We start from the raw sequence: 54,001 nt of genomic DNA, 5'->3' as shown, positions 1-54,001 counted from the left end.
GGATCCTCGGCATCGATGGCCGCGTTCTGCAGCAGGGAGTGCGCCAGGGCGCCCAGCGCGCACAGGGGAATGGACAGCCAATCGGGCCGGTGGCCGGCCTCGTAGGCGATTTCGTAGGCGGCCTTTTCGAGCTGCGCCAATTGCAGCAGGGTGCGCCATCGCGGGGCGTTGGCCGCGGCGGCTTCCTCGTAGCCCTGCAGGAAGGCTTCGGTGGCGCGGGCGCGAAAGCGCGCCAGCAGCGCATCGCGCAATTGCCCCGGCGAGTTCGACGCGGCCGCATTCTCCACCGGCGCGGCATTGGCGTCGGCCGGCGCGCCGCCCAGGGGATCCTGGCGCGCCACGGCGGCCGCGGCATAGTCGAACGAGCGCAGCATGCCGGCCACATCCTTGGCGGGCGAAGCCAATTGCCGGCGCAACGCCAGCGGTTGATCGGGTTCGCCCTCGAAATCGATCAGGTAGGCGTCGGTCTGCGCCACCAGGATCTGGCCCAGGTGCAGGTCGCCGTGGACGCGGATCAGCGGGCTGCCGGCGAGCGCCTGGGCCATGCTTTCGACCCGCGCCGCCAGGCGTTCGTGATGTTCGAACAGCCATTGGGCGCAAGCGCGCGAGGGGGGCTCCAGCGCGTCCAGGCGCGCGCGCAGCGCCTGCGCGGCGCGGTCCAGTTGCGCGTTGACCTGGGCCGCGAGCGCGTCGCCCGCCTCGCGCGACGCCACCGCGGGCGCGAAGGCCGGATCGTCGCTGGGCCGCGACAGGGCCTGGTGCAATTGCGCCACGCGCCGGCCCATGGTGTTGGCCAGGGTGGCATAGCCTTCCAGGCTGGCCTCGAATTCCTCGGGGCTGTCGCCCCCCAGCAGCGCGGTGCCGAGGGCGCGCTTGAGGAAATCGAGTGTCCAGGTCCAGGCGTCGCCTTCGTTGGGAATGTAGGCGTACAGCACGGCCAGCGTGCACGGCGTGTCCTCGGCATCGATCCGCCGGACTTCGCCCAGCAGGGCGGGCATGTTGGCGTAGCCGGCGCGCGTCAGGTGGCGGCTCATTTCCACTTCGGCCGACAGGCCGGGCTGGACATTGCGCAGCAGTTTCAGGATGGCCTGCCCGCCGATCACCACCGAACTGTTGGATTGTTCGCCGCTGATCCATTGCAGCGCCGGTTCGCCGCCGAGGTCTAGCGTCGCCAGGCCGGGCTCGGGCAGGCAGCGGATGACGCCGGGGCGCTCGCCCGGCTTGCCGCCCTGGCGGCCGTCCCATTCCCGGGCGGCGCGCAGGGCCGCGACGATCCCCAGCACGAAGCCGGGCTGCAGGAACGCGTCGGCAAGGATGCCGACCTCCGGTCCGCGCCGCACCCGCGCGATCGGATACTGGATCTGCGCGGCTTCGTCCCATACCAGTGCGAAGGGCACCTGCACCCGTTGCGTGGCGGGGGCATCGGCCGGCTCGGCCTCGGCCCAGTAGTACTCCGCGCCATCGGCGCCGAACGGCGTGGCATAGGCCAACTGTGCGCGCGGCGGCGCGGCGCTGCCGGGGAACCAGCGCTGGCGCGCCAGGTATTCGGGCAGGACTTCGGTTTCGAGCGCGAGACGCGAGGCGTCGGTCAGCACCGCGTTGGCGTGGCCGCGCAGAACCAGCGTAATCAGTTCCGGCATGCGTTCCGGCGGACTGGCATGCCAGCCCGGCGGCGCCGCGTTGGCGCTCAGGTCCATCCAGTAAAAGCCGTAAGGCGGCAGCGTCAACAGGTACGGCAGTTCGCCGATCGCGGGAAACGGCGTGCCGCCCAGCATTTCGACCGGCACCCGGCCATTGAAGGCCTGCAGCGGCAGCTCCACCGGCTGGGCGGCGTTGGACAGGTTGGCCACGCACAGGATGGTGGTGTCGCGCCACTGCCGCAGGTAGGCCAGGATCTTGCGGTTGCCCGCCTGGATGAAACGCAGGGTGCCGCGCCCGAAGGCGTGGGTCTGGCGGCGCTGCGCCAGCATGCGGCGGGTCCAGTTCAGCAGCGAATGCGGATCGCGCTGCTGGGCCTCGACATTCACGGCTTCATAGCCGTACAGCGGCCCCATCAGCACCGGCAGCGGCAGCCGTTCGGGGTCGGCGCGCGAGAAGCCGCCGTTGCGGTCGGGCGACCACTGCATCGGGGTGCGCACGCCGTCGCGGTCGCCCAGGTGCACGTTGTCGCCCATGCCCAGTTCGTCGCCGTAGTACAGCACCGGCGTGCCGGGCATCGACAAGAGCAGGCTGTTCATCAGTTCGACCCGGCGCCGGTCGCGTTCCAGCAGCGGCGCCAGGCGGCGGCGGATGCCCAGGTTGATGCGCGCGCGCGGATCGGCCGCGTAGACGCTCCAGAGATAGTCGCGCTCGCGGCTGGTGACCATCTCCAGCGTCAGTTCGTCGTGGTTGCGCAGGAAAATGGCCCACTGGCAGGTGGCGGGGATGTCCGGCGTCTGGCGGATGATGTCGGTGATGGGAAAGCGGTCTTCCTGCGCGATGGCCATGTACATGCGCGGCATCAGCGGGAAGTGGAACGACATATGGCATTCGTCGCCATTGCCGAAGTATTCCTGCGCGTCCTCGGGCCACTGGTTGGCCTCGGCCAGCAGCAGGCGCCCGGGATATTCGCTATCGATCACGGCGCGGATGCGCTTGAGCACCTGGTGGGTCTCGGGCAGGTTCTCGTTGTTGGTGCCCTCGCGCTCGACCAGGTAGGGCACCGCGTCCAGGCGCAGGCCGTCCACGCCCATGTCCAGCCAATGGCGCATCACCGCCAGCACTTCCTTGAGCACCTGCGGGTTGTCGTAGTTCAGGTCGGGCTGGTGCGAGTAGAAGCGGTGCCAGAAGTAGGCGTTGGCCACCGGGTCCCAGGTCCAGTTGGATTTTTCGGTGTCGCAGAAGATGACGCGGGTGCCGGCATAGGCCTTGTCGTTGTCCGACCACACGTAGAAGTTGCGCGCGGCCGAACCGGGCCGCGAACTGCGGGCGCGCTGGAACCACGGATGCTGGTCGGACGTGTGGTTGACCACCAGTTCCGTGATCACCCGCAGGCCGCGCGCGTGCGCCGCCCGGATCAGCCGGCGCACGTCGGCCACGGTGCCGTAGTCCGGGTGCACGCCGCGATAGTCGGCGATGTCATAGCCGTCGTCGCGCCGCGGCGAGGGGTAGAACGGCAGCAGCCAGATCGTGTCCACGCCAAGGTTGGCGATGTAGTCCAGCTTGGAGATCAGCCCCGGCAGGTCGCCGACGCCATCGTCGTTGGAGTCGAAGAACGACTTCACGTGCAGTTGGTAGACGACCGCGTCCTTGTACCAGAGGCCGTCGTCCTGGGGCGGGGTATCGCTGTTCATGGTTGCGGGCTCCATGGCGGCGTCAACCATGACGCGACAGCCGCCAGATGCGATAGGGTTGTTCGGGAGACAGCGCCACTTCGCGGGCGCCGCCCCGCCAGGTTTCGCGCCGTTCGGCCAGCAGGTCCTCGGCCACCATCTCGGCGGCCCACGGCGGGCAGAAGAGCGCGTAGGGCGGTTCGATGCGGGCCGTCTGGGCGTGGAACGGGTCCAGGCTGATCGCCGCCAGGATCACGTTGCCCTGTCCGGGCGTGGCCTTGGCGAACGCGATGACGCGCGCATTGCCGCTGGCGGCCAGCGTCAGGCCGCGGTGGCTCTGCAGGGCGGGGTTGGCGCGGCGAAGCTGGTTCAGGCGGGCGATGTCGGCGCGGATGTTGCCGGGTTGGCGCCAGTCGCGCGGGCGCAGTTCGTACTTCTCGGAGTCCAGGTATTCCTCCTTGCCCGGCACCGGCGCGGCCTCGCACAGTTCGAAGCCGCTGTAGACGCCCCACAGCCCCGAGCCCAGCGCGGCCAGCGCCGCGCGGATCAGGAAGCCGGGACGGCCCGAGGTCTGCAGGAACAGGGGGTTGATATCGGGCGTGTTGACGAAGAAATGCGGCCGGAAGAAATCCGCCGCCGGCGGCTGCGAGATCTCGCGCAGGTAGTCTTCCAGCTCGGCCTTGTCGTTGCGCCAGGTGAAGTAGGTGTATGACTGCGTGAATCCCACCTTCGCCAGCCGGTACATCATCTTGGGGCGGGTGAAGGCTTCGGACAGGAACAGCACGTCGGGATGGCGCGCGTGGATTTCGGCGATCAGCCACTGCCAGAACGGCAGCGGCTTGGTGTGCGGGTTGTCGACGCGGAACGTGCGCACGCCCTGTTCCGCCCAGAACAGCACGATGTCGCGCAGGGCGCGCCACAGCCCGAGCTTGCGCGCGCGCTTGGGCGCGGGGCCGTAGAACGACACGTTGACGATGTCCTGGTATTTCTTGGGCGGATTCTCGGCGTAGCGCAGCGATCCGTCGGGCCGCCACGAAAACCAGTCCGGGTGCTGCGCCAGCCAGGGGTGATCGGGCGAGCACTGAATGGCGAAGTCCAGGGCCATTTCCAGGCCGTGGGCGCGCGCCGCGTGTACCAGCCGCAGGAAATCCTCCAGCGTGCCCAGTTGCGGTTCGATGGCGTCGTGGCCGCCGGCGGCCGATCCGATCGCGTAGGGGCTGCCCACGTCGTCCGGCCCGGCCTGCAAACTGTTGTTGCGGCCCTTGCGGTTGGACCGGCCGATGGGGTGGATCGGCGGCAGGTACAGCACGTCGAAGCCCATTTCGCGGATGTCGGGCAGGCGCGCGATCACGTCGTCGAACGTGCCGTGGCGGCCCGCCTCGGTCGCCTGGGAGCGCGGAAACAATTCATACCAGGCGGCGTGGACCGCGCGCGGCCGGTCGACCCAGATGGGATGGGGGGCGGACAGCGACTCGAACGGATGGCTGTCCAGGCCGCGCATGGCCTGCGCCAGCGCCGGGCTGAGCAGCAGCGCAATCTGCTCGGCGTCGGGCTCGTCGCCCTCGCGCCGCGCGGCGCAGGTCTTGATGGCGCGCTTGAGCAGGCCGGCGCCGGACGCGCCGCCCATGCTGGCGCGCTGGTCCGCCTCGCGCAGTAATTGCAGCCCTTCCTCGCGCTCGAGCCGCAGGCTGGCGCCGGCAGCGTGCTTGACCTCGAACTCGTGCTGGAAGGTGGCCCAACTGTCGTACCAGGCGACGATCTGGAAGGTGTGCGGGCCGATCCGGCTCGGGCGGAAGGCGGCCTGCCAGCGGTCGTTGCCGGCCGGAACCATCGGCACGCTGCGCCAGCCGGGTTCGTCGTCGGCGCGCCAGCGAAGTTCGGCGGCGAGCTGGTCGTGGCCGTCCATGAAGATGTCCGCCCGCACCTCGATCTGTTCGTGGACGCTGCATTTGACCGGAAAGCCGCCGCCGTCGACGGCGGGCGCGACCTGCTCGATGGCGATGCGCGCCTGGGCGCCTTCGGCGCGCGCCGGGGCCGCCATCCGTGGCGCCGCGCATATCGGCGGGGCGGGGGACAGCAGATAACGGGCATGGCCTGCGGGCGCCAGGATGCCGTCGGCTGGCGCGCCGTCCTGGGGGGAGAGCTCGCCGGGCGGCAGCAGGCCGGCGGCCAGGTCCCGGTCCAGGCGCGCGGGGGCCTGGTCGTCGGGATTGAGCGCGAGCAGATCCGCGCCCTCGGCGGCCGTCTCGCGCAGCACCAGGGTGGCGCCGCCGTCGCGGCCCACCACGATCCGGGGCGGGGCGGTGGCATGGGCCTGCCGCAACCAGGCATTGACCTGGGGGGCGCCGCCGGCCTCGCCGATGTCGTCGGCGAGCCAGCCGCAGCCGCTCAGGGCCGCGGTCCAGGCGCGCCGCGGATCCGCCCGGGGCGCCGCGGCGCCCGCGGGCGGGGCGTCCAGCGCGCACGCGGGGGCGATGATCGGCGCGATGGCGCGCAGGCGATCGTACTCCTCGGCCAGCCAGGGCGCCCGGTAGTCCCACCAGGGCAGCGATGAGAACACGCCGTCGAAGCCAGCGTCGTGCAAGCCCGCCAACGCCGCGGGCGCCAACCCCGGGGTCCAGGCCAGGGCGCGCAGTTCGCCGTCGGCCTCGCGCGAGGGCGCGAACAATGTCCGCCAGGCCTGCGCGTCCAGGACCGGGGGCACGTGCACCACATAGCCGCCCACCCCGGCGCGCGTCCAGCGCCGCAGGCGCTCGGCCCAGGCGGCCACGAAGCCCGCCGGCGGGCCGTCGCGCAGTTGCCTCACGCCATGCTCGGTGACTGGCAGGCGAGGGTCGCGCGCGGGGGCGTCGACGGGGTCGCGATACCAGGCGGCCGGGGCCGTGGTGTCGCGGGCCTCGCGCGCCACGCGCTGCAGCTCCAGGCGCAGCAGCAACGTCAGGCCGTGGTCGGCGGCGCTGCGCGCGTCGCGCGCCAGCCGCGTGGCGAGCGGCTCGACGCCACCGTCGGCGGCGGCGTGGTCGGCATCGACCGGCGCCAGCGTCCGCGCGCCCGGCGGGCAGAGCCAGGGCACGGGCGCCAGCACCGCGGTGAAACCGGCGCGGCGCACGCTCGCCAGCCACTGCTCGCGCGCCCCGTCGTCCGACGCTGGCGGCAGGCCGGCGCGCGCGTAGTGGATGCGAGGCAGGCCGGCGTTGTCAGGCAGGGCGTGCGGCTTGGCCATGGCGGATTCCTACTGCGGCAGCGGGGCCGTGAGGGAAGCGCCCTGATGCGCGCGGCGCACCGGGTGCGCGGCGGCTTGCGCGGGCTGGCGCGCCGGGGCGGACGCTTGCGCCTGGGTGCCGCTGAGCGCGTGGAACAGCGCCAGGTATTGCGCCACCGCCGGCCGCCAACTGAAGTCCGCGGTCATGGCGTTGCGCTGCATCGCGCGCCAGACGGTCGCGTGGCTCCGCAAATGGACCGCGCGGGCGATGGCGGCGGTCATCTCGGCGGGCGTGCTGCCGTCGAACAGCACCCCGGTGGCGCGGGTCATGGCGGTCAGCGGCTGTTGCGGACCGGGGTCTTCGATCGTATCGGCCATGCCGCCGACCCGCGAGCCGATCGGCAATGTGCCGTAGCGCATGGCATAGAGCGGCGCCAGGCCGAACGGCTCGAAACGGCTGCCATGCAGCAGCAAGTCGCCGGCGGCGTGCAAGCGGTGGGCGCCGGCCTCGTCATAGCCGATGCGCACCGCGCAGCGTCGGGGATAGCGCTGGCCCAGTTCGCGCAGCGCGTTTTCCAGGTGTCGTTCCCCCTGCCCCAGCACCGCCACCTGCAGTTGCGGATGCGCGTCCAGGGCCTGCGGCAGGGATTGGGCGGCGACGTCTGCCATCTTCTGGCCGGTCAAGCGGCTGCACATGATCAGCAGCACCGCCTGGGGGTCTTCCTGCAGACCGTATTCGTGCTGCGTGGCGGCCTTGCACAAGCGCTTGTTGGCCAGGTTGGCGGCGCCGTAGCGCAGCGCGCCGAGATGCGGATCGCGCGTGGGGTTCCACAGTTGGGTGTCGATGCCGTTGGGAATGGCCAGCACGTCGGCCACGCGCTCGCGCAAGAGGCCATCCAGCCCGCAGCCGAATTCGGGGGTCAGGATCTCGCGGGCGTAGCGTTGGCTGACGGTGGTGATGCGATCGGCGTGGCGGATGCCCGCCTTCATGAAATTCAGTTGGCCCCAGGCCTGCGCGCCTTGCTCGCCGCAGAAGGGCGCCGGAATTCCCAGCGCCGGCGCCGCCTCGATCGGCGCCTGGCCCTGGAAGGCCAGGTTGTGGATGGTCAGCACGCTTTTCACGTCCTGCACCCGCGCCGCCCGCAGCAGCAGCGGCGTCAGGGCCGCGTGCCAGTCATGGGCATGCACCACGTTGGGGCGCGGCAGGCCGGGCAGCCCCTGGGCGACGCGCACCGCCGCGTGGGCCAGGGCCGCGTAGCGCAAGGCATTGTCGGCGTAGGGTTGGCCGCCCTCGTCCAGGTACAGGCCGTCGCGGTCATAGAGCGCGTCGTTTTCCAGCAGCAGGAACGACAACCCGGATTGGGGACATTCGCCGGCCAGCAGCCGGGCGTCGCCGCCGGGCAAGCCGGCCAGATGGGCCACCGGGCGCGTCGATTGCAGCCGCCGCGCAACGCCGCGATAGGCGGGCAACAGCAGCGTCGGTTGGGCGTGCGCCTGGACCAGCGCGCGCGCCATGCCGGTGATGGCATCGCCCAGGCCGCCGGTCTTCGCCAGGGGGAAGGCTTCCGCCGCCACGATGAGGATTCTTGGTGTCGTCATGCTCGCTCCGGAGTCGGCGGACGGTCCCGGGAGCCGGGGCCACATCCGCAAGACTCATCGCCAAGCAAGTGCCATGCCCGCGGGCGCCGCGGCGGGCGCGCGGGTCTATGTGGACGGTCGTGCGTCGTTGTTGCCGCTGGTTTGTAATCATGGCGCGCGCGGCTGGCTGGTATCCGCCGGCGGATGGTGCCTGCGCCAACCGAGGCGCGCCTCGACCGCGGCGAACGCCAGCAGCGCCAGGCATAGCGGCGCCAGCGCATACAGCGCCCGGTAGCTCAACGCCGCGCCCAGGATTTCCGCTGCCGGCAGCCGGGATGAGAGGGCCGCCACGAAGATCGCCTCGGTGGTGCCGAGTCCGCCCGGCACGCGGGTGACCACCGCCGCGAAGCTGGTGCACAGGAGCACGCCCAGCACCACCGGATAGCTGACTTTGGCCTGTAGCAGCACGTACATGATGGCCCCCATCAACAACCACGACAGCGCCGCCGTCACGCTCTGCAGGACCGCCATGCGGCCGCCCGGCAGCGTCACGCGCTGCCCCATCCAGCGCGCCACGCGGCGGGTGGCGCGGGCGCAGATCCAGACATAGAGGGCGGCCATGGCGAGCAACCCCAATCCCATCAGGCGCAGCACGCCGCCGCCGATGTCCCAGCCGGCCGGCAACACGATCGCCCCGCTGGCGAACACCGCGCCGGCCACCCAGGCATAGCCGATCCAGTTGGACACCGCCGAGAACACCGCCACGCGGGTGGCGGTGGCCTTGCGGCAGCCCAGTCGGGCATACAGGCGCAGACGCGTGCCCAGGCCGCCCAGCAGCACCCCCAGGTTCAGGTTCAGCGCATAGCTCAGCAACGCCACGCCCAGCACCTTGGGCCAGGGCAGGCGATGGCCGGTGTAGCGGCGGCCCAGCAGGTCCAGGGCGGCGTAGGCGAGGTACGCCGGCACCACCAGGGCGGCCGCGAGGAGCAGCGTCTCGCGGGGGATGCGGCGCACGGCCTGCCACACGCCGGGCCAGTCGACCGAGCCGCCGAAATACCCCAGCAGGCCCAGCGCCAGCGCCAGCACGATCCATGGCAGCACCCGCTTGATGCGTGGCCAGCGGCGCCGGGCCGCGCGCACCAGGGGGGCGCGGCGCAGGTTCATCGCGCGTCGCTCTGGTGATGGCCCGCGCCGTTGACGGTCTGCAGGCGCGGCTTGTGCGCGGGCAGCGCGCCGGCCCAGGCCGGGAAGCGGCGCAGGAAGTGGAACACCACGACCCCGACCCAGAGCCGGCGCAGGCGCCGCCGCGAGTCCGGCCGCATCCGTACCCGTTTGCAGTCCTGGGCGATGAGGCGCTCCAGGCTGTCGCGCAAGGCGGCGTTCAGGGCGCTGTCGCGCGCCACCACATTGGCTTCCAGGTTCAGGGCGAGGCTGAGCGGGTCCAGGTTGCTCGAGCCGATGGTCGACCAGTCGTCGTCGACGCAGGCGACCTTGGCGTGCAGCGGGCGCCGGCAGTATTCGAAGATCTCGACGCCGGCGTCGATCAGGTAGTCGTACAGCATGCTGGCGGCCAACTGCGCCACCAGCATGTCGGGTTCGCCTTGCAGCAGCAGCCGCACGCGCACGCCACGGCGGGCGGCGTTGGCCAGGTCGCGCAGCAGGCGATAGCCTGGAAAGAAGTAGGCGTTGGCGATCAGCACGTCATGGCGCGCCGAACGCAGGCCGGCGCGGTAATAGCGTTCGATGTCGGTGGGGTGGGCGTGGTTGTCGCGCACCACCAGCCGGCCGCCGCCGTCGCCCGCCGGCATCGCTTCCAGGGGCGCGGACCGACGCCGGCGGGGCGGGTCCGCGCCGAGCGCGGCCCGGGCATGGTCGGCGATATCGGCGGCCAGCGGACCGTCCACCCGCACCGCATAGTCCTGCTTGGCTTCGGGGCCGTAGTCCGGCAGATGGTCGGCGGAGAAGTTGATGCCGCCCACGAAGGCGCAGGCGCCGTCCACCGCCACGACCTTGCGATGCATGCGGCGGAACAGATTGGTGCGCACGCCCAGCAGCCGCGGGCGCGGGTCGAACAGGTGCACGCGCGCGCCGGCGCCGGTCAGCGGCGCCAGGAATTCCTCTGACAGAAGGTCCGAGCCGTAGCCGTCGACCAGCACGTCGACGCTGACGCCTCGGCGCGCGGCGGCGATCAGGGTATCCCGCAGATCGCGGCCCACCGCGTCGTCGAAGAGGATGAAAGTCTCGATCAGCACTTCGCGGGTGGCGGCCTCGACGGCGGCGCGCACCGCGGGAAAGTAGGCCTCGCCGTTTTCCAGCAGCGTGTAACGGTTGCCGCTGCGCCAGCCATTCGGGGGCAGCGTCATAGCGCGACTTCCGCGGCGATCGGCACGTGGTCGGACAGCCCCGCCCACACCCGCGAGGCCAGCGGCACGGGCCGCCAGTCGCGCACATTGCGCACGTAGATGCGGTCGAGCCGCAGCAGGGGCCAGCGCGCCGGGAACGTGCGGGCGGGCCGGCCCAGCCGCGAAGTGAAGACTTCCCGCACCTGGCAGTCGCGCAGCAGGCCATCGGCCTGCTGCCGCCAGTCGTTGAAATCGCCCGCGATCAACAGCGGATCGCCGGCCGGCACGTCGCGCGCCACCAGGCGGCACAGGCTGGCGATCTGGCGGGCGCGATGCCGGGCGCGCAAACCCAGGTGGACGCATATCGCATGGACCGCGCCGGCGCGCCCCGGCAGTTCCAGCACGCAGTGCAGCAGGCCGCGGCTTTCGTGTCCGCCGATCGTCACGTCATGGTTCTCGAAGCGCGTGATCGGGTAGCGCGACAGCACCGCATTGCCGTGGTGGCCCGCCGGATAGACGGCATTGCGGCCGTAGGCGAAGTCGCGCCACAGCGTATCGGCCAGGAATTCATACTGCGACGCCGCCGGCCAGCGCGGCGCGGCGCGCGCGGCCATGGCCTGGTGTTCGCCCACCACTTCCTGCAGGAAGACCAGGTCCGGAGCGGCCATGCGCAGGGCGTCGCGCAGCTCATGCAGCATGAAGCGGCGGTTAAAACTGGTGTAGCCCTTGTGGATATTGACGGTCAGGAGCGTCATCGGGACGATCGGTGCGGGCAATGGCCTCTCCGGCGAAACGGGATCCTGGCCGGGGAGCAAGTCCCGTGCCCGGCGCGCTTCGCCCTACAGCCCCAGTCCCAGCAGCATCAGGAACGCGCCGAACAGGACAAAATGGGTCATGCCTTCGATCGCGTTGGTCTGGCCGTCGTTGAGGTTGATGGCGGCCACCAGCAGCGTCACCAGCATCATCAGGGTCTGCAGCGGCGTCATGGCGATATCGATGCGCTGGCCCGATATCAGCGCCAGCGCCTCCATCGCGGGCACGGTCAGGATGACCGTCGAGAGCGAAGCGCCCAGGGCGATGTTGACCACCGATTGCATGCGATTGGCCAGCGCCGCGCGCAGCGCCGTCAGCATTTCCGGGGCGGCCGAGATGCCGGCCACGATCAGCGCCACCAGGCCGGCGGGCACGTCGACGCCAGCCAGGCTGCGGTTCAACGAGTGCGACATCAGTTCGGCCAGCGCGCCCACCGCGATGATGCCGGCCGCCATGACGCCGATGGACTGGCGCCGGGTCGGATAGCCGGAGGCGGCCGGCGGCCGGCGGGTCTTCTTGTCGGGATAGCTGTAGCTGAAGAAATAGCTGTGCGGGCCGGTCTGCATGCGCAGGAAAACCCCGTACAGCAGCAGCATCACCACGATGGTGAAGGCGCTGTAGGCGCGCCAGCTTTCCCCGGGGACGAATTCCGGGATGATCATCGACACCGTGACGGCGGTCAGGATCATGACGCTGTAGGTGCGCGCGGAATCGTCGTTGTAGGCCTGCTCGCCGTGCTTGAAGCCGCCGATCAGGGCGGCCACGCCGAGGATGCCGTTGATGTCCAGCATGACCGCCGAGTAGATGCTGTCGCGCACCAGGGTGGGCGAGCCGGCCTTGGACGAGACGATGGCCAGCACGATGACCTCGACCAGCACCGCCGACAGCGTCAGGATCATGCTGCCGTAGGGATCGCCCAGCTTTTGCGCGATGCGTTCGGCATGGCGCGCCACGCTCAGGGAAGCCGCCAGGATCGCCGCCACCAGTATGGCCGTTTCGAGCAGGCCGGCCGCCCGTCCGTAGTCGGCCAGGCGGGCATCCGCCGCGAACCCCGCCATCGCGATGGCGCAGGCCAGCAGCAGGAATTTCTCGGACTGCAGAATGGATTTCATCGGGTTTCGGCGGACCGCAACAGTGCGAGGCTAGCACGCGTCGGGGCGCGTCGGGGCGGGCAGATGGGCACGCGGCTTGCTGGAAAGGGGCGCCGCGTCCGACAGGATGGAGTCCCATGACCAGCAATCGCGTGCCTCGGCGCAAGCCGTCGTCGAAACGAGCGCCCCGCCCGCGCGGGGGCGACCGTGGCAATGCCGTTTCCCGCTTCTTCGATCATTTTGCCGCCCGGGTCACGCAGTGGACCGGATCGCCCGTGGCGTTCGGGACGGCGCTGCTCGCGGTGCTGGTCTGGGGACTTTCCGGTCCGGCGTTCGGTTATTCCGAAACCTGGCAACTGGTGATCAACACGGGCACCACGATCATCACTTTCCTGATGGTGTTCCTGATCCAGCAGAGCCAGAACAAGGACAGCGAGGCGCTGCATCTGAAGCTTGACGAGCTGTTGATCGCGCTGCACGGCGCCGACGAGGGACTGGTCGATGCCGAGCGCCTGGATGAAGACAAATTATTGGCGCTGGCCGCGGCCTGCACCGCTCGCGCCCGATCGCAACGGCGCCAGCGCGCCCGCGATCCCGACGAAGCCGGCCGGCACCGGTCGGCACGGCGATTGCTGGACAGGTCCCGGCGGCCGCGATCGCGGCCCGCCCGCCAACCCGACAGGAGTCAGCAATGACGCAGAAGACCTTGCAGGATCTATTCATCCATGAACTTTCGGACATTTACAGCGCCGAGAAACAACTGACCCGGGCGCTGCCCAAAATGGCGCGCGCCGCCAGCGACGCCAAGCTCGCCGAGGCGTTCACGTCGCACCTGGAGGAGACGCGCGGACAGGTCGAACGCATCGACAAGATCGTCGAGGCCGCCGACTTCAGGCTCAAGCGCGTCAAATGCGCGGCGATGGAGGGCCTGGTGGAAGAGGGCCGCGACGTCATCGAGGACGTCGAGAAGGGCCCGGTGCTGGACGCCGCGCTGATCGCGGCCGCGCAGAAGGTGGAGCACTACGAGATCGCCAGCTACGGCACCTTGTGCACCTTCGCCAAACAACTGGGCCACGACGATGCGCTCGCCCTGCTGAAAGAGACGCTGGCCGAGGAAAAGGCCGCCGACGAAAAACTCAACACGCTGGCCCTGGAGCAGGCAAACGCCAAGGCCGCGCGCGCCGGCAAAGCCGCATAGGCCGGCCGACCCGTCCGACAAGGAGACCGCCATGGCGAACGCCACCAAGCATCCAGACACCGGCGAATCCGGACGACGCCGGCAGCCGGCGCGGCCGGACCAGTCGCCCGCGGAATCGCCGGATCCGCCGGTCCGCGAACAGGACGCCGACCGCCATGGACGCTGGCCGCCGGGCGGCCTGCCCAATCCCATGCCGGACGTCGACCCGCAACAGACTCCCGGCATCGACCGGCTCGGCGATGCCGGCCCCGAGCAACGCGCTTGGCTGCGCGGCTGGCGCGCACTTTAGGAATCCACCATGGACATATATGTGCCCGTCGCGCCGTCGCGCGACAGCGCCGCGCGCCGCTTGCGGCCATCCGCGCCGGCCGCACGCGCCGACGCCTATCCGGAGCGCGGCCCGATCGCGTTGAACGGCTATTCCCAGGTCCTGCCGGCCGCCTTGGCGGACCGGGTCGAGCGGCGCCTGGCCGTGGCGGACCGCGATGCCTGGGTGCAGCGGCTGTGGGCCGCCGACGCCACGCTCTGGACCGGCGCCGATGAGGACCGCTGGCTGGGCTGGCTGCAACCGGGCGTGGCGCCGGGCCGGCTCGGGCGCTTCTGCGCCATCTGCCGGCGTCTGTGCGTGGCGGGATTCACCGACGCCGTGATGCTGGGAATGGGCGGCGCCACATTGGGCGCCGAGGCCTTGGCGCGCCTGCTTGGCGCGGCCGTCGGCGGGCTGCGCATGCATGTGCTCGATTCCACCGACACGGCCCAGATCCTGGCGCTGCAAGCGCGGCTGGACCTTGGCCGGACGCTGTTCGTGGTCGCCAGCAAATCGGGGACCACGCTGGAATCCGGCATGCTCGCCGCCTATTTCCAGCAATGCGTGGCGGCCCGGCTGGGCCGCCAGGAAGCGGCCCGTCGCTTCGTCGCCATCACCGATCCGGGCACGCCCCTGCATGCGCATGCCCTGCGCGAAGGCTACGCGGCGGTTTTCCCCGGCAATCCGGCGGTGGGCGGACGCTACTCGGTGCTTTCGTCCTTCGGGTTGGTGGCGGCGGCGCTGCTGGGACACGATCCGGCCCGCCTGCTGCGGGCCGCCCGACCCATGCGGCGCGCCTGCTCGCCGCGCGCCGCCGCGCGGCGCAATCCCGGCCTGCTGCTGGGCTGCGCACTGGGTGAAGCGGCGCTGGCGGGCCACGACAAGGTCACGCTGCTGGCCGATCCCGGCCTGGACGCGCTGGCCGGGTGGCTGGAGCAGTTGCTGGCCGAGTCGACCGGCAAGGACGGCAAGGGGTTGATCCCGGTGGCGCAGGAGTGCCTGGCCGGGCCGGGGGAGTATGGGCGCGACCGCCTGTTCGTGCACCTTGCCGACGCGCGGTCGCCCGACGCGCGCATGGCCGCGTTGGCGCGCGACCTGGCCGCCGCCGGCCACCCGGTGCTGACCTGCCGTAATGGGGCCGCCCTGACGGTGGGCCAGGAGTTCTTCCGCTGGGAATTCGCCACCGCGGTGGCCGCCGCCGTGCTGGGCGTCCATCCCTTCAACCAGCCCGATGTGGAGGCCAGCAAGGCGCGCACCCGCAGTCTGTCCGCCAGCCCGGGCGGGGCCGCGCCGGGCGGCGCCGAGCTGCTGCGGGTGGAGGGGCCGCTGGCCTTCCATGGCAAAGCGGCGTCGGCCGATTCGGCGCTGGCGCTGCTGGCGTCGCACATGACGCAGGGAACCCCCGGCGGCTACGTGGCCCTGCTGGCGTATCTGCCGCAAGGCGCGGCCTGCGAAGCCTGGCTGGCGGGCGCGCGCGACTGCGTGCGGCGCGGCACCGGCGCGGCCACGGTGGGCGGCTTCGGGCCGCGCTACCTGCATTCCAGCGGGCAATTGCACAAAGGCGGCACGCCGGGCGGGCGGTTCCTGTTCATCACCGCGGACGCGCCGCGGGTGCTCGAGGCGCCGGGCTACGCGGCCAGCTTCGGCGCGACCCAGGCGGCGCAGGCCCTGGGCGACATGGAGGAACTGATGGCCCGCGGCCGGCCTTGCCTGCGGGTGCACGTCTCGGGGGATCTCGCGGCCGGCCTCGCGCAGCTCGAGCGGCTGCTGCGGCAGGCGCTGACGCCCGCCGCGACGCGCGCGGGGCTGTCCGCGGTCGGCGCGGCCACCGATTGCATCAACCCTCTCCCCGCCACGCCCGACGCGCGGCGGTCCCCCCTTTCTGGAGTCCTGCCATGAAACAAACCCCGATCCTCGCTGCCGCGTTCGCCCTCAATATGTTGGCCGGCGCAGCCTGCTGGGCCCAGGCGCAGCCGCCCGCCGGCGCCACCAATCCGCCCGCCACGCCCGCGCCCGACGCCCGGCCCATGCCCAAGGCGCAGCCGGGGCAGCACCCATCGCGCCCTCAACCCAAGGCGCAGCCGAATCAGGGCGCGCCCCACGCCGTGCCGAAATCGGAGCCGCCCCAGGGCGAGCCGCGTCCCGCCAAGGAAGACCGCCCCGCCAAGCGCCTGGACAGCGAGGGCGGCACCGACAGTCGGGGTGCGTCCGGCGGGCGAGGCGGCACCGGCTCGACCGGCCAGGGCGGCATGCCCGGCTCGGGCGCGTCGGCCGGCTCCGGCGGCACGACCGAGACCCGTTGAGGGCGCAGGCGCGGCTCAGGCCGCGCCGCTGCTGCGCGCGGGTTGCCGGGCCACGTGCAGGATGCGCTCCGGCAGCGCCAGGGCGATTCCGGCGGCCTGCAAGTCGCGCATCACGCCCAGGTAAATCGCCTGTTGCAGGTCCATGTAGCGGTTGTAGTCCGCGCTCATCACGTAGTAGACCGCCTCGAATTCCAGCGAACTCTCGGCCAGGCGCGCCAGGTGCGCGCGGTCGAAGCGGGTGTCGGGTTGCTGCTCGATCTGGGCGCGGATGATCCCGGGAACGGCGGCCACCTGCTCGACCGGGGTCTGGTAGGTGACCCGGATCGAGAACACGATGCGCCGTTGTTGCATGCGCTTGTAGTTCTGGATCGTCTGCTTGAGCAGTTCCGTGTTCGAGCACACGATCTGCTCGCCGCCCAGGCTGCGGATGCGGGTAGTCTTGAGGCCGACATGCTCGATGCTGCCGGCCACCGCCCCGAAGACGATGAAGTCGCCGGCCTCGAATGGCTTGTCCAGGCCGATGGAGATCGAGGCGAACAGGTCGCTCAGGATGGTCTGCACCGCCAGGGCCACGGCCACGCCGCCGATGCCGAGGCTGGCCACCAGCGCGGTGATGTTGACGCCAACGTTGTCGAGCATCGCCAGCAGCACGATCACCCATACCAGCGCCCGCAACAGAAACGATAGCAGCGTGGCGGTAATGGAGCCGGCGCGTCCCCGCGCCGCGACGGCATGCGTCAGGCCGACCTCGATGCCGCGATCGAGCCACAGCGCCAATTGCAGGGCGATCAGCACGAACCACAGGTGGCCGGGGCCGGCGCGCCCGGGCAGCGGCGCGCCCACCAGGTCGGCCGCCAGCAGCAGCGACGCCAGTGCCAGGATCATCCAACTGGTGCGCAACAGTACGCGCGACGCGGCGCCGGCGGCGCCCTGGCCGGCCGGTCGCGCGAGGCGGTCGAGCCGTGAACGGGCCAGGCGCAGGGCCAGCATCAACAGGAAGCAGAGGGCCGCGCCGACCGCCAGCGCCGCCAGCCACAGCGCGACGGGATGGCCGGCGAGAGCGGCGGGGTCGGAAAACCAGTGGGTGAGCATGTCGTCTCCGATGAGGGCAATGCCGGCGTGCAGCAACCCTTGTGCCGGGTCGCCGCGCCCTCAGGACGTCAGGCGCGCGGCCAGGTTGAGCGTCACCAGCAGCATCGAGCCCATGGCCCACAACAGCAGGGCCAGCCACAGGCCGACCGACAGCCGGGGTCGGCGCCGCGGCGCGGCAAGCGCGTCGCCAGGCGCGGCCGGCGCGGGCCGCGCGAGATCCGCGTTGGCCGCTGCCGAAGGGCAACAGCAAGGAGATTGCGGCGGCGTCAGCGACACCGCCGCGTTGCCGATCATTGTCGAGGGCTCCGCCGGTTTGGGAGTGATCATCGCAGCAGCTCCTGTCGTTCGCAACGCGGACCATTCGATCAGGGCGGGGCGCTCCAGACCGATGCCTGGCGGTACTGCTCGGCCCGCGCCAGCGTCCGGTAGAAATCGGCGCCGGCGCGGACCAGCGCCTCCATTTCACGCGGCGACAGCTTGTCGTTCAGCGCGGCCAGGCATCCCGCATAGTCGGAAAGCACTTCGGGCCAATCGCTGAGCGGCCGGTCGGAAACGGAGGCGGCCAGCATGCGCGCCAACAACTCATCGCGGTCCATACGTTAGCCATGGGTCCGTCACGCTCATTGCTTCTCGGTTGCCTGCTTCAGGGCCTTGGCCATCTGCAGATGCTGTTGCAGCGTCGGCAGCGTCTGGATGGCGAACTGTTTCACATCCGGATCCTTGACCTCGTTGGAGGCATTTTCGAACAGCTTGACGGCATCCTCGTGCGCGTCCACGCCGATTTCCTCGGCATAGGCCTTGTCGAAGCCTTCGTCGCGCAGGCCCAGCGCCTTCAGCCGCGCCTTCTGCACCAGGGACGGCTCGGTGGGCACCTCATAGCCCTTGCCCTTGGCCAGGGTCGCCAACTGCTGCCCGGCCTTGCCGTGGTCGTCGATCATCTTCTGCGCGAACGTCTTCACGTCGGCGCTGTGGCCTTTTTCCAGCGCCATCTTGCTGCCCTCGACTTCCAGGTGGCCGGACTGCGCCGCGCTTTCCAGGAAATCGCGGTCGCCGCTGTCCAGCTTGGTGGTTGCCGGGGCGGCGGGCGCGGCTTGCGCCATGCTGGCGTGCGGGCCGCCCAGCGCGAGAAGCAGCAGGGAAAGGGTGGTGAGATGGCGGATGGTCATGGCGTACTCCCGTTGGGTTGGCGTGCGCGGCGCATCGGATAAGGCCGTGCTGCCATACAGCAATCCATGTTCCCGGGCCGGGAAGGGCCATGCCGTGCACGATCGACCGGCAGGGGTGCGGGAGGAACGGTACTTTTTACCGACCTCCGCCGGATCGCTACAGGCGCGGCCGCGAGCGTTGTTGGTCCTGCCAGCCGCCTTCCCAGGCCCGCACTTTTTCCAGCCACTGGCCGATCGGCTCGCGGGTACGCGAAGGCAGTGACTCCAGTTTGAGATAGGGGCAATCCAGCTTCCAGGCGCCCTGCATCGCGGCGACGGCCCCTAGCCTTCGGATGTCTTCATACATTGAATCTCTCCAAAAGGATGGGTGGGAAGGTCCAGCTTGCGCGCGATGAGGGCAGGCGTCGATGGTTATTACCGAACGACACACTGTTACAGCGTTACGGGCCGCGGCGGCGGCTCGACGGCTCCGGCGTGTCGGCCTCGCCGCCATTGCGCACCGCGTCGGGAGGGGAATGCGACACGCCCGCCTCGGCTTCATCGACGACGTCATCGGGGCGGATGTCGGCGCCGGGGTCTTCATCGGGGATGCGCGGATTGGCAGCGGGGCGTGCGCCGGTGCCCTGCGCATCGCTGTCGCGGCCGCGCGAGGACGATGGCAGGTCGCTGGGCGAATCCGAGGAGTCGCTGGGGCCGGCGGGGGGCGAGGTGACGGGGTCGGGATTCGATGACATGGCGTAACTCCTGAAATTGAGGGGAGGGAGGGCCGGCGTCAGCCCAGTCGCCGGACCAGGCGCGCGACGCGGGCGATGCCGCCCGTGCCGCTGGCGGCGCGGCCGACCAGGGTGGTGCCGGCCAGCGTCCACAGCACGCGGCGCAGCGGCGTCGCGCCGCGCATGCCGCGCAGCATCATCCATGCGCCCAGGCCCAGCACCACCAGGTGCTCGCCTGGCAGATCGGGACGGGCGGCGTCGAGTTCGCGCAGGCGCCGCGGCGGGCGGGCGGCGGTGACGGGGCCGTCATCCGGACGCGGATCGTCGGCGGTCGAATCCGCCGGTTCGATGTCCTCGTCCGGAATCTGGTCGTTGCCCTCCTTGCGCGCGTCGTGGCGGGCGTCGTCGGGTACGGCCGGGTGTTGCGGGCGCGGCGGCGGGGGCGAAGGCGTTGACGGGCTGGACATGGCGGCTCCTTGGGCGAGGGGGAATTTCCCGTCGCCAGCAAGCGCCGCTCCCGGCCGAGCCACCGCGGCCGTGCAGGATTGGGCAGGAATCTCGGCGGATTGCGCTACCGGCGGCGCAAACGATTCCGGACAATGTCCCTTTTGGACAAGCACCAGGGAGTCTTCAATGCTTGTGAAAGCCTATGGCGCCTACGCCGCCGACAAACCGCTCGAATCGCTCGAGATCCGCCGCCGGGCCACCGGCGCCCATGACGTCCAGATCGACATCGCCTACTGCGGCATCTGCCACTCCGACCTGCACCAGGTGCGGTCCGAATGGGAAGGCACGCAATATCCCTGTGTGCCGGGCCATGAGATCGTCGGGCGCGTCGCCGCCGTCGGCGACCACGTGCAGGGATTCAAGCCGGGCGACCTGGTCGGCGTCGGCTGCATCGTCGACAGTTGCAAGCACTGCGCCGAGTGCGCGGACGGCTTCGAGAACTACTGTGATGGCATGGTCGGGACCTACAACGGGGCGACCGCCGACGAGCCGGGCTGGACGCTGGGCGGCTACACCCAGAAGATCGTGGTGCACGAACGCTACGTGCTGCGCGTCAGCCATCCCGCCGAGCAGTTGGCCGCGGTGGCGCCGCTGCTGTGCGCCGGCATCACCACCTATTCGCCGCTGCGCCACTGGAACGCCGGGCCCGGCAAGAAGGTCGGCGTGGTGGGCATCGGCGGGCTCGGCCACATGGGCATCAAGCTGGCCCATGCGATGGGCGCGCACGTGGTGGCCTTCACCACCTCGGAATCCAAGCGCGACGCGGCCCGCGAGCTGGGCGCCGACGACGTGGTGGTGTCGCGCAACCCGGATGAGATGGCCGCGCATCTGCAGAGCTTCGACTTCATTCTCGACACTGTGGCGGCGCCGCATGACCTGGACGCCTTCCTGGCGCTGCTCAAGCGCGACGGGGCCATGACCCTGGTGGGCGCCCCGGCCACGCCGCATCCGTCGCCGAACGTCTTCAACTTCATCATGAAGCGCCGCTCGCTGGCAGGCTCGATGATCGGCGGCATTCCCGAAACGCAGGAGATGCTGGACTTCTGCGCGCGGCACGGCATCGTTGCCGACATCGAGATGGTGCGCGCCGACGAGATCAACGCCGCCTACGAGCGCATGCTCAAGGGCGACGTCAAGTACCGCTTCGTGATCGACAACGCCACGCTGGCGGGCTGACGCGGATGCCGGCGCCGGGCGGCGGATCGCCTCAGGCCCGCCCGGCGCCGAGCACCAGGTCGTCGAACAGTGTCGTTCCGCCCATCTGCCCGCCCTTGAGCATCAGTTCCAGCCCGTCGGTCAGCGGATCGTCGCTGCGCGCCACGCTGACGGTGACGCCGGGTGCGAGCGTGCCGTGAAATCCCAGGCCCCATAACCCCAGCGCCAACGCGGCGTGGCTGGAGGTGTCGCCGCCGGCGATGCCCAGGCGCGTGAGCCGGCGGCCGGCGGCGGCGCTGGCGCGCACGATGCCGGCCGCCAACTGCCCGGTGGCGCGCGCGGTGGCGGCGGTCCGGTCCGCCGTCAGGGTCTGGTCGGGCGCATCGGTATGTAGCAGCACGTTGTGCCCCGAGGCTAGCGCGCCGGCCGCCTCCTCGATGCGCGCCCGGGCATAGGCCGGGTCGCCCAGCAGGCGTTCGACCCGCAAGGGGTGCCGCGCATAATGCTGGCAGGCGGCGATCTGGCGGGCCGTGACCGGCGACAGGCTGCCGGCCACCACCAGCACCGGCCCCTCGGCGGGCGCCAGCTTGGGCGGGGCGGACGCGGGGGCGAGTCCGGCGGCGCGCGTCAGCGCCTGCTGCACGCTGCTGGGACCCACCGCCAGCAACGGCAGCGCCGCGGCCGCGCGCCACAGCAGCCGGCCGATCAGCGCCAGTTGTTCGTCGTCCACCAGGTCCAGCAGCAGCGGGCCGTCGACCGTGTCCACGATGTCGTCGATCCAGTCGTCGGCCGCGCGCAGGTCGGCGGGGCCGCGCAGCGGAGGGTAGGCGGTATGGGGCAGGGATCCGATGCCGGTCAGCCCCTGCCGCGCCAGATGGCGGCGCAGGTCGGCCTCGTGCATGGGCGTGACGGGATGCGCGCGCATCACCGGGTGCCGGTCGATGCGGTGGACCTCGGGGTCGGCGCCGGCGCGCGCGAACAGGGTGGCGAAGCTGCAGTAGCGCCCGATGCCGGGCTGGCCGCCGACGATGGGCACGAGCGGATTGAGCATGTGGCGCCGCAGTTCGGCCACGGCCGCGCCGATGCTTCCCACGTGCGGGGCGCTGTCGAAGGTGGAGCAGCACTTGTAGTGCAGGATGCGGGTGCCGGTGGCGGCCAGGAAGCGCCCGGCCATGCGCAGCTCCGCCGTCATCGCGTCGGGCGCCATGCCGCGCGCCGCGCCGGCGATGCCCAGGGCGTCCAGCGGGCCGGCGCGTTCCAGTTGTCGCGGCGTCGGCACGCCCAGGAACAGCAGGCTGCGCCAGCCGGCCAGCGCCACGTGCGCCAGCGTGTCGGTGGCGCCGGTGAAGTCGTCGCCGTACCAGGCGACGCGCGGCGCGGCGGCGCGGGCGGGACCGTCCGTCATGCGCGCGACCCGAAGTGTGCCAGCGCGCGCCGCAACTCGGGGGCGTCAGCGGCGAAGCTGGCCAGGTCCTGGCCGGCGCGCGCCGCCTGCCAGGCCTGGCGGATGCTCCGCACGCCGGCCGCCGGGCCGTCCGGATGCGCCAGGATGCCGCCGCCGGACATGAACAACAGGTCGTCGGTGCGCACCGCGGCCCAGGTGGCGGGCACCGTGCCGGCCCACTGGCCGGACGAGAACGCCGGCATCACCGCGTCGTCGATGCCGGGCGTGAGCGAGGCCAGGCAGTCGCGCGCGCCCTCGACCACTTCCGCGTCCGGTTGCGAGAACTTGCCCTGCAGGCCGTGCACGTGCATGTGGTCCACGCCGGCCAGCCGCCACAGCGTCTGGTAGGCCTGGAAGCCGATGCCGAGCAAGGGGTGGCGCGACAGCGCGCCGTAGCCGTTGCGATGGCCGTGCAGCGCCAGCGGCGTGTGGCGGCGCAGGGTCTGGATGGCGGAATAGCCGCACCAGTTCAGGCTGGCCATCACGCAACTGCCTTGCTCGCGCTCGATCAGGTCGGCGTGGCGCCGCATGGCGTCGGTTTCGTCGGTGATGTTGAAGGCCACCATGACCTGGCGCCCCGTGCGTTCGCGGTGCGCCCGCACCACCGCCATGACGGCGGCCACGCGCTGCGCCAGCGGCGCATGGGCGGGGTTGGCGCAGACTTCGTCGTCCTTGATGAAATCCACGCCCGCCGCGCACAGCCGCGCCACGAGGTGCGCGGTCTGCTCGGGCGAGAGCCCGACGTTGGGCTTGATGATGGTGCCCACCAGCGCGCCGCGGTCCACGCCGGTCAGCGCGCGCGTGCCGGCCACGCCGACGCGCGGCATGTCGAACTGGGCGCGGTAGTCGGCGGGCAGCTCCAGCCGTTCCAGCCGCAGGCCGGTCACTTCGCCCAGGTCGTACAGGTTGCCGCCGACCGTGGCGGCCAGGGTCGGCAGGTTGGGGCCGATGTTGGCCACCGGAAAGGCGATGCGCACGCGGGCGCGGCGCAGCGTGGCCGGCAGGCCGCCCGGCTGGCGCGCCAGCCAGGCGTTGGGCAGGCTGGCGCGGCCGGTGGATTCGAGCTCCCGCACCGATTCGACCTGGGCGCGGGCGCGCGCCCGCAGCTCGTCGGTCTCGCCCTCGACGCGGGTGAAGGTGCCGCAGGACTGCTCGCCCGCCATCACCTCGGCGACGCGCGCCGGGTCCAGCGGGGTTTCGATCAGGTAGGTGGCGCGGATGACTTGGGTGTTCATGGATGGGTTCCGGGGCCCGGTTTCAAAGCCGCGTCAGGTCGGGAAAGGGGCGCACCGGATCGCGGCCGTCCCAGTCGCGCGCGCTGTCGCGGATCAGGTCGAACAGGCGGCCCTTGGGGCCGGCCACCTCGGACAGCTCGATGACGGTGCCGGGGTGGTATTCGGTGTCGAAGTAGATGAAGCGGCCGTTCTCGCCGACCTCGCCCTGCATCTTCGGCACGAAGCCTTGCGCCAGCAGGCGCGCCAGGTCGGCGTCGTAGTCCTGGGTCCAGTAGGCCACGTGCTGCAGCCCGGTGCGGCCGGCCCGCAGGAAGTCGCGGTACATCGACGGCACGTCGTTGCGGGTCTGGATCAGTTCGACCTGCACGAAGCCCGAATTGGCCAGCGCCACCGAGTTGTGCGGCTCGTAGGGCGCGCCGTCATAGCGGTAGTTCACGATGGGCACCTTGGGGTTGTAGAACCAGGGGCCCACGCCCAGCGTGCGGCTCCAGTAGTCCATGGCGGCCTCGATGTCGGGCACCACATAACCGAGTTGGCGGATCTCGCCCAGGAAACGACTCATGATGGATTCTTGTGTAGGAAGTGGCGGGGGCGCGGCCCGCGATGGGCCGCGCGGCGTTCAGGACGCGGATTTGAGAAAACCGATGGAAATCCAGGGGAAGGCGGCAACGATGACCAGCCCGACCAGCAGCGCGGCGATGTAGCCCCAGATCGGGCGGATGCCCTCGTCGGGATCGACCCGGCTGATGGCGCAGGCGCCGTAGTAGCCGACGCCGAAGGGCGGCGCGAACAGGCCGATGCCCATGGCGAAGATGACCACCATGGCGTAATGCACCTCGTGCACGCCCGCCTGCGCCGCCACCGGAAACAGCAGCGGCCCGAACAGCACGATGGCGGGAATCCCTTCCAGCACGCTGCCCAGGATGATGAAGGCCACGATCGACACGGCCAGGAAACCGTAGCTGCCGCCGGGCATGCCGGCCATCAGCCGCGCCAGGTCGCCCGAGAAGCCCGATTGCGTCAGGGCCCAGGCCATGGCGGTGGCGCAGCCGACGATCAGCATGATGGCGCCGGACAGCGAGGCGGTCTCGATCAGCATGGGCTTGAGCCGCGCCAGGTCGAAGCGCCGGTAGATCAGCGCGCCCACCACCGCCGCATAGACGATGCCGATGGTCGAGACCTCGGTGGCGGTGGCCACGCCCTCGACCACCGCGGCGCGGATCACGAAGGGCAGCGCTACGGCCGGCAGGGCGATGACGAAGAAGCGGCCGATCTCGCGCGGCGCGAAGCGCTGCGCCAGGCTCAGGTCTTCCTTGCGGTAGCGCCACCACACCACCGAGCACAGCGCCAGCCCCAGCACCACGGCCGGCAGCAGGCCGCCGGTGAAGAGGGCGGCGATGGACACGCCGGTGACCGAGCCGATGGTGATCAGCACGATCGATGGCGGGATGGTCTCGGTCTGCGCGCCGGTGGCCGACAGCAGCGCCACCAGGTCGCCGGGCCTGGCGCCGCGCTTGCGCATCTCGGGAAACAGCACTGGCGCGATCGCCGCCATGTCGGCGATCTTCGAGCCGGAGATGCCCGACACCAGGTACATCGCCCCGATCAGCACGTACGACAGGCCGCCGCGCACGTGGCCCAGCAGGCTGGCCAGGAACTGGATCATGGCGCGCGCCATGCCGGTCATCTCGATCAGCGAACCCAGGAAAATGAACAGCGGCACCGCCAGCAGCATCAGGTGCGACATTCCTTCGTCCAGGCGGCCCACCATCACCAGCATCGGCGTGTTGGTGGTCAGCGCCAGGTAGGAGAACGTCGCCAGCGCGAACGAGAACGCGATCGGCACGCCCGCGAACACGGTGGCCGCGACGATGCCGACGAAGAAGATCACCAGGTTGAGCTTTCCCAGTCCCGTGAACAGCGGCTGCGCCAGCCAGAACGCCGCGACCATCGCCGCCGCGCCGGCCAGCGCCAGCAGCAGGTGCGGCACGGTCTGGGTGCGCAGCAGCCGCAGCAGCGCCACCACCGCCATCAGGCCCATGCCGACCGGAATGGCGGCGGCGCGCCAGGCGTTGCTCAGTTCCAGCGCGGGCGTGATGATGAAGTGTTCTTCGTGCGCGTATTCGATGGCCGGCGCCAGGATCAGGAACAGGAAGGCGAGCGAGGCGGCCAGCGCGCCGGCCTCCAGCCGCGCGCGGCGCGCCGGACCGATATGGTTGACCAGCGCCGTCATGCGCATGTGCTCGCCGCGGCGCAGCGCCACCACGGCGCCCAGCATCGACAGCCACAGGAACAGAATGGACGCCAGCTCATCGGACCACACCAGCGGGCTGTGGAACACGTAGCGCGCCACCACGCCGGCGAACAGCACCAGGATCTCGACCAGCACGATGGCGGCGGCCGCCAGTTCGACCAGGCCGCCCAGCGCCGCGTCCAGCGCATCGCCCGCGCGCCGCAGCGGATGGGCCGGCAGCGCGGGCGCGGCGGCGTGGGAAGAGGAGAGCGAGGACATGGGCGCGGCCTCAGGCGAGCTTGCCGACGGCCTGCTCCAGCAGGCCCCAGGCCTCCTGGCCGAAGCGCTGCCGCCATTCGCTGTAGAAACCGGCCTTGCGCAACTGGTCGCGGAAGCTGTCGGCGGCGGGCTGGTTGAACGTCAGGCCCTTGGCTTCCAGGTCGGCCTGCACCGAGGCGTTGAGTTTCTTGATGTCCTCGCGCTGCGCCAGCCCGGCCTCGTTGATGCCGCGCGCCACCACTGTCTTCAGGTCCTGCGGCAGGCCCTCCCACATGCGGCCGTTGGCGATGAACCAGTAGCCGTCCCAGATGTGGTTGGTCAGCGAGCAGTACTTCTGCACCTCGTACAGCTTGGCCACCTGGATGATGGGCAGCGGGTTTTCCTGCGCGTCCACCACCTTGGTCTGCAGCGAGGAATAGACCTCGCTGAACTGCAGGCTGGCCGGCGCCGCGCCCAGGCCCTTGAACATCGAGATGGGCAGCGGGCTGACCGGCACGCGGATCTTCAGGCCGTCCATGTCGGCGGCGCGGGTCACCGGCGCCTTGCTGCTGGTGGTCTGGCGAAAGCCGTTGTCCCACATCTTCTCGAAGGCATACAGGCGGCGCTGCGCGATGGCGGCGCGTACGTGGGCGCCGAGCGCGCCATCCATGGCGCCCCAGACCTGGCCATAGTCCTTGAAGGCGAAGCCGACGGCGTTGATGGCGGCCACCGGCACCAGCGTGGCGATCACCAGCGCGGAGGGCGTGAAGAAGTCGATGCCGCCCGACCGCACCTGGGCCAGCATGTCGGTGTCGCCGCCAAGCTGGTTGTTGGGGAAGATCTTGATGTCGACGCGGCCGTTGCTTTCCTTGAGGATGCGGTCGGCGGCTTCCTGGGCGCGGATGTTCAGCGGGTGCGAGACGGGCAGGTTGTTGCCGTACTTGAGGGAATAGTCGGCGGCCCGGGCGATCAACGGGAACCCGCCGCCCAGGGCGGCCGCGGCGGGAAGGGCGCACAGGCGGCGCAAGGCACTGCGGCGGGTGAGCAGCTTCATGGTTGTCTCCAGAATCTTGGTTATGATGTTTTTTGAGGTGCCGCAGAAGTCCATCGCGCTGAGGCATGACGGACAATAGTGAACCGGCGCCCGCATCGTCAAACCCCAACAATGATGGTTTTTGATGTGAACAAGCCCACTCGCGAACGCAAGCTGGCGACCCTGGCCGAGGTCGCGGCGCTGGCCGGCGTGTCCACCGCCACGGCCGACCGCGTGCTGAACCGGCGCCCCGGCGTGCGCAACAGCACCGCGCAGCGCGTGCTCAAGGCCGCCGCCGAGCTCGACTACCTGCCCGAGGCGGACCTGTTCGCCGCGATGGCGCCCGAGCCCATGCGGCTGGTGATCCTGCTGCCGCGCGGCAGCAACCGCTTCCTGCGCATGCTGGGCGACAGCGTGAGCTACGCGCACGAGCACTTCGCGCCGCTCAACGCGCGCTGCCAGGTGGATTACGTCGAGAGTTTCAACCCCGAGGCCCTGGCGCAGGCGCTGCTGCATCACGGCAGGCGCGCCGACGGCATCGCCTTCATGGCGCTGGAGCATCCGGTGGTGCGCGAGGCCGTCAACGCGCTGGCCGAACAGGGCGTGCCCACGGTGACGCTGATCTCCGATCTGGCCAACAGCGCGCGCGTGGCCTATGTGGGCCTGGACAATCGCGCCGCCGGCCGCACCGCCGGCTACCTGCTCGCGCGCTTCATCGGCCCGCGCGCCGCGCACGTGGCGCTGATCGCCGGCTCGCGCCACTACCGCGCCCACGAGGAGCGCGAGGGCGGCTTCCTGCAGCTCTACGCCGAGCAGTTCCAGGCCATGCAGGTGGTGGACTTGCGCGAAGGCTACGACGACGCCCAGCGCAACTACGAGCAGACGCGCCAGTTGCTGGAGCAATACCCGCAGCTTGCCGGCATCTACAACATCGGCGGCGCTTCCGACGGCGTGGCGCGGGCGCTCAAGGAGGCCGGGCTGCAGCACCGGGTGGTGTTCATCGGCCACGGCCTGACGCCGGACACGCGCGCGCTGCTGATCGACGGCACCATGGACGCCGTCATCACGCAGAGCCCGGTGGAGGCGCTGATGAGCTGTGTGCGCATCTTCTGCAACGTGCGTGACAAGCGCAGCCCCATGAGCGGGGTGGAGATGAACCGCAGCCAGGTGATTCTGCGCGAGAACCTGCCTTGACGGGCAAGGGCCCGGGCGAGGGCCGGCGCTGCCAGCGGCGCGCGGTCGGCGCGGGTCATGCTTCGGGCCGAGACCGGCATGAGCTTCGGTCGCTTCGGTCGCTGGCGCCAGCGTATCCAGGTCGCATTGTCGATCCTGCGCCTGGCGCAAGGCGCTAGCGTCCAGGCCGTCGCCCTCGAACTGGGCTACGAAAGCGCGGGCAGCTTCGTGACGATGTTCAGGAAGGTCATCGGCACCTCGCCGGCGCGCTTCATGGCCGAGCGACTGGTGCGTGACATCGACGGCGGTTGCTTCTTGTGAGGCCTGTTGCCCTTTGTCATGGGGCATTCTGTTGACTGCCATCGCGCGATTGGTCAACACTGCCCTGGCTTCGCGGCGGCCTGGTACCGGCGCGCCGAAGACCTGTTCGCCCGCTTCCCCAGGAGGTTCTCCCGCCATGCACGCACACCCGATCCGTCACGCCGTCGCCGCGGCCTTGCTGTTGCTGGCGATGCACGCGCAGGCCCAGGAGGGGCTTCCCGCGCCCGTCAACGGCATCACCTTCGAGGAATGGGCCGCGGGCAATGCCCGCCTGGCCAACAATCAGCCCCTGGACGGCGTGCTGAAGATACTGAAGGTGAACGAAGGCCAGTGGAAACAGGCCGACGCCGCCTTCATCGAGGAACTGAAGCGGCGCGATCCGGGCTCGCCCACGTTCATGCGTTACGGCGAAGTGTTTGCCAACCCGGCCGTGGGACGTTTCGCCAACGCCGGCGAACAACCCAGGGTGGAGGGCAAGCTGGCCACCTATGACGATTACGCGCGCCTGCAGGCGGACATGAGCGCGGGCGTGCAGGCGGGCAAGGATCCGCAGGCCATCCTGAAGGAATACGGCTTGAACACCTATCAATACTCACAGGAAAGCGGCAAGTGGGTACGGATGATGGCCACGGTCAATGATCCCGCCGAACTGGAGCGCCTGGCCGCGATCCGGGAAAAGTACCAGCGTGAAGCGCGGGCCAGGTATGGATTGCCCGCGGCCGAATGAGATAGCGCGCCGCAGTGGGACAGGGCGGGGCCGAGAGGCTTGCGGCACCCGGAGCAGGCATGGCGCTTGCTGAATCTCCCGATCGGATCATCGTCGGCCCACACCGATGCCATCGACACGTACAGGGAGATATCCATGCCAGCCAGGAAACCAAGCAAGGCCAGGAAGCCGGGAGCCGTCGACACGGCTTTCAACAATACGGACAGCGGCCCCGCCGAAGCGCCCGCCGAGGGCGTCGGCTCCGCGGCGATGCAGCGGGCGGCCGCGGTGGCGGCGACTTCCCGGGCGCTGCCCCATCATCCCGACAAAGAGAAAGAATACGGGGACGCGGGCGCCCGCTGCCCGTACCGCGGCGTCGCCGTGGCGACGGCCGATGCGTCGGCGAGCGCCAGCTCGTTGTCCGAGAGCCAGTACACCGACAAGACGGGCGAGCCGCCCGAGGCCGGCGCCAACGCGGTCGACGGCGGTCTTGCGCGGGTGCGCGTGGATGCGCAGGGACAGGCGCTGACGACGAACCAGGGCGTCGCCGTGAGCGACAACCAGCATTCGCTGAAAGCGGGCCTGCGCGGCCCCGCGTTGCTCAAGGATTTCATCCTGCGTGAAAAAATTACCCACTTCGATCATGAACGCATTCCGGAACGCATCGTGCATGCGCGGGGATCCGCAGCGCACGGCTACTTCGAATGCTACGAATCGCTGGCCGGCCTGACGCGGGCCTCGCTGTTCGCGACGAAGGGCAAGCGCACGCCCGTGTTCGTGCGCTTTTCCACCGTGGCCGGCGAGCGCGGATCGAAGGACACGGCGCGCGACGTGCGCGGCTTCGCGGTCAAGTTCTACACCGACGAAGGCAACTGGGATCTGGTTGGCAACAACATGCCCGTCTTCTTCATCCAGGATGCCATGAAGTTCCCGGACCTGGTGCACGCGGTCAAGCCCGAGCCGCATCACGGCATGCCGCAGGCGGCATCGGCGCACGATACGTTCTGGGACTTCGTGTCGCTGATGCCGGAGTCGACCCATATGCTGATGTGGCTGATGTCGGACCGGGCGATTCCGCGCAGCTATCGCATGATGCAGGGGTTTGGCGTGCACACTTTCCGCTTCGTCAACGACCAGGGCGACGCCAAGCTGGTGAAATTCCATTGGAATCCGGTGGCGGGCACGCATTCGCAGGTCTGGGACGAAGCCGTGAAAGTGTCGGGCGCGGACCCCGATTTCCACCGCCGCGACCTGTGGGAGGCCATCGACGCCGGCCACGGCCCCGCGTGGGAGCTGGGCGTGCAGGTCTTCACCGAGGAAGAGGCCGAGCGCTTCAGCTTCGATGTGCTGGATGCCACCAAGATCGTGCCCGAGGAGCTGGTGCCCGTGCGCCCCATCGGCCGCATGGTGCTGGACCGCAATCCGGACAACTTCTTCGCCGAGACCGAGCAGGTGGCGTTCTGCGCGGCGCACGTGGTGCCGGGCATCGATTTCACCAACGACCCGTTGCTGGCCGGACGCATCCACTCCTATGTGGATACGCAGATCTCGCGGCTGGGCGGACCCAACTTCCACGAGATCCCGATCAATGCGCCGCTGGCGCCGGTCTACAACAACCAGCGCGACGGCATGCATCGGCAGGCGGTGCATCGCGGCCGGGTAGCCTACGAACCCAATTCGCTGGGCGGCGGCTGTCCGTTCCAGGCCGGCATGGAGGGCTACGTGTCCTTCCCCGAGCCGGTGGCGGGCGACGAGTTGCGCGGCCACCCCGAGCGCTTCGCGGAACACTACAACCAGGCGACCCTGTTCTACGACAGCCAGGCGGACTGGGAGCGGCGCCATCTGGCCGATGCCTTCGCCTTCGAGCTGAGCAAGGTCACGGTTGCCGCCATCCGCCAACGCATGGTCGCCTCGCTGCGCAACGTCTCGGATCAACTGGCGCGGATCGTGGCCGACAAGCTGGGCATGGCGCTGCCCGACCCCATGCCCCGCGCCCTGCGCCAGGCCCCGCCCCCAGAAGTGGCGCAGTCACCCTCCCTGTCGCTGACGGCGCGTCCGGGCCAGGCCGGCGTTGTCACGCGCAAGGTCGCCATCCTGGTGGCGCAAGGGGTGGACGGCGCCGCCGTGTCGGTGGTGGCGCAGGCCCTGATACAGGCCGGCGTGGTGGTGCGCCTGGTGGGGCAGCGTATCGGTCCCGTTGAGACGGCCGATGGCGCCCGGCTGGACGCGGATGCCTCGCTGGACAACCAGCCGTCAGTCCTGTTCGACGGCACCGTGGTGCCGACGGGTGGGGATGCGCTGGCGCGTTGGCGCCAGGACGGGCGGGCGCTGGAATTCATCCGCGACAGCTACCGCCACGGCAAGACGCTGCTGGCGCTGGGCGAGGGCGGCGGCTTGCTGGAGACGGCGGGCCTGGACCTGGCGGCCGGGGACGAAGGCCTCGTCATCGGCGACGCGCCGGAGTCCGCCGTCGCGGCATTCATCGAATCCCTGGCGCGGCACCGCCATCCGGAGCGCGAGACCAGTCCTCCGCGCATCTGACCGGGGAGGCCGGAGGCGGGGCCGCGCCGGCCCCCCTGGCCCCCGCACGCAAGGCCGTCGCAAAGCCGCCTTCCACGCGCGAGTAGGGGCGGGCGCTGGTGGTGACGCGCGGCAGCGCGGTCCACGCGATGGAGCAGCCCGCCTGCGCCATCCTGTCCACCAGCGTCTGGTCCTCGCTGCAGGCCAGCGGCGCAAAGCCGCCGATGCGGCGATAGGCCTGCGCCGCGATGCCCAGGTTGGCGCCATGTACGTGGCGATGCCCATCGCGGTCCTCGTAATGGGCGGCAAAGTCGCTTCTGGCGGCATCGGCGTGAACGCCGTGCGCCGCCCAGCCGGCCACGCCTACCGTGCCGCACACCACCTCGGCGCCCAGGGACAGTTGGTCCACCAGCCAGCGGGGCGACACGACGGTGTCGGCATCGGTGTGCGACAACCAGCGCGCGCCCGCGTCCAGCAGTAGTTGCGAGCCGGCCGCGCGGGCGGCGCCGACATTGCGGGCCTGGATCGCGAGGCAGTGGACCGGCCAGGCGGCGGCGAGCCGCGCCGTGGCGTCGCGGCAATGGTCCAGCACCACCACGATCCGGACCGGCTCGGCCAGCAGCAGAGGGTGGCGCGCCGCCCGCGTGACCGCACGCAGGCACGCCGCGATGTGGTGTTCCTCGTCGTGGGCGGGGATGCAGACGCCGATCATCGGCCGTCTTCCTTGCGGGCGATATCCATGCTCCAGGCATCGAGCTGGAACTCGGGTTCCTGGTGCGTGAACAGCGGCCTGGCGCCGGGCAGCGCGCCCAGGCTGGCATGCAGGGCGTCCGTCTGCTGCCGCCGGTCGTCGAACCCGCCGCGCCAGTGGCAGGCGATCAGTTCCGCGCCCGGCCGCAGGCTGGCCCGGGTGCGGGCCAGAAAGCGAGCCAGCGCGGCGTCCTCCAGGTAGTAGGCCATCTCCGAGATCACCATCAGATCGAAGCCGCCGGGCGGGATGCGCGGCCACGCCCCGGGCAGGCGCAGGGCGACCGCCTGCACGCCGTCGGCATGATTCGCCAGCATATGCTCGCGGCAGCGGCGTACGGCGGTCTTGGCCACGTCGACGGCCGTGACCCGCCGGCAGCGCCCGGCCAGCGCCAGTGTCATGTCGCCGTTGCCGCAGCCGACTTCCAAGGCATGCTCGTAGCGGGGCCGTCCCAGGCTGGCCAGCAGCAGTGCGCGCTTGCGGCGCTCGTACCAGGCGACGCGCACGTTCCAGGGGTCGTCGAAGGAGCGATACAGCGTTTCGAAATGGCGGGCTAGAGCGTCCACGTCGACTCCTGCGCGGCAAGCACCTGGGCGCCGTGGGAGGCCTGGTCGCGTTCCGCGTGGCTCTGGCGAATGTAGAGCGGCAGATCGGCCATCACCTGCGCCAGCGCCGGATCCTTGCATAGCGGGCCGGCGCCGAGCGCGCGGGCTGCGCGGCCCACGATATCCTCGGCCGCCGTCTCGACCGCAAGCCGGGCGCGCGCCGTGGCCAGCGCGCAGCCGTCGCGCGGATTCGCGTCGATGGCGGCGGCCGCCGCATGCAGGGCCCCGCGCGCCTGGGACAGCGCCACATCGGCGGCGCCGAGATGCGCCAGGCGGAAGGGATCGGCACGGCCGTCCGAGGCGCCGGCTCGCAGGCGCCGGAAGATGCGGGTCAGGCCCCCGTACCAGCAGGCGGCGACGCCCGCGCCGCCATGCAGGAAACCCGGCCGGTTCACGTACGCGCCCGGCGCGCCGAGCGCGGTTCCCAGCGCGTCCTGGAAGGAAACATCGAGCGTCGCGCTATCGCGCATCGCCGGCGCAAGCCAAGTGTCAGGCAGGCAGGTCACGCCGGGCTGCGCCAAGGCGACCGTCGCCAGCCACGGCGCGCCGACGGGAGTCCACCCACTGACCACGGCGTGGCTCGCGCCGGCCGCGCCGGAACACCAGGTCTTGATGCCATTGAGCACCACCCGCCCGGCGGCGTCCGGGGTCAATACCAGCCGCTGCCGCGCGGATTCCGCGCACCACACGCCCCAGATGCTCCCTGGCGGCGCAGGCGCGGGGGCGGCGAGCTCCGCCAGGATCGCCAGCGCATCGGTGTGGCCCTCGAAGCGCTTGGCCAGGGACAGGTCCACCGCGGCCACGGCGGCCAGCGCCCGCCAGCGCGTCAGCGTCTCCCCGCTGCCGGGCAAGGGCAGGCCGTCACAGCCCGCATCCACCAATCTGCGTATGATGGCTTCGGAGCCGTGCGCGGCATTGGATTCGGCCAGCACGGCGTGCAGGCGATCGAGGCTGAACGAGGGCAAGGGTGCACTGCGGGACATGGGGCGGTTCGCGAGGACGGGATTGCTTGTTCAGCAAATGGCATGCCCGGGGCGCCGGCGCGGCGCGCCGCACCGCACGCGAGGTGACTGGGGGCCTGGCGCGTCTTTCATCGCCGTGGCCAAACTTTATCTCCTTGCCCAGGGATTGCGTGACAGCAATAATGTTCGCCATAACTGACCGATAGCGTGACACGGGGCCAGCAGACGCGCCTTGGATAACCGATCGAGGAAACCGACATGACATCGCTGCCACAACGCTTCCTGGATCATCTTGCCGCTCGCGGCTGGACGGTGCGGCGGACGACGCCCGACCCGACCGCCGCGACCGCGCCGGGCGACGCGCACGGTTATGGCGCATTCCTGGCGACCTTCATCGAATTGCACAACGCGACCCAGACACGCTGGTTCCTGAGCGCGGCCGACCATGACTGCACGGCGGACAGCGCTTTTCCTTGGCACGCCCTGCGCGATATCAGCCTGGAGGCGGCGCTGGACGATGGCGGCCGGCAGGCGGTCCTGGACTTCTGGAGTCAGCACACGCCGATCTACATGAGCGTTGCCGGCGACTACGAATTCCTGGCGATAGAACGCGACTCGGGCCGCATCGTGCACGGCATCGAGCCGGAATTCGAGGACACGCGCGAAGTCGCCCCGAGCATCGCGGCCCTGTTCGAAGACATGATCGCGGGGCGCGCCATGGCGGCGCTACTGGCGTAACGGCGTACGCGGCGATCCCGCCGCGGCGTTCCTTGAACCGCTGTTTCGGGAGGCATCGTGGCCGCTAACGCGGAGCAACGTAAAATGTCAGGTCTCTAGCCTCAATATGCCTGCCTTATGAACCTTGACCGACTGCGCCGCGAATTTCCCGACTTCGACATTACAACCTTGCCGCCGCTGCCCGAAGGGTACGTCGATGCGTCGAGCTACATCGATGCCGCGCCGTCATTCGAGAACCGGGAACGCGGCCTGAAAGTGTATGTCGACTACGCCAACTACGCCGACCGCGAATCCGGCCGGAGCCAGCGCTTCTGTGTTTCGCGCTACGACGAGGAAGAGGGCGACTTCGACGATGTCGCCCTGTCGACCAACGATTGGGCCGAAGTCGTGCGCTTCCTGACCGCCTGAATGCCCACGCTGGCTGAATCGCCCGGCGTGTGATGGCCGCGCGTCTTGTCCGCCCCGAGGACAAGGAAGAGATGACCATGGTGCGCCTATCCAATGAACCCGCCGCTTTGCTGGCGGGTTTCGCTTTTTTGCGGGCTTGAGCGAAGGATCAGGCCGCGAACGTTACTCCCGCCCCTCAGGGATTCCCCCAATCACATTTCCCTTGCGGAAAATCAATGCTCGATAGGACACTTTGTGTCATAGCCGCAATCAAGCGGCGGACACAAGGGGAATTCTATGAAGCGCATCATCATGGCCGCCGCCCTGGCGCTGGCCGCGGGGGCGGGCAGCGGCGCGCAGGCCGCGTTTCCGGATCATCCGATCCGGCTGGTGGTGCCGTTCGGCGCCGGCGGCATCACCGATATCGTGGCGCGCCAGGTCGGCAAGGGCATGGGCGATGCGCTCGGCCAGAGCGTGGTGGTGGAGAACCGTCCCGGCGCGGGCGGCGTGATCGCGGCGCAGGTGGCGGCCACGGCGCCGGCCGACGGCTACACGATCTTCATGGGCACGGTGGGCACGCAGGTGGTGAACCCGCTGATCTACGCCAAGCTCAGTTATGACCCCGACAAGTTCGCGCCGGTCGGGCTGGTGTCCGGCTCGCCCTATCTGCTGGCGGTGCGCGGCGACCTGCCGGCGGCGAACTTCGCGGATTTCGTGACGTATGCCAAGGCGCATCCGGCCAAGCTGAATTTCGGTTCGGCGGGCACGGCCAGTTCGCCGCACCTGGGGCTGGAGCTGCTGAAGCTGACGGCGGGCGTGGACATCGTGCACGTGCCGTTCAAGAGCGGCAGCGAGGCGGTCAACGCGGCCATCGGCGGCCAGGTGGATGTGGTGATGGACGCCAGTCCGGTGATCATGCCGCATGTGGCCTCGGGCAAGCTGCGCGCGCTGGCGGTAGCGGCGGACCAGCGCCTGCCGTCGGCGCCGCAAGTGCCGGCCGCGGGCGAGGCCGGCGACGCGGGGCTGCAGATCAGTTCGTGGAATGCGTTCTTCGCGCCGGCCGGCACGCCGCCGGCGGTGCTGGAAAAGCTCAATGCGGCGCTGCGCCAGACGCTGGCCTCGCCCGAACTGAAGACGCGGCTGGCGGCGCAGGGCACGCAGCTCCATACCGGCGCGCCGGACGAATACCAGCGCTTCATCGCGGCCGAAAAGAAGAAGTGGGCCGAGATCGTCAAGCGCGCCGACATCAGGATGGATTGAGCATGACGACGCATCCCCTGGCGGGACAGCCGCTGGAACTGGCCGACACGCTGCGTTCGGGCAATGCCTGGAAGATCCGGCTGGCCTGCGGCTACATGGGGCTGGCGCTGACGCGCCGCACCTTCGACATCGTGCAGGGCGACCTGGAGACCGAGGCCTTCGGCCGCATCAATCCGTGGCGCCAGGTGCCGGCGCTGCGCACGCCCGAAGGCGTGTGGCTGGCGGAGTCTCAGGCGATCCTGTGGTATCTGGGCCGGGGCACGCCGTGGCTGCCCGAGGGGCGGCTGGCGCAGGCGCAGGTGGCCAGTTGGCTGAGCTTCGAGCAGACCCAGCACATGCACGCCTTCGCGCAGCCGCGCCTGCTGATCCACCTGCGCGGCACGGCGCGGGTGGATGACCCGGCGATGGTCGAGTGGCGCCGCATCGGCATGCGCGCGGCGGCGTGGATGGAGGCGCATCTGGCGGGCCGCGCCTTCCTGGTGGGCGAGGCGCCGACCATTGCCGACATCGCGCTCTATCCCTACACCAGCATGGCGGAGCAGGGCGGCTACGACCTGTCCGCCCTTACCCACATCAACGCCTGGCTGGCGCGCATGCGCGCCCTGCCGGGCTTTACGCCGTTGTTGGAAACGGCATAGCGAGGAGTCAAAGATGGCCGATACGATGCACTTGGGCAAGGATGAACTGATCGCGCGGGCCAAGGCCGAGATGCAGCGCCAGTTCGACACGCCCGACTGGACGCTGCGCGAGCGCCTGGCGCTGACCTGCCGCATCCTGTTCGACGGCGGGCACGATTCGGGCCTGGCCGGCCAGATCACGGCGCGCGCGCCGGAACCGAACCGCTACTACACGCAGCGGCTGGGCCTGGGGTTCGACGAGATCACGGCCGGCAACCTGCTGCTGGTGGACGAGGACCTGCGGGTGCAGGAGGGCGGCGGCATGCCCAATCCGGCCAACCGTTTCCATTCCTGGATCTACCGGGCGCGGCCGGACGTCAACTGCATCATCCATACGCACCCGCTGCACGCGGCTTCGCTGTCGATGCTGGAGGTGCCACTGGAGGTCTCGCACATGGACAACTGTCCGCTGTATGGCGACGTGGCTTTCCTGAAGGACTGGCCGGGCGTGCCGGTGGGCAACGAGGAAGGCGAGATCATCTCGGCGGCGCTGGGCGACAAGCGCGCCATCCTGCTGTCGCACCACGGCATGCTGGTGGCCGCGGGCACGGTGGAAGAGGCCTGCGTGCTGGCGCTGCAGTTCGAGCGCGCCGCCCGCATGCAGTTGCTGGCGATGGCGGCCGGCACGATCCAGCCGATTCCGCCGGCGCTGGGACGCGAGGCGCACGACTGGATCCTGACGCCCAAGCGCTCGCAGGTGGGCTTTTCGTATTACGCGCGGCGAGCGCTGCGCCAGCACCCGGACGTGCTGGGCTAGCGTCTGCCGGGGCCGCCGAGGGCGGCCGGGCTGGCGGCGCGGGCCCGCCGCATGGGCGCGGCCAAGGGCGTGTCGGGCGGGCCGGCTCGACGCAACGGCGGCTTTCGGGCATTCTTATCGGTCGTGTCCGCCATTTTCCCGCCCATGATCGACCTGCCTCACCGCCTGCGCGCGCTGCGCCGCCAGCAATCCCTGTCCCTGGAACAACTGGGCGAGCGCACGGGCCTGACCAAAAGCTATCTGTCCAAGCTGGAACGCGGCCTGAGCGAGCCGTCGATCTCCACTGTGCTGCGCCTGGCCGAAGCCTATGGCGTGGGCGTGTCGCAACTGGTGGGCGGCGACGGCGCGGCGCAGGACGAGGTCGTCAGCCTGGTGCGCGTGGCCGATCGCGAAGCGCTGCAACGTCGCGACCTGGGCAACGAATACCACTACGAGTCGCTGGCCGGGCGCCGCAAGGTCAAGGCCATGGAACCCTTCATCGTGCACCCGCCGCGTGAATTTCCCGACGCCGCCGCGGTCTTTCCGCATCCGGGCGAGGAATTCCTGCTGGTGCTCAAGGGCGCCATCGAGGTCCAGGTGGGCGAACGCGCGTTCCGCCTGGACGCCGGCGATTCCCTCTATTTCGATTCCGAACTGCCGCATCGCATGCGCACGGTCAGCCGCGGCGCGGCCGAGGTGCTGGTGGTGGCGGCGCATTGATTCCAAGGAAAATGCAGTGAAGCATGATCAATCGCGGCTGGTCCGCATCGATGCCGGCTCCATGAAGAACCCGGTGCCGGGCAAGCCCAAGCGTCCCATTTCGGGTGACGCGGCGTTCCGCACCGTGACCGCCTTCGAAGGCAATGGCGGCCGCGCCGAGGCCGGCGTCTGGGAAAGCACCGCCGGCAGTTTCCAGTCCAACACCACCGGCTACATCGAGTTCGGCTACATCGTCGAAGGCGCGGCGCGCCTGGTCGATCCGGACGGCACCGTGCACGAACTGACCGTGGGCGAGGCCTTCGTGATGCCGGAGGGCTATACCGGCCGCTGGGAAGTGGACCAGTTCGTCAAGAAGATCTATTTCATCAGCCGCACCGCCTGAGACCGGCGCGACGCTCGCCCGCCACGGTTCGAACAGGGCCGGGGCATGAACGATTGACGGCAGCCCGCGCGACGGCGCGCGTCCCCGTTACGGCGTCGGCCGCTGCGGGTAGGCCGAGGTGCCGAAGGTGTTGCCCATGCGGTTGCCGATGGTGGCGGGCGTAGGCAGGCCCACCTGGTTGGGCGGCCGTTGCGTGATGGCTTCCGAGCCGAGCGCGGGCGGCGGCTTGGGCGCGGCGTCGGACGCCATCTTCTGGTTCAGGCAGTCATACGACAGGGCGCGGTAGCCGTTGACCTCGGTGTCGATGCAGGCGCCGGCCGGGGCGGAGCTGCCGGTGGGCGATGGCGGCGCGACGGGCGTGGCCCGGGGCGTAGGCGGTGTCTGGACCGTAGGCGGAGTCTGGGCGCCCGCGGGCAGGGGCGCCATTGCCAGCGCCGCCAGCAGCAGGCTGGCGCGGCGCGAAACGAGGCAGGGGATGCGCATGCGGGTTCCTTGGCATAAAGGCCGGGCGGCGCGCGGCCGCCACCGATGAATCCAGTATAGGGACGCGCCGCTCCGCGTGGGTGACGGGTTTGTTGCGCTGGCGGGCGCGCGGCGGGGCGCGTGTCACGTCTGTTTCACACGGCGCCGCTACCATGCCGCTTCCGCCCTGCGTCCGGCCCGTCGCCGGCACGCAGTCGCCACGCCATCTAAGAGACATCGGGGTGTTATGACAGTCACGCAGGCGCCTGGGACCGCTTGGGCGTTCGCCTGCTGGTTCGCCTTTGGCCTGTCGGTGCTGCCGCCGGCAGCGCTGGCGCAGCAGCGCGTGGCGGATGGCGCGCCGATCGCGTTCGACATTGCCGCGCAGCCGCTGGATGCCGCCCTGGCCGCCTATACCCAGGCGACCGGCATGGCGGTGCTGGTGACCAGCCGCCTGACGGCCGGCCGCCAAGGCAACGCGGTGCGCGGCCGGCTGGCGCCGCGCGAGGCGCTGGGCCTGTTGCTGGCGGGCACCGGACTGCAGGCCCGCTATAGCAGCGCGTCGGCGTTTACGCTGGTGGAGGCGCCCGCGAGCGCGCCCGCGCCGCGCGCGTCGGCCACGACGCCGTCGGCCGCGCTGACGCGCTATGCCGGCATATTGCAGAACACCGTGACGCGCGCACTGTGCCAGTGGACCGGCGCGCGGTTCGGCCGCTATCGGGCGTCGCTGCAACTGTGGATCGGCCGCAATGGCGTGGTGCGCCAGGCGCGGGTGCTGTCGGGCACCGGCGACGCGCGCCGCGACGCGGCGCTGGCCGGCGTGTTGTCGGGATTGATCATGGACACGCCGCCGCCGGCCGACCTGCCGCAGCCCGTGACCATCGTGCTGGCGCCACGCCCGGATCCGGATGCCGATTGCCGCCTGGCCGGCGCGGCGGGCTGACGCGCATGTCCATGACCGGCGACGCCCTGCGCAACCTGTTCCTGTCCAAGTACCAGGAATTCCGCAAGCGCCTGCGCATCCGGCTGGGGTCGGAAGACCTGGCCAACGACGCCATGCAGGAAGCCTGGCTGCGGGTCGACAGCCTGGCCGAGAGAGCGATCTGCAGGCCTCGCGCGCCTTCGGCAACGCCTGGCTGGCGCGGGGCGATACCTTGCTGTTGAAGGTGCCCTCGGCGGCCGGCGGCTGCCAATACCTGCTGAATGCCGACCACCCCCTGCTGGCGCAATGCCAGATCGTGTCGTCGCTCGCTTATCCGTTCGCGCCTCATCTGGCGGGCATCGAGGGCGCCGTGCTGGATGGAGCGGGCTGGCTGGCCTGTGCGCACGACTGACGCGGAGGGCGGCGGCCCTGCCGGCGGCGGGGCCTGCCGCCCGGGACGGCCCCGGCTGGGCATAGAATATGCCGCATCCGTCCCTATTCGCAGGAGCCCGCGTATGACCGCCATTCCCGCTGCCGCCACGCCCGGCGCAGCGCTGCCCGCCGTGACCGCGCGGGTCGACGTCGTTTCCATCCAATCGCAGGTGGTCTATGGCTGCGTCGGCAACAATGCCGCCATGCCCGTGTTCCGCCAGGCCGGGCTGCGCGCCATCGCGCTGCCCACCGTCATCCTGAGCAATACCCCGCACTATCCGACGCTGCACGGCGGCGCGGTGCCGCTGGACTGGTTCGAGGGCCTGCTGCGCGGATTGGACGAGCGCGGCGTGACCGCGGTGGCGCGCGCCGTGGTCTGCGGCTACCTGGGCCAGCCTGGCCAGGCCGACCTGCTGGCGGACTGGCTGCGCGGGCTGCGGGCGACGCGGCCCGAGGTGCGGGTGCATATCGACCCGGTCATGGGCGACCGCAACGACGGCCTGTACGTGGATGCCGGGCTGGTGGCGCAATACCGCCGCAGGCTGGTGCCGCATGCCCACGGCATGACGCCCAACCATTTCGAGCTGGAGCAGATGGTGGGCCGGCCGCTGGCCTCGATCGACGAAGTGGCGGCGGCCGCGCGCGAACTGATCGCCGAGGGGCCGGAATGGATCGTGGTCACCAGCGCCGCGCCGCAGACGGCGGCGCCCGGCACCCTGCGGCTGGCGGTGGTGACGGCCGCCGAGTGCGTGGTGCTGGGCCACCCCGAGATCGCCATCCCGCCCTCGGTGCATGGCACCGGCGACGTGTTCATGGCGGCCATCACCGCGCGGCTGCTGGCCGGTGATTCCCTGGAAAACGCGGCGCGCGACGCGGCCGCCGCCGTGACCGGAGCGCTGGCGCGCACCCGCGATCTCGGCTGGGAAGAACTGGCGGTGGAAGGTTGACGCGGGCGGGCCGCCGCGCCCGCCGTGTCCTGCTCAATACGTCTTGTAGGGCAGGAACTTGCCGCTCATCACGATCTGCACGCGGTCGCCCTTGGGATCGGCCTCGCGCGTGAGGTCCATCTTGAAGTCGATGGCGCTCATGATGCCGTCGCCGAACTCTTCGTTGATGAGCGCCTTGAACGTGGTGCCGTAGACGTTGATCAGCTCATAGAAGCGGTAGATCAGCGGGTCGGTGGGCACCGTGGTGGGCAGCGAGCCCTTGTAGGGCACCACCTGTAGCTGCACCACCGCGTCGGCGGGCAGGTCCAGCAGGCGGGCGGCGGCCTGGGCCTGTTGCTCGGTCAGGGTCATCTGGCCCAGCAGCGCCGCGGTGGTCCATTCCTTGCTCTGGCCGACGGCCTCGGCGATGGCGGCCCAGGACAGCTTCTTTTCCAGGCGGCGGGTGACGATCAGTTCGGTGACTTCGGCGCGGGACATCATGGGGGTTCACTCCTTGTGGGAAGCCTTGTCGACTAGGAAGTCGACGAGATGGTTGCGGATTTCGTAGTAGCGCGGCTCGTGGTGCAGGCCGGCGCGGGTGCGGCCGCGCGGCAGGTCCACCTCGACCGACTCGGCGATGCGGGCATGGGGGCCCGCGCTCATCAGCAGGATGCGGTCCGACAGCAGGATGGCCTCGTCCACGTCGTGCGTGATCATGAAGACGGTCTGGCGGGTTTCCTGCACGATGGCGCGCAGTTCGTCCTGGATGGTGCCGCGCGTCAGCGCGTCGAGCGCGCCGAAGGGCTCGTCCAGCAGCAGCATGCGCGGCTGGATGGCGAAGGCGCGGGCGATGCCGACGCGCTGCTTCATGCCGCCCGACAGCTCGCACGGCTTCTTGTCGGCGGCGCGGGCCAGGCCGACCATGTCCAGGTAGCGCAGGCTGTGCTCGCGCACCTGGGCGCGGGAATAGGCCGGCCAGCGCGAGCGCACGCCGAATTCGACGTTCTGCAGCGCGCTCAGCCAGGGCAGCAGGGCGTGCGCCTGGAACACCACGCCGCGCGCCAGCGACGGGCCGGCGATCTCGCGGCCGTCCATGATGACGACGCCTTCGCTAGCCTCGTCGATGCCGGCCAGGATGTTCAGGATGGTGGTCTTGCCGCAGCCCGAATGGCCGATCACGCAGACGAACTGGCCTTGTTCGATGCCGAAGGCGATGTTCTCGAACACCGGGGCCGCTGGCTGGCCGTTGCGCCCCGGATAGCGCTTGGCCAGCGCCTGCACTTGCAGAAAGGGTTGGCTCATGGCGTTCACTCCCGGTAGCTGACCAGCCGCGCGGCGCGCGCCAGCACGGTGTCCAGCAGCATGCCGACCAACCCTATGAAGAGGATGGCGCAGATGATGTTGGCGATGGACAGGTTGTTCCACTCGTTCCACACGAAGTAGCCGATGCCGGTGCCGCCGATCAGCATCTCGGCCGCCACGATCACCAGCCAGGCGATGCCGACCGAGATGCGCATGCCGGTCATGATGGTGGGCGCGGCCGCCGGCAGAATCACCAGCAGGGCGGTGCGCAGCCGCGACACTTCCAGCGTGCGCGCCACGTTCAGCCAGTCCTGCCGCACGGCGCCCACGCCGAACGCCGTGTTCACCAGCATCGGCCAGAGCGAGCAGATGAAGATCACGAAGATGGCGGAGGTGTCGGCGTCCTTGATGGTGTAGAGCGCCAGCGGCATCCAGGCCAGCGGCGAGATCGGCTTGAGCACCTGGATGAACGGGTCGAAGGCGCGGTAGACGGTCCTGGACATGCCGATCAGGAAGCCCAGCGGGATCGCCACCAGCGCCGCCAGCAGGAAGCCGGTCAGCACCCGCGCCACCGAATACGCCAGCTGCACGCCGATGCCCTTGTCGTTCGGGCCGCGGTCGTAGAACGGATCGCGCAGGTGCTGCCACAGCCGGGCGCCGACCTCGGCCGGGCCGGGAAAGGGCGTCTGCGAACCGCCGGCCGCCGCGTTGCCGACCAGCGCCGCATAGGCCGGATCGACCGTCGCCGCGCTCGCGGCGGGGCGGGTGGCGACGTGCCACAGCAGCAGGAACAGCAGAAACAGGATGACGGACAGGAAGGTCGCCCGCCAGGGTTGCACGGCCCGCATCAGCTCCTCCGGATCTTGAAGCTGGCCAGGTAGGCCTCGGGCTGGGCGGGGTCGAAGGGCTTGCCCATCACGCTGAAGGTCTTGGCGGTGTCGGCGGGCGGGGGCAGGCCGGCCTCGCGCATCAGGCGCACCGCGTCGGTCGCCAGGAACACCTCGTTGGCGATCTTCTGGTAGTCCACATCGCCCTTGACCTGGCCCCAGCGCTTCATCTGCGTCAGGATCCACACCGCGAACGAGCCCCACGGCATCGGGTCGAAGTCGATGCGGTTCGGATCTTTCAGGACGTTGCCCAGGCCGTCGGCGTAGGTGCCGGTCAGCACCTGTTCCACCACCGTGACCGGCTGGTTCAGGTAGTTGGGCGTGGCGATGGCGGTGGCGATCTCCTTGCGGTGCGCCGGATCGCGGGCGTAGGCGGTGGCCTCGATGATGGCCTTGAGCAGGGCCTGGTAGGTATTGGGCTGGGAGGTGACGAATTCGCGGCTGGCCGAGAACGCGCAGCACGGATGGCCATCCCAGATGGCCTTGGACAAGGTGTGGATGAAACCCACGCCGTCATAGACCGCGCGCTGGTTGACCGGATCCGGCGCCAGGAAGCCGTCGATGTTGTCGGCGCGCAGGTTGGCCACCATTTCGGGCGGCGGCACCGAACGGATCTGCACGTCGGTATCCGGATCCAGGCCATGTTCGGCCAGGTAGTAGCGCAACAGGTAGTTGTGCATGGAATAGTCGAACGGCACCGCGAACTTGAAGCCCTTCCAGTCTTTCGGATCGCGCCGGTCCTTGTGCTTCATCGACAGGGTGATGGCCTGGCCATTGATGTTCTCCACGGCGGGCATGGTCCACGGCACGGCGCGGCTGGCGCCCACGCCCAGCGTGATGGCCAGCGGCATGGGCGACAGCATGTGGGCGGCGTCGTACTCGCCGGACATGGCCTTGTCGCGGATCAGCGCCCAGCCGGCGGTCTTGACCACTTCCACGTCCAGTCCCTGCTTGCCGTAGAACCCCATCGGGTGCGCCATGATGATGGGCGTGGCGCAGGTGATGGGGATGAAGCCGACCTTCAGCTTCTGCTTCTCCAGCGGGCCGGCGGATTGGGCAAAGGCCTCCTTGGCGGCCGCCAGCGGGAACAGCGCGGCGACGGCGGCCATGGCCGTGCCCCCGCCGACCGCGCGCAGGAAGCGGCGGCGCAGGGCGTCCTGCGGGAACAGGGCGCGCATGACGGCGCCTTCCACGGCGCGGTCAAAGGCGGCGTCGCCGGACGCCGCGCCAGCGCGGGCGTCCTGGCCGTCCGCCGCCGCGCGCGCGTGCTCGGCCTGGGAGGCATGGCGGCCGCAGGCGCAGGCCAGGCGGCTGGCGGGATCGAACGGATTGCTGAACAGGGACATGGAGGCCTCCAGGGTTCGGAATGCCTCCATCTTGGGGCGCGCCGCCGGCGCCCGGTATCGCCGGTTCGACGATATCCATGTAGGGGGCGCACTACACGGTGCGCGGCCGCGCCGGGCCGGTGCGCGCCGCGCTCAGCGCGCACCCAGGTGGTGCGCGCGGGCGTAATCCACCAGCTCGACCAGCGTGCGCACGCCCAGCTTCTCGAAGATGCGGGCGCGGTAGGTGGAAATGGTGTTCACCGACAGCGCCAGTTGCTCGCCGATGGCCGACACCGATTTGCCGGCCGCCAGCAGTTGCAGCACCTGGAATTCGCGGTTGGACAGCAGCTCGTGCGGCGGCCGGGTGCTGTCCTGGCGCACGGTGTGCGCCAGCAGTTCGGCAACGGTCGGCGTGACGTACATCCGGCCGGCGGCGGCGTTGACCAGCGCCGCCAGCAGCTCGTCCGGATCGCAGCCTTTGTTCAGATAGGCATGGGCGCCGGCGCGCAGGGCCCGCACCGCGAACTGCGATTCCGGATAGACCGACAGCATCACCACGCCCAGCGCCGGATGGTCCGCGCGCACCGTCTTGAGCACGTCCAGGCCGTCGCGCTCGCCCAGCGCCACGTCCAGCACCATCGCGTCGAAGAGCTCCTGGCGCAGCGCGCGCAGGGCGGCGGGGGCGTCGGCGGCCTCCCGCACCAGGCCCACGCGCGGGTCTTCCTGCAGGATGCGGGCCAGGCCGCGGCGGATGATGAGGTGGTCGTCGACGATCAGCAGGTTCAGAGGCATGGCGTCGTCTCCTCAGGCCGCTTGCGGGTTCAGCCGCAGGCGGGCGCACAGGCCGGCGCCGGGCGCGCTGTCCAGCTCCAGGTCGCCGCCGATGGCGCGGGCCCGTTCGCGCATGCCCAGGATGCCGAAGGTCTGGCGCGTCTCGGGCAACCGCATGCCCACGCCGTCGTCTTCCACTTCCAGCAGCAGGCCATCCTCGCCCCAGACCGCGCTGACGCTGACGCTGCGGGCCCGCGCGTGGCGCTGCACATTCGTCAGCAGTTCCTGCACGATGCGGTAGACGGCGATTTCCGCCTCGGGCGCCAGGCGGCGGCTTTCGGTGTCGGGCGGGCACAGGTAGCGGCAGCGCAGCCCGCTGCGCGCCTGCAGGTCCTGCAGCAGCGTTTCCAGCGCCGCCCACAGGCCCAGGTGGTCCAGCACCACCGGCCGCAGGTCGTTGAGGATGCGGCGGGTGGCGTCCATGGCCGTCTGCGTCACCTCCAGCATGCGGTCCAGGTGGGCCTGCAGGGGCGGCTCGCCCGCCAGTTGCCGGCGCAGCCAGTTCAGGTCCAGTTGCAGCGCGGTGAACGAGGCGCCCAGGTCGTCGTGGATATTGCGGGCGATGTGGGCGCGTTCCTGCTCGCGCAGCGTGCTCAGGTGCGAGGCGAGCCGCCGCAGCGATTCATGGGCGGCGCTGAGTTCGGCGGTGCGCACCTGCACCCGCGCTTCCAGTTGCGCCCGGGTGGCTTGCAGCTCGCGCTCGATGCGCTTGCGCGCGCTGATGTCCGAAAACGTCACCACCGCGCCCACGACTTCCTGGTCGTTGCGGATCGGGTACGAGGCATACTGCGCGTCGAAGCAGGAGCCGTCGCGGCGCCACAGCACCTCGTCGTCGACCCGTTCGCCGCGGCCGTCGCGAAAGGCCTTGAAGATGCGGCAGTCGTGCACCGGCATCAGGCTGCGGTCGGCGTGGGAATGATGGATCAGGTAATGCATGTTGCGGCCCACCACCTCGTCGGGGGTGTAGCCCAGCATGGCGGCGCCGGCGCCGTTGATGAAGATGCAGCGGCCGCGCAGGTCGATGCCGTAGATGCCCTCGCCGGCCGATTCCAGCAACATTTCCAACTGGCGGCGCCAGGCCGCGTGGTGCGACAGATGTTTCAGATCCGCGAACATAGCCTTTCGACGGGCCTGGCCGGCCCGATTCCCCTGGTTCGGGCGATTTCCGCCCTGTTTTTCCTTTCCGGGCAGTGTACGGCAGGCCGGCGCGGTTATCGCATTTATCAAACACACCGTTCCACCAGGCCGAACAAGCCGCCCGCGGCAGGCGGGTAAAATCAGCGGTTGTCCACCACGCTGGGAGCCAGAGTGCAGCCGGTCATTTCAGTTCAAGGCCTATCCAAGCGATACGCCTCGGGATTCCAGGCGCTCAAGAGCGTCGACCTGGAAATCCAACGCGGCGAGATCTTCGCCTTGCTCGGCCCCAACGGCGCCGGCAAGACCACGCTCATCAGCATCATCTGCGGCATCGTCAACCCGACCGAGGGCCGGGTGCTGGCCGACGGCCACGACATCCTCACCGACTACCGCGCCGCCCGCAGCGCCATCGGCCTGGTGCCGCAGGAAATCTCCACCGATGCCTTCGAAAGCGTGTGGAACACCGTCACCTTCAGCCGCGGCCTGTTCGGCAAGCCGGCCAACCCCGAGTACATCGAGAAGGTGCTGCGCGACCTGTCGCTGTGGGACAAGAAAGACAGCCGCATCATGGCCCTGTCCGGCGGCATGAAGCGGCGCGTGATGATCGCCAAGGCGCTGTCGCACGAACCCAAGATCCTGTTCCTGGACGAGCCCACCGCCGGCGTCGACGTCGAATTGCGGCGCGGCATGTGGGACATGGTGCGGCGCCTGCGCGAGAACGGCGTCACCATCATCCTGACCACGCACTACATCGAGGAAGCCCAGGAAATGGCTGACCGCGTCGGCGTGATCCGCAAGGGCGAGATCATCCTGGTCGAGGAAAAGAACGCCCTCATGACCAAGCTGGGCAAGCGCCGCCTGACGCTGACGCTGAAGGCGCCGCTGCCGGGTATCCCCACCGCGCTGGAGCCGTTCCACCTGGAAATGTCGGCCGACGGCCGCCAGCTGGTCTACACCTACGACAACCAGGGCGGCGGCCAGATCTCCGGCCTGCTGCGGCGCCTGACCGAGCTGGACATCGAATTCACCGACCTCAACTCCTCGGAAAGCTCGCTCGAGGAAATCTTCGTCAGCCTGGTGCACGGACAATCATGAATTTCTACGCAATCCGCGCCATCTACCGCTTCGAAATGGCCCGCGCCTGGCGCACGCTGATGCAGAGCGTGCTGTCGCCGGTCATTTCCACCTCGCTGTACTTCGTGGTGTTCGGCTCGGCCATCGGTTCGCACATGGTGCAGATCGACGGCGTCAGCTACGGCGCCTTCATCGTGCCGGGCCTGATCATGCTGTCGCTGTTGACCCAGAGCGTGGCCAATGCTTCGTTCGGCATCTACATGCCGCGCTTCTCGGGCACCATCTACGAGATCCACTCGGCGCCCATTTCGTACCTGGAGATCGTCGCCGGCTACGTCGGGGCGGCCGCCAGCAAGTCCATCATCCTGGGGCTGATCATGCTGGCCACGGCGCGCCTGTTCGTGCCGTTCGAGATCGCGCATCCGTTCTGGATGCTGGGCTTCCTGCTGCTCACCGCCGTCACCTTCAGCCTGTTCGGCTTCATCATCGGCGTGTGGGCCGACGGCTTCGAGAAGCTGCAGATCATCCCGCTGATGATCATCACGCCGCTGACCTTCCTGGGCGGCACCTTTTATTCCATCAAGATGCTGCCGCCGTTCTGGCAGGGCGTGACGCTGTTCAACCCGGTGGTGTACCTGGTCAGCGGCTTTCGCTGGGCGTTCTATGGCGTGGCCGACGTCAACGTCACGGTCAGCGTCGCCATGACGCTGGTGTTCCTGGCCGTCTGCCTGGTGGTGGTGCGCTGGATCTTCAAGACCGGCTATCGCCTGAAGACCTGAGCCTGTCCGTCGGCCGCCCGCCGGAGCAGGGGGGCGGCCCGCGCCAGGCGCCCGCGTGTGCGCCTGGCGCCAGCGCCGGACCGGCTACGCCGCCGCCACGGGCGCCTGGCGCGCCAGCCCGCCATGGGCATCGAGCAGCCGCTCGCGCCACGCGGCCACCGGATCGTCGGCCGCCAGCAGTTCCAGCGCGCTGGTGCAGCGCGCCCACATGAAGAAACCGAACACCGCGTAATCCGCATAGGCCGGCTGCTGGCCGGCCAGGTACGGCTGCCGCGCCAGCGTCTGGCGCAACGGCAGCAGCGAGGCGCGCAGGGCCGCCAGTTGTTCCTCCCGCAACGCGGGCAGGTCTTCGAGCGGGCCGAAGCGCTTTTCGCGGGTATGGCGGAAGTAGTCCTTGTCCTTGGCGTCGATCAGGGCGTGGATCTCCGGCAGCAGCAGCCGCGCCAGCGTCGGCACCAGGGTGGTGTCGGCCCAGGTGTTGGCGAACAGGCTGAGCGCGCGGCCGGTGTCGCCGCCGAACAGCGAGGGGCGTTCGGGGAACGTGTCTTCCAGGTAGCAGGCGATCTGCCACGAATCGCTGATCACGTGGTCGCCGTGCACCAGCACCGGCACCAGCTTCTGGCCCGAGAATTCGATCGCTTCCTTGTCGGTGAAGCGCCACGGCACGGTGTTGGCGGCCAGGCCCTTGTGGGCCAGCGCCATGTGCGTTTTCCAGCAATGCGGGCTGAAGCGCAGCGTCGGATCGGCGCCGGCCAGGTCGTACAGGGTGAGATCGGGGGTCAAGATGCCGCGCTCCTTGAAGGGTTCCCCGGCAGGATACCCCCAAGGCGCGCTGAGCGGGGAGGGGGGCCTACTGCACGGTCGCGCCGGCCTTGCCCATGTTCATGAGGCGCTGCTTGAGCTGCGGATCCTGCTGCACGGCGCGGCCGATGCCGTTGAATTCCTCGACGGACAGGCCGTCCGCCTGCACCAGCTTGACCATCTTGGCGTCCGCTTCCTGGATCACCTTCTGCTTGGCCGCGTCGGTCTTGGCGGCGTCGACCTTGGGCCGATATTCGTCCACCACGCCCGACACCTTCTGCGAGGCCGAGGCAAAGCGCTGCAACTGCTGGTCGGTGGGTTGCGCGGCGGCGGGCGCCGTCGGCGTCTGGCTGGCGGGCGCGTTCTGCGCCAGGACGGGAGCACCGGACAAGACGGCCGCGGCTAGCACGGCCGACAGGATTGCGGTTTTGGAACGCTGCATGGAAACCTCCTAATTCCGGGTGAATGTCCGACCATGATGACAACCGGCTCCGGGGCGGTTCAAGTTTCGCAATGTGTTTTCCTGTGTCGGCGGACCACGATGGCGCCGGGCCTGCGCGGGAGGGGCGCCCCGGGCGGGCGGCGGAAATGTTTTGCCCGCAACTTCGTGACATTGCGCAAGCGGATCGCAGGCCGGGTGTCGGCGGCGGGGGGCGCCGCTGCCGCGCCGGAGCCGTCAGGGCGCCAACTGCACCGCCGTGTACACGTGTCCCTGGCCCTGCCGGTAACCGCAATGGAACGACTGGCCGCGCCGGAAATCCGGGCCGGCATCGCGCTGCAGCCGCAGCACCAGCCGCTGCGCCGTCACGTCCGCATGCACCACGGCCAGATCGCTGAATTCCAGCGGGCAGCGCGTCAGCGGGAACTGGCACTTGTAAAGCGCTTCCTTGGCCGAGAACACCAGCGTGGCCCAGACGGCGCGGGGCAGGGCGCCGGCCACCAGGCCGTGCTCATCGGGCAGCATGCAGACGGCTTCGATCGCTTCCAGCGCATCGGCGCCGGCGATCGCTTCCAGGTCGATGCCCAGGCCGCGCGTGTCGGCGAGGCGGCCCACGGCCACGCCCAGCAAGCGCCGGCTGTGGCTGATGGAGCCGACGAAGCCCTCGGGCCAGCGCGGCGCGCGGTCCACGTCCGCGCCGACCTGCACGGTGCGCGCGCCCAGCCCCGCCAGCAGCGTTGCGGCCAGTTCGCGTCCCGCCTGGTATTCGGCCTGGCGGCGCGCGGCGGGGTCCGGCGCGTCATCGGCCGGCAGGGGTTGCACGCGTTGGGCAATGCGGCCGGTCAGGACAAAAGGCGCGTAGGGGGCGGGCAGCGGAGTCAAGGCAGGGCGCCATCGGGTGGGATGCTCCGATCATAGGCCATCGCCGCGCCGCTGCGCTCAGGCCAGCGCCATGCTCAGCAGCACCAGCGCCAGCAGCGCGACGTAGACGCGGGCGTGCCATTGGTCCGGAATGCGCGGGATCAGCGGCGCCGCCAGCCGGATGCCGGCCAGCGACCCCAGCGCCAGCGCTGCGAAGGCCAGCAGGTCGACATAGCCGATGATCCAAGGCGCCAGCGGCGCCGGCAGCGCCCGCGCCGCCGCCATGTAGGCCAGCGTGCCGACAATCGCCACCGGCAGCGTCAGCGGATTGGCCATGGCCGCGGCCTTGGCCATCGGCAGACCGCGGCGGCGCAGCAGCGGCACCGTCATCACGCTGCCGCCGACGCCCAGAAACGTGGCGATGACGCCGATCGCCACGCCGCCTCCGACCGTCACGCCCTGGCCCAGGGGCCGCGCCGCGCGCGTCTCCCGCTGCGCCATGAAGCCCTGGCGCAGCACGCAGTCGAGAATGGTCACGGCCAGATAGGCGATGAAGGCATGGCGCACCAGGTCGCCGCTGGCGCGGGTGGCGGCCCAGGCGCCCAGCAGCGCGCCCGCCCCGATGAAGGCGGCCAGCGGCCAGACGTAGCTGCGCACGATGTTGCCGGCGCGCTGGTGCCTGCGGGTCGCGGCCACCGAGTTGACGATCATCACGCAGGTCGAGGTCGCCACCGCGATGTGCATGGCCGCCTGGCCGATGGCGTCCTGCGCGCCGTGGGTGGCGGTCAGCACGCCATACAGCACCGGCACCACCACGAAGCCGCCGCCAAAACCGAACAACACCGTGGTCACGCCGCTCAACGCGCCGAACAGCGCCAATGTCACGTACAGCATTTCATGCGTCCTTTCCGTGAAACCGCCACGATAGGGCGGCTGGCGCTGGCTTGCTTTCGAGGATTGGACAATAATGTTTGCGTTCCGGCCACGTCCCGTCATGCGAAACAGCCACATCGATCAGCACGATCGCCTCGACCGCGCGGTGGTTGCCATCGGCAACGACTACCCGCCCGGCCACCTGCTGCCGGCGCACACGCACCGCCGCGCGCAACTGCTGTACGGGGCCACCGGCGTCATGCACGTCGTCACCCGCGACGGCAACTGGGTGGTGCCGCCGCAGCGCGCCGTGTGGATCCCCGCGGGCGTGGCGCACCAGGTGCGCATGCAGGACGTCAGTACGCGCAGCGCCTATATCGAGCCGGGCGCGGCCCGCGCCGGCAGCGCCGCCTGCGAGGTGGTCGAGGTGTCGCCGCTGCTGCGTCAGTTGCTGCTGGCGGCGGTCGACATGCCTGCCGACTACGACCCGGCCGGCCGCGACGGGGCGCTGGCGGCGCTGCTGCTGCACGAGGTGACGCGCGCGCCGGTGCTGCCCCTGCACATCCCGCTGCCGCGCGACAAGCGCCTGGCGCCGCTGTGCCGCGCCTTCGTCGCCGCGCCCGACGTGCGCCAGTCGCCCGAGGCCTGGGCCGAGCGCCTGCACATGAGCCCGCGCACCTTCAGCCGCCACTTCCGCCAGCAGACCGGCATGGCGTTCTCGGCCTGGCGCCAGCGCGCCTGCGTGGTGCTGGCGCTGGCGCGGCTGGCCGCCGGCGCGCCGGTGACGGCGATCGCGCTGGACTTCGGCTACCAGAGCCCGGCGGCGTTCTCGACCATGTTCCGGCGCGTGCTGGGCCGTCCGCCCACGAGTTATCTGCACGCGGCCGACTAGGGACGGCTGCGGGCGTGCCGGCACGGCCCCGGGGGGGATTCAGCGCCGCAGTTTCATCGACACATCGGTATGCGTGCCGCGATCCAGGTCCGCGCCCAGCGGTTGCGTCCACAGCGGCAGCTTGAGCAATTCGTTGCCGACCTCGCCCGATTCGATGCGCTGCGCGATGTCATCGAGCAGCAGCGTGCGGGTCGCGAATCCGCGCCCCTGCAAACCGCGTGCGAACAGGCGGTAGGTCAGGTTGGGTTCGGCGCCCTTCATGACGCCCAGGTCGAGAATGCGGCCATGCTCGTCGCGCAGCAGCAGGTGGCCGGGGCGGGCGTAGATGCGGTAGATGCGCCACGGCGAGGACACCGCGGCGTGTTCGCGCGGGCGCTCGGATCGAGCCGGCGCGTCGGCCGGCGCGGGTGTGGCGGGCGGCAGCAGTTTCACGCAGGCGTTGGCGAATCTGGCAATGGACCTTCCGATGCGACTCACGGTCGTCTTCCTCCGGGATGGCGATACGGCGAGGAGACGCGCGTTCAAGCACCACCGTTGCAGCATACGCGCTTTATCGACCGCAGCGGGCATTTGCGCAGAGAGTTACGTAATTGGCCCGAATGCCGCCTCCCTCGGGTCCGATATATCACAAAAGTGATCAATGGAATCACGTATCGGCCTGTATCGGCCTGGATGTTAATTGGAAACAGCCGTTGACTTTCGCCTGTCGGGCACCCATAGTGGACTTGCAGCTATTCGAGCATCGTGATCAACGTCCGGTATCGCGCCCCTTCTGGCGCCTCATTGTTCGCCGTCCCTTTCCTTGATTGGCTCCCTTCCCGGGCGCTGCCCGCCATGCAAGGAGTGAAATGATGGAAACCGGAATTGTGAAGTGGTTCAACGACGCCAAGGGCTTTGGCTTCATCATGCCCGAGAACGGCGGCAAGGACCTGTTCGCGCATTTCTCCGAGATCGTCGGTGACGGCCACAAGGCGCTGGTCGAGAACCAGCGCGTCAGCTACGTCACGGCGCAAGGCGCCAAAGGCCCGCACGCGACGCAGATTCGCGCAATGTGAACGACGGCCCCGCCGTGCGGGGCCATCGGTTCAGAAAGGAGGACACATGTTCCATAACAACATGGTCTACAAGGGCTACCGGCTGAT

60 protein-coding genes (2 of these 60 running past the window's edge) are annotated in these 54,001 nt (G+C 70.0%); 26 read left to right on the top strand and 34 right to left on the bottom strand.

Annotated elements, in window-relative coordinates:
• The 7 genes from treS to ACUDCK_RS18950 form a co-directional block, all read right to left on the bottom strand.
• A protein-coding gene (treS, locus tag ACUDCK_RS18980; RefSeq protein WP_175166671.1) for a maltose alpha-D-glucosyltransferase crosses the window boundary here: on the bottom strand, positions 1-3,332 show its 5' portion. The gene continues 10 nt to the left of window position 1, outside the view; only the first 3,332 of its 3,342 coding nucleotides appear in the window; its start codon is at positions 3,330-3,332; the stop codon falls past the left edge of the window.
• 22 nt (positions 3,333-3,354) lie between these two features.
• Positions 3,355-6,534 carry an alpha-1,4-glucan--maltose-1-phosphate maltosyltransferase gene (locus tag ACUDCK_RS18975; protein ID WP_175166672.1) on the bottom strand — a complete coding sequence of 1,060 codons (3,180 nt, stop codon included), beginning with the start codon at positions 6,532-6,534 and terminating at the stop codon, positions 3,355-3,357.
• A gap of 9 nt (positions 6,535-6,543) precedes the next feature.
• Positions 6,544-8,112, bottom strand: a complete 1,569-nt coding sequence (gene glgA, locus ACUDCK_RS18970; protein ID WP_175166673.1) for a glycogen synthase GlgA — start codon at positions 8,110-8,112, stop codon at positions 6,544-6,546.
• Positions 8,113-8,259: 147 nt separating this feature from the next.
• Positions 8,260-9,255 carry a lysylphosphatidylglycerol synthase domain-containing protein gene (locus ACUDCK_RS18965; protein ID WP_175166674.1) on the bottom strand — a complete coding sequence of 332 codons (996 nt, stop codon included), beginning with the start codon at positions 9,253-9,255 and terminating at the stop codon, positions 8,260-8,262.
• Entirely contained in the window at positions 9,252-10,454 is a 1,203-nt protein-coding gene (gene clsB / locus ACUDCK_RS18960) for a cardiolipin synthase ClsB (RefSeq protein ID WP_175166675.1), read from the bottom strand. The genes ACUDCK_RS18965 and clsB overlap by 4 nt, the downstream gene beginning before the upstream one ends.
• A complete protein-coding gene (locus ACUDCK_RS18955; RefSeq protein WP_217481209.1) occupies positions 10,451-11,209 on the bottom strand; it encodes an endonuclease/exonuclease/phosphatase family protein in 759 nt (252 codons plus the stop codon). The genes clsB and ACUDCK_RS18955 overlap by 4 nt, the downstream gene beginning before the upstream one ends.
• A gap of 63 nt (positions 11,210-11,272) precedes the next feature.
• Positions 11,273-12,358, bottom strand: a complete 1,086-nt coding sequence (locus ACUDCK_RS18950) for a calcium:proton antiporter (RefSeq protein WP_175143197.1) — start codon at positions 12,356-12,358, stop codon at positions 11,273-11,275.
• A 116-nt stretch (positions 12,359-12,474) separates the two neighbouring features.
• Between ACUDCK_RS18950 and ACUDCK_RS18945 the strand changes: the two genes are divergently transcribed.
• The 5 genes from ACUDCK_RS18945 to ACUDCK_RS18925 are packed head-to-tail and all read left to right on the top strand — an operon-like array spanning position 12,475 to position 16,145.
• Entirely contained in the window at positions 12,475-13,032 is a 558-nt protein-coding gene (locus ACUDCK_RS18945) for a low affinity iron permease family protein (RefSeq protein WP_244976815.1), read from the top strand.
• The gene (locus ACUDCK_RS18940) at positions 13,029-13,535 is read left to right on the top strand and encodes a YciE/YciF ferroxidase family protein (RefSeq protein WP_054502969.1); all 507 of its coding nucleotides are present in this window, start codon (positions 13,029-13,031) and stop codon (positions 13,533-13,535) included. The genes ACUDCK_RS18945 and ACUDCK_RS18940 overlap by 4 nt, the downstream gene beginning before the upstream one ends.
• Positions 13,536-13,566: 31 nt before the next feature.
• A complete protein-coding gene (locus ACUDCK_RS18935) occupies positions 13,567-13,824 on the top strand; it encodes a hypothetical protein (protein ID WP_054502968.1) in 258 nt (85 codons plus the stop codon).
• Positions 13,825-13,833: 9 nt separating this feature from the next.
• Entirely contained in the window at positions 13,834-15,741 is a 1,908-nt protein-coding gene (locus ACUDCK_RS18930; protein WP_064524384.1) for a hypothetical protein, read from the top strand.
• Complete coding sequence (locus tag ACUDCK_RS18925) at positions 15,738-16,145, top strand: hypothetical protein (RefSeq protein WP_175143194.1); 408 nt, start codon at positions 15,738-15,740, stop codon at positions 16,143-16,145. Before ACUDCK_RS18930 ends, ACUDCK_RS18925 begins: the two co-directional genes overlap by 4 nt.
• Positions 16,146-16,160: 15 nt before the next feature.
• Here the strand turns inward: ACUDCK_RS18925 and ACUDCK_RS18920 are convergent, their stop codons facing one another.
• The 7 genes from ACUDCK_RS18920 to ACUDCK_RS18890 form a co-directional block, all read right to left on the bottom strand.
• Positions 16,161-17,237: a mechanosensitive ion channel family protein gene (locus ACUDCK_RS18920; protein WP_175166677.1), complete on the bottom strand. Its 1,077-nt coding sequence runs from the start codon at positions 17,235-17,237 to the stop codon at positions 16,161-16,163.
• 60 nt (positions 17,238-17,297) lie between these two features.
• Positions 17,298-17,564: a hypothetical protein gene (locus ACUDCK_RS18915; RefSeq protein ID WP_144654776.1), complete on the bottom strand. Its 267-nt coding sequence runs from the start codon at positions 17,562-17,564 to the stop codon at positions 17,298-17,300.
• Positions 17,565-17,602: 38 nt separating this feature from the next.
• Complete coding sequence (locus tag ACUDCK_RS18910; RefSeq protein WP_054502948.1) at positions 17,603-17,833, bottom strand: hypothetical protein; 231 nt, start codon at positions 17,831-17,833, stop codon at positions 17,603-17,605.
• Between the two features lie 24 nt (positions 17,834-17,857).
• The gene (locus ACUDCK_RS18905; RefSeq protein ID WP_175166678.1) at positions 17,858-18,403 is read right to left on the bottom strand and encodes a DUF4142 domain-containing protein; all 546 of its coding nucleotides are present in this window, start codon (positions 18,401-18,403) and stop codon (positions 17,858-17,860) included.
• Positions 18,404-18,560: 157 nt separating this feature from the next.
• On the bottom strand, positions 18,561-18,749 hold the full coding sequence (locus ACUDCK_RS18900; RefSeq protein ID WP_175166679.1) for a CrpP-related protein: 189 nt from the start codon (positions 18,747-18,749) through the stop codon (positions 18,561-18,563).
• Positions 18,750-18,843: 94 nt separating this feature from the next.
• A complete protein-coding gene (locus ACUDCK_RS18895; protein ID WP_116791829.1) occupies positions 18,844-19,137 on the bottom strand; it encodes a MatE family transporter in 294 nt (97 codons plus the stop codon).
• 38 nt (positions 19,138-19,175) lie between these two features.
• Entirely contained in the window at positions 19,176-19,583 is a 408-nt protein-coding gene (locus ACUDCK_RS18890) for a hypothetical protein (RefSeq protein ID WP_244976816.1), read from the bottom strand.
• A 166-nt stretch (positions 19,584-19,749) separates the two neighbouring features.
• On the opposite strand from ACUDCK_RS18890, the gene ACUDCK_RS18885 reads away from it, so the two are divergent.
• On the top strand, positions 19,750-20,799 hold the full coding sequence (locus ACUDCK_RS18885) for an NAD(P)-dependent alcohol dehydrogenase (protein ID WP_054502944.1): 1,050 nt from the start codon (positions 19,750-19,752) through the stop codon (positions 20,797-20,799).
• A gap of 31 nt (positions 20,800-20,830) precedes the next feature.
• Here ACUDCK_RS18885 and ACUDCK_RS18880 read toward each other — a convergent pair whose 3' ends face one another.
• Genes ACUDCK_RS18880 through ACUDCK_RS18860 form a run of 5 tightly spaced genes read right to left on the bottom strand, consistent with a single transcriptional unit; the run spans position 20,831 to position 27,002 of the window.
• Positions 20,831-22,183, bottom strand: a complete 1,353-nt coding sequence (locus ACUDCK_RS18880; RefSeq protein ID WP_175166680.1) for a four-carbon acid sugar kinase family protein — start codon at positions 22,181-22,183, stop codon at positions 20,831-20,833.
• On the bottom strand, positions 22,180-23,457 hold the full coding sequence (locus ACUDCK_RS18875) for a ribulose-bisphosphate carboxylase large subunit family protein (RefSeq protein WP_175166681.1): 1,278 nt from the start codon (positions 23,455-23,457) through the stop codon (positions 22,180-22,182). Before ACUDCK_RS18875 ends, ACUDCK_RS18880 begins: the two co-directional genes overlap by 4 nt.
• Before the next feature lie 22 nt (positions 23,458-23,479).
• Positions 23,480-24,019, bottom strand: coding sequence for a VOC family protein (locus ACUDCK_RS18870; RefSeq protein WP_116791826.1), 540 nt, complete (start codon positions 24,017-24,019; stop codon positions 23,480-23,482).
• Positions 24,020-24,076: 57 nt separating this feature from the next.
• Positions 24,077-25,969: a TRAP transporter large permease gene (locus ACUDCK_RS18865; protein ID WP_054502941.1), complete on the bottom strand. Its 1,893-nt coding sequence runs from the start codon at positions 25,967-25,969 to the stop codon at positions 24,077-24,079.
• Positions 25,970-25,979: 10 nt separating this feature from the next.
• On the bottom strand, positions 25,980-27,002 hold the full coding sequence (locus tag ACUDCK_RS18860; RefSeq protein WP_054502940.1) for a TRAP transporter substrate-binding protein: 1,023 nt from the start codon (positions 27,000-27,002) through the stop codon (positions 25,980-25,982).
• A gap of 111 nt (positions 27,003-27,113) precedes the next feature.
• On the opposite strand from ACUDCK_RS18860, the gene ACUDCK_RS18855 reads away from it, so the two are divergent.
• The 4 genes from ACUDCK_RS18855 to ACUDCK_RS18840 all read left to right on the top strand — a co-directional run bounded on the left by ACUDCK_RS18855 (position 27,114) and on the right by ACUDCK_RS18840 (position 31,722).
• Positions 27,114-28,175, top strand: a complete 1,062-nt coding sequence (locus ACUDCK_RS18855; RefSeq protein ID WP_116791824.1) for a LacI family DNA-binding transcriptional regulator — start codon at positions 27,114-27,116, stop codon at positions 28,173-28,175.
• 78 nt (positions 28,176-28,253) lie between these two features.
• A complete protein-coding gene (locus ACUDCK_RS18850) occupies positions 28,254-28,475 on the top strand; it encodes a helix-turn-helix domain-containing protein (protein ID WP_240317288.1) in 222 nt (73 codons plus the stop codon).
• 136 nt (positions 28,476-28,611) lie between these two features.
• Positions 28,612-29,202, top strand: coding sequence for a hypothetical protein (locus ACUDCK_RS18845; RefSeq protein ID WP_064527191.1), 591 nt, complete (start codon positions 28,612-28,614; stop codon positions 29,200-29,202).
• Between the two features lie 135 nt (positions 29,203-29,337).
• The gene (locus ACUDCK_RS18840; protein ID WP_175166682.1) at positions 29,338-31,722 is read left to right on the top strand and encodes a catalase; all 2,385 of its coding nucleotides are present in this window, start codon (positions 29,338-29,340) and stop codon (positions 31,720-31,722) included.
• Here the strand turns inward: ACUDCK_RS18840 and ACUDCK_RS18835 are convergent.
• Genes ACUDCK_RS18835 through ACUDCK_RS18825 form a run of 3 tightly spaced genes read right to left on the bottom strand, consistent with a single transcriptional unit; the run spans position 31,661 to position 34,019 of the window.
• Positions 31,661-32,413 (bottom strand): glycosyltransferase, encoded by a 753-nt coding sequence (locus ACUDCK_RS18835; RefSeq protein WP_175166683.1) that lies wholly within the window; start codon positions 32,411-32,413, stop codon positions 31,661-31,663. The genes ACUDCK_RS18840 and ACUDCK_RS18835 overlap by 62 nt on opposite strands.
• Positions 32,410-33,015 carry a class I SAM-dependent methyltransferase gene (locus tag ACUDCK_RS18830; RefSeq protein ID WP_144654786.1) on the bottom strand — a complete coding sequence of 202 codons (606 nt, stop codon included), beginning with the start codon at positions 33,013-33,015 and terminating at the stop codon, positions 32,410-32,412. The genes ACUDCK_RS18835 and ACUDCK_RS18830 overlap by 4 nt, the downstream gene beginning before the upstream one ends.
• Positions 33,003-34,019 (bottom strand): acyl-CoA dehydrogenase, encoded by a 1,017-nt coding sequence (locus tag ACUDCK_RS18825; protein WP_244976817.1) that lies wholly within the window; start codon positions 34,017-34,019, stop codon positions 33,003-33,005. Before ACUDCK_RS18825 ends, ACUDCK_RS18830 begins: the two co-directional genes overlap by 13 nt.
• A gap of 255 nt (positions 34,020-34,274) precedes the next feature.
• Between ACUDCK_RS18825 and ACUDCK_RS18820 the strand changes: the two genes are divergently transcribed.
• The 7 genes from ACUDCK_RS18820 (at position 34,275) to ACUDCK_RS18790 (ending at position 38,916) form a co-directional block, all read left to right on the top strand.
• Positions 34,275-34,754 carry a hypothetical protein gene (locus tag ACUDCK_RS18820; RefSeq protein ID WP_116791821.1) on the top strand — a complete coding sequence of 160 codons (480 nt, stop codon included), beginning with the start codon at positions 34,275-34,277 and terminating at the stop codon, positions 34,752-34,754.
• Between the two features lie 117 nt (positions 34,755-34,871).
• Positions 34,872-35,162 (top strand): hypothetical protein, encoded by a 291-nt coding sequence (locus ACUDCK_RS18815; protein ID WP_054502933.1) that lies wholly within the window; start codon positions 34,872-34,874, stop codon positions 35,160-35,162.
• 276 nt (positions 35,163-35,438) lie between these two features.
• Entirely contained in the window at positions 35,439-36,401 is a 963-nt protein-coding gene (locus tag ACUDCK_RS18810) for a Bug family tripartite tricarboxylate transporter substrate binding protein (protein WP_175166685.1), read from the top strand.
• 2 nt (positions 36,402-36,403) lie between these two features.
• Positions 36,404-37,039: a glutathione S-transferase family protein gene (locus ACUDCK_RS18805; RefSeq protein ID WP_175166686.1), complete on the top strand. Its 636-nt coding sequence runs from the start codon at positions 36,404-36,406 to the stop codon at positions 37,037-37,039.
• Between the two features lie 13 nt (positions 37,040-37,052).
• Positions 37,053-37,835, top strand: coding sequence for an aldolase (locus tag ACUDCK_RS18800; RefSeq protein WP_054502931.1), 783 nt, complete (start codon positions 37,053-37,055; stop codon positions 37,833-37,835).
• A gap of 144 nt (positions 37,836-37,979) precedes the next feature.
• A complete protein-coding gene (locus ACUDCK_RS18795) occupies positions 37,980-38,534 on the top strand; it encodes a helix-turn-helix domain-containing protein (RefSeq protein ID WP_054417394.1) in 555 nt (184 codons plus the stop codon).
• A 16-nt stretch (positions 38,535-38,550) separates the two neighbouring features.
• Positions 38,551-38,916, top strand: a complete 366-nt coding sequence (locus ACUDCK_RS18790) for a cupin domain-containing protein (protein WP_175166687.1) — start codon at positions 38,551-38,553, stop codon at positions 38,914-38,916.
• 87 nt (positions 38,917-39,003) lie between these two features.
• On the opposite strand, the gene ACUDCK_RS18785 is transcribed toward ACUDCK_RS18790, so the two are convergent.
• Complete coding sequence (locus tag ACUDCK_RS18785) at positions 39,004-39,399, bottom strand: hypothetical protein (RefSeq protein ID WP_175166688.1); 396 nt, start codon at positions 39,397-39,399, stop codon at positions 39,004-39,006.
• A 226-nt stretch (positions 39,400-39,625) separates the two neighbouring features.
• Between ACUDCK_RS18785 and ACUDCK_RS18780 the strand changes: the two genes are divergently transcribed.
• From ACUDCK_RS18780 to pdxK, 4 genes are all read left to right on the top strand, one after another.
• Complete coding sequence (locus tag ACUDCK_RS18780) at positions 39,626-40,321, top strand: secretin and TonB N-terminal domain-containing protein (protein WP_175166689.1); 696 nt, start codon at positions 39,626-39,628, stop codon at positions 40,319-40,321.
• Positions 40,322-40,332: 11 nt separating this feature from the next.
• On the top strand, positions 40,333-40,542 hold the full coding sequence (locus ACUDCK_RS18775) for a hypothetical protein (protein ID WP_175166542.1): 210 nt from the start codon (positions 40,333-40,335) through the stop codon (positions 40,540-40,542).
• Complete coding sequence (locus tag ACUDCK_RS18770) at positions 40,533-40,712, top strand: hypothetical protein (RefSeq protein ID WP_240317286.1); 180 nt, start codon at positions 40,533-40,535, stop codon at positions 40,710-40,712. Before ACUDCK_RS18775 ends, ACUDCK_RS18770 begins: the two co-directional genes overlap by 10 nt.
• Before the next feature lie 103 nt (positions 40,713-40,815).
• Positions 40,816-41,679, top strand: a complete 864-nt coding sequence (pdxK, locus tag ACUDCK_RS18765) for a pyridoxine/pyridoxal/pyridoxamine kinase (protein WP_175166690.1) — start codon at positions 40,816-40,818, stop codon at positions 41,677-41,679.
• A gap of 33 nt (positions 41,680-41,712) precedes the next feature.
• On the opposite strand, the gene cynS is transcribed toward pdxK, so the two are convergent.
• From cynS to ACUDCK_RS18735, 6 genes are all read right to left on the bottom strand, one after another.
• On the bottom strand, positions 41,713-42,156 hold the full coding sequence (gene cynS, locus ACUDCK_RS18760; protein WP_045953619.1) for a cyanase: 444 nt from the start codon (positions 42,154-42,156) through the stop codon (positions 41,713-41,715).
• A 9-nt stretch (positions 42,157-42,165) separates the two neighbouring features.
• Positions 42,166-42,960, bottom strand: coding sequence for an ABC transporter ATP-binding protein (locus tag ACUDCK_RS18755; RefSeq protein WP_445659249.1), 795 nt, complete (start codon positions 42,958-42,960; stop codon positions 42,166-42,168).
• Between the two features lie 5 nt (positions 42,961-42,965).
• The gene (gene ntrB, locus ACUDCK_RS18750; protein ID WP_059271662.1) at positions 42,966-43,808 is read right to left on the bottom strand and encodes a nitrate ABC transporter permease; all 843 of its coding nucleotides are present in this window, start codon (positions 43,806-43,808) and stop codon (positions 42,966-42,968) included.
• Entirely contained in the window at positions 43,808-45,193 is a 1,386-nt protein-coding gene (locus ACUDCK_RS18745) for a CmpA/NrtA family ABC transporter substrate-binding protein (protein ID WP_063570270.1), read from the bottom strand. The genes ntrB and ACUDCK_RS18745 overlap by 1 nt, the downstream gene beginning before the upstream one ends.
• A gap of 132 nt (positions 45,194-45,325) precedes the next feature.
• Entirely contained in the window at positions 45,326-45,964 is a 639-nt protein-coding gene (locus ACUDCK_RS18740) for a response regulator (RefSeq protein WP_064527905.1), read from the bottom strand.
• A 12-nt stretch (positions 45,965-45,976) separates the two neighbouring features.
• Positions 45,977-47,119: a sensor histidine kinase gene (locus tag ACUDCK_RS18735; RefSeq protein ID WP_148318290.1), complete on the bottom strand. Its 1,143-nt coding sequence runs from the start codon at positions 47,117-47,119 to the stop codon at positions 45,977-45,979.
• A gap of 192 nt (positions 47,120-47,311) precedes the next feature.
• Between ACUDCK_RS18735 and ACUDCK_RS18730 the strand changes: the two genes are divergently transcribed.
• Both ACUDCK_RS18730 and ACUDCK_RS18725 read left to right on the top strand, forming a co-directional pair.
• Positions 47,312-48,235 (top strand): ABC transporter ATP-binding protein, encoded by a 924-nt coding sequence (locus ACUDCK_RS18730; protein WP_026383041.1) that lies wholly within the window; start codon positions 47,312-47,314, stop codon positions 48,233-48,235.
• Entirely contained in the window at positions 48,232-48,993 is a 762-nt protein-coding gene (locus ACUDCK_RS18725) for an ABC transporter permease (RefSeq protein WP_006386110.1), read from the top strand. Before ACUDCK_RS18730 ends, ACUDCK_RS18725 begins: the two co-directional genes overlap by 4 nt.
• 84 nt (positions 48,994-49,077) lie before the next feature.
• Here the strand turns inward: ACUDCK_RS18725 and ACUDCK_RS18720 are convergent, their stop codons facing one another.
• From ACUDCK_RS18720 to ACUDCK_RS18705, 4 genes are all read right to left on the bottom strand, one after another.
• Positions 49,078-49,776 (bottom strand): glutathione S-transferase family protein, encoded by a 699-nt coding sequence (locus ACUDCK_RS18720; RefSeq protein WP_175166691.1) that lies wholly within the window; start codon positions 49,774-49,776, stop codon positions 49,078-49,080.
• Between the two features lie 67 nt (positions 49,777-49,843).
• On the bottom strand, positions 49,844-50,236 hold the full coding sequence (locus ACUDCK_RS18715; protein ID WP_054502923.1) for a DUF4168 domain-containing protein: 393 nt from the start codon (positions 50,234-50,236) through the stop codon (positions 49,844-49,846).
• A gap of 234 nt (positions 50,237-50,470) precedes the next feature.
• Positions 50,471-51,115, bottom strand: a complete 645-nt coding sequence (locus tag ACUDCK_RS18710; RefSeq protein ID WP_054502922.1) for a 4'-phosphopantetheinyl transferase family protein — start codon at positions 51,113-51,115, stop codon at positions 50,471-50,473.
• Between the two features lie 57 nt (positions 51,116-51,172).
• Complete coding sequence (locus tag ACUDCK_RS18705; protein WP_054502921.1) at positions 51,173-51,988, bottom strand: sulfite exporter TauE/SafE family protein; 816 nt, start codon at positions 51,986-51,988, stop codon at positions 51,173-51,175.
• Positions 51,989-52,088: 100 nt separating this feature from the next.
• Here ACUDCK_RS18705 and ACUDCK_RS18700 point away from each other — a divergent pair, with 100 nt between their 5' ends.
• Positions 52,089-52,859 carry an AraC family transcriptional regulator gene (locus tag ACUDCK_RS18700; RefSeq protein ID WP_054503283.1) on the top strand — a complete coding sequence of 257 codons (771 nt, stop codon included), beginning with the start codon at positions 52,089-52,091 and terminating at the stop codon, positions 52,857-52,859.
• Between the two features lie 39 nt (positions 52,860-52,898).
• Here ACUDCK_RS18700 and ACUDCK_RS18695 read toward each other — a convergent pair whose 3' ends face one another.
• Positions 52,899-53,336 carry a hypothetical protein gene (locus ACUDCK_RS18695; RefSeq protein WP_144654803.1) on the bottom strand — a complete coding sequence of 146 codons (438 nt, stop codon included), beginning with the start codon at positions 53,334-53,336 and terminating at the stop codon, positions 52,899-52,901.
• 374 nt (positions 53,337-53,710) lie between these two features.
• Between ACUDCK_RS18695 and ACUDCK_RS18690 the strand changes: the two genes are divergently transcribed.
• Positions 53,711-53,914: a cold-shock protein gene (locus ACUDCK_RS18690; protein ID WP_006385404.1), complete on the top strand. Its 204-nt coding sequence runs from the start codon at positions 53,711-53,713 to the stop codon at positions 53,912-53,914.
• A gap of 46 nt (positions 53,915-53,960) precedes the next feature.
• On the top strand, positions 53,961-54,001 hold the start of the coding sequence (locus tag ACUDCK_RS18685; RefSeq protein ID WP_175166692.1) for a hypothetical protein. It continues 235 nt past the right edge of the window; only the first 41 of its 276 coding nucleotides appear in the window; its start codon is at positions 53,961-53,963; its stop codon lies off the right edge, out of view.

The sequence above is a fragment of the Achromobacter sp. CF-sbj1-Ac2-l genome, from assembly GCF_052698165.1.
Note: the sequence above shows the minus strand (reverse complement) of the source record. Positions and strands in the feature narration are given on the sequence as shown.

Excerpts from the sequence above, each read along its gene's own strand:
- ACUDCK_RS18975 (WP_175166672.1), bottom strand. The coding sequence starts at position 6,534 with ATGGCCAAGCCGCACGCCCTGCCTGACAACGCCGGCCTGCCTCGCATC.
- glgA (WP_175166673.1), bottom strand. The coding sequence starts at position 8,112 with ATGACGACACCAAGAATCCTCATCGTGGCGGCGGAAGCCTTCCCCCTG.
- ACUDCK_RS18965 (WP_175166674.1), bottom strand. The coding sequence starts at position 9,255 with ATGAACCTGCGCCGCGCCCCCCTGGTGCGCGCGGCCCGGCGCCGCTGG.
- clsB (WP_175166675.1), bottom strand. The coding sequence starts at position 10,454 with ATGACGCTGCCCCCGAATGGCTGGCGCAGCGGCAACCGTTACACGCTG.
- ACUDCK_RS18950 (WP_175143197.1), bottom strand. The coding sequence starts at position 12,358 with ATGAAATCCATTCTGCAGTCCGAGAAATTCCTGCTGCTGGCCTGCGCC.
- ACUDCK_RS18945 (WP_244976815.1), top strand. The coding sequence starts at position 12,475 with ATGACCAGCAATCGCGTGCCTCGGCGCAAGCCGTCGTCGAAACGAGCG.
- ACUDCK_RS18940 (WP_054502969.1), top strand. The coding sequence starts at position 13,029 with ATGACGCAGAAGACCTTGCAGGATCTATTCATCCATGAACTTTCGGAC.
- ACUDCK_RS18935 (WP_054502968.1), top strand. The coding sequence starts at position 13,567 with ATGGCGAACGCCACCAAGCATCCAGACACCGGCGAATCCGGACGACGC.
- ACUDCK_RS18930 (WP_064524384.1), top strand. The coding sequence starts at position 13,834 with ATGGACATATATGTGCCCGTCGCGCCGTCGCGCGACAGCGCCGCGCGC.
- ACUDCK_RS18925 (WP_175143194.1), top strand. The coding sequence starts at position 15,738 with ATGAAACAAACCCCGATCCTCGCTGCCGCGTTCGCCCTCAATATGTTG.
- ACUDCK_RS18920 (WP_175166677.1), bottom strand. The coding sequence starts at position 17,237 with ATGCTCACCCACTGGTTTTCCGACCCCGCCGCTCTCGCCGGCCATCCC.
- ACUDCK_RS18915 (WP_144654776.1), bottom strand. The coding sequence starts at position 17,564 with ATGATCACTCCCAAACCGGCGGAGCCCTCGACAATGATCGGCAACGCG.
- ACUDCK_RS18910 (WP_054502948.1), bottom strand. The coding sequence starts at position 17,833 with ATGGACCGCGATGAGTTGTTGGCGCGCATGCTGGCCGCCTCCGTTTCC.
- ACUDCK_RS18905 (WP_175166678.1), bottom strand. The coding sequence starts at position 18,403 with ATGACCATCCGCCATCTCACCACCCTTTCCCTGCTGCTTCTCGCGCTG.
- ACUDCK_RS18900 (WP_175166679.1), bottom strand. The coding sequence starts at position 18,749 with ATGTATGAAGACATCCGAAGGCTAGGGGCCGTCGCCGCGATGCAGGGC.
- ACUDCK_RS18895 (WP_116791829.1), bottom strand. The coding sequence starts at position 19,137 with ATGTCATCGAATCCCGACCCCGTCACCTCGCCCCCCGCCGGCCCCAGC.
- ACUDCK_RS18890 (WP_244976816.1), bottom strand. The coding sequence starts at position 19,583 with ATGTCCAGCCCGTCAACGCCTTCGCCCCCGCCGCCGCGCCCGCAACAC.
- ACUDCK_RS18885 (WP_054502944.1), top strand. The coding sequence starts at position 19,750 with ATGCTTGTGAAAGCCTATGGCGCCTACGCCGCCGACAAACCGCTCGAA.
- ACUDCK_RS18880 (WP_175166680.1), bottom strand. The coding sequence starts at position 22,183 with ATGACGGACGGTCCCGCCCGCGCCGCCGCGCCGCGCGTCGCCTGGTAC.
- ACUDCK_RS18875 (WP_175166681.1), bottom strand. The coding sequence starts at position 23,457 with ATGAACACCCAAGTCATCCGCGCCACCTACCTGATCGAAACCCCGCTG.
- ACUDCK_RS18870 (WP_116791826.1), bottom strand. The coding sequence starts at position 24,019 with ATGAGTCGTTTCCTGGGCGAGATCCGCCAACTCGGTTATGTGGTGCCC.
- ACUDCK_RS18865 (WP_054502941.1), bottom strand. The coding sequence starts at position 25,969 with ATGTCCTCGCTCTCCTCTTCCCACGCCGCCGCGCCCGCGCTGCCGGCC.
- ACUDCK_RS18860 (WP_054502940.1), bottom strand. The coding sequence starts at position 27,002 with ATGAAGCTGCTCACCCGCCGCAGTGCCTTGCGCCGCCTGTGCGCCCTT.
- ACUDCK_RS18855 (WP_116791824.1), top strand. The coding sequence starts at position 27,114 with ATGATGGTTTTTGATGTGAACAAGCCCACTCGCGAACGCAAGCTGGCG.
- ACUDCK_RS18850 (WP_240317288.1), top strand. The coding sequence starts at position 28,254 with ATGAGCTTCGGTCGCTTCGGTCGCTGGCGCCAGCGTATCCAGGTCGCA.
- ACUDCK_RS18845 (WP_064527191.1), top strand. The coding sequence starts at position 28,612 with ATGCACGCACACCCGATCCGTCACGCCGTCGCCGCGGCCTTGCTGTTG.
- ACUDCK_RS18840 (WP_175166682.1), top strand. The coding sequence starts at position 29,338 with ATGCCAGCCAGGAAACCAAGCAAGGCCAGGAAGCCGGGAGCCGTCGAC.
- ACUDCK_RS18835 (WP_175166683.1), bottom strand. The coding sequence starts at position 32,413 with ATGATCGGCGTCTGCATCCCCGCCCACGACGAGGAACACCACATCGCG.
- ACUDCK_RS18820 (WP_116791821.1), top strand. The coding sequence starts at position 34,275 with ATGACATCGCTGCCACAACGCTTCCTGGATCATCTTGCCGCTCGCGGC.
- ACUDCK_RS18815 (WP_054502933.1), top strand. The coding sequence starts at position 34,872 with ATGAACCTTGACCGACTGCGCCGCGAATTTCCCGACTTCGACATTACA.
- ACUDCK_RS18810 (WP_175166685.1), top strand. The coding sequence starts at position 35,439 with ATGAAGCGCATCATCATGGCCGCCGCCCTGGCGCTGGCCGCGGGGGCG.
- ACUDCK_RS18805 (WP_175166686.1), top strand. The coding sequence starts at position 36,404 with ATGACGACGCATCCCCTGGCGGGACAGCCGCTGGAACTGGCCGACACG.
- ACUDCK_RS18800 (WP_054502931.1), top strand. The coding sequence starts at position 37,053 with ATGGCCGATACGATGCACTTGGGCAAGGATGAACTGATCGCGCGGGCC.
- ACUDCK_RS18795 (WP_054417394.1), top strand. The coding sequence starts at position 37,980 with ATGATCGACCTGCCTCACCGCCTGCGCGCGCTGCGCCGCCAGCAATCC.
- ACUDCK_RS18785 (WP_175166688.1), bottom strand. The coding sequence starts at position 39,399 with ATGCGCATCCCCTGCCTCGTTTCGCGCCGCGCCAGCCTGCTGCTGGCG.
- ACUDCK_RS18780 (WP_175166689.1), top strand. The coding sequence starts at position 39,626 with ATGACAGTCACGCAGGCGCCTGGGACCGCTTGGGCGTTCGCCTGCTGG.
- ACUDCK_RS18775 (WP_175166542.1), top strand. The coding sequence starts at position 40,333 with ATGACCGGCGACGCCCTGCGCAACCTGTTCCTGTCCAAGTACCAGGAA.
- pdxK (WP_175166690.1), top strand. The coding sequence starts at position 40,816 with ATGACCGCCATTCCCGCTGCCGCCACGCCCGGCGCAGCGCTGCCCGCC.
- cynS (WP_045953619.1), bottom strand. The coding sequence starts at position 42,156 with ATGTCCCGCGCCGAAGTCACCGAACTGATCGTCACCCGCCGCCTGGAA.
- ACUDCK_RS18755 (WP_445659249.1), bottom strand. The coding sequence starts at position 42,960 with ATGAGCCAACCCTTTCTGCAAGTGCAGGCGCTGGCCAAGCGCTATCCG.
- ntrB (WP_059271662.1), bottom strand. The coding sequence starts at position 43,808 with ATGCGGGCCGTGCAACCCTGGCGGGCGACCTTCCTGTCCGTCATCCTG.
- ACUDCK_RS18745 (WP_063570270.1), bottom strand. The coding sequence starts at position 45,193 with ATGTCCCTGTTCAGCAATCCGTTCGATCCCGCCAGCCGCCTGGCCTGC.
- ACUDCK_RS18740 (WP_064527905.1), bottom strand. The coding sequence starts at position 45,964 with ATGCCTCTGAACCTGCTGATCGTCGACGACCACCTCATCATCCGCCGC.
- ACUDCK_RS18735 (WP_148318290.1), bottom strand. The coding sequence starts at position 47,119 with ATGTTCGCGGATCTGAAACATCTGTCGCACCACGCGGCCTGGCGCCGC.
- ACUDCK_RS18725 (WP_006386110.1), top strand. The coding sequence starts at position 48,232 with ATGAATTTCTACGCAATCCGCGCCATCTACCGCTTCGAAATGGCCCGC.
- ACUDCK_RS18715 (WP_054502923.1), bottom strand. The coding sequence starts at position 50,236 with ATGCAGCGTTCCAAAACCGCAATCCTGTCGGCCGTGCTAGCCGCGGCC.
- ACUDCK_RS18705 (WP_054502921.1), bottom strand. The coding sequence starts at position 51,988 with ATGCTGTACGTGACATTGGCGCTGTTCGGCGCGTTGAGCGGCGTGACC.
- ACUDCK_RS18700 (WP_054503283.1), top strand. The coding sequence starts at position 52,089 with ATGCGAAACAGCCACATCGATCAGCACGATCGCCTCGACCGCGCGGTG.
- ACUDCK_RS18690 (WP_006385404.1), top strand. The coding sequence starts at position 53,711 with ATGGAAACCGGAATTGTGAAGTGGTTCAACGACGCCAAGGGCTTTGGC.